We start from the raw sequence: 45602 nt of genomic DNA, 5'->3' as shown, positions 1-45602 counted from the left end.
TTTACTGGCTTTGTTTTGTTTTTGTGTTGCTGCTGTATCGCAGCGACTTGTATATAATATCACCTCTCTTTTATTATGTCAACACCTTTTTCTCATTTTTTCTGCAATTTTTTTACTATATATTATATTTCACTTTATTTAAGTCACATTTATTTCTTTGTTATGTCAGTTTCCATACAATAAATAAAGTCCTTAGGTTAATCCAATTATTTAACCCAAGGACTTATTATTATTTCTACACATCCATTAGCTATTTATAGACTAGATACTAGGTATTATTTCTACATATCCACTAGCTATTTATAGACTAGATACTAGGTGTATTTATAAATCAAATAATGATAACTGATTGCTTGTTGCCATTCCCTCTAGTAAACCTAAGTCGGTTAATTTATCTATTACTGTCTGACCTATCTTAGCTCTTGTTCTTAAATCATCCTTTGATAAGAATTTTCCGTATCTAGCCGCAATCTCTATGGATTCACCTGCAGATTCACCTATTTTTGATACTACCTTAAAGGATGGCATTATTTTTCCATCAATTATCTGAAAAGACCTTGCCTTAGCTTTATATATATCTATTGGCATAAATTCGAAACCTCTAGCATACATTTCTTGCACTATTCTCATGTCATGTAATTCATCATCCTCAACATTAGAAATTGTGCCTTCTGCCTTTTTTTGTTTATAGTCATTTATGTAATATTCTAGTCTATCACGTCCCATTGCCATTTTTTCATAATCAAAAGCCTTAGCTCTTATTGAAAAATAGGCTGTATAAAACTCTAATGGGAAAAATACTTTACAATAAGCTACTCGCCAAGCCATCATTACATATGCTGCAGCATGAGCTTTAGGGAACATATATTGAATTTTTTCACATGACCAAATATACCAATCTGGTACGCCATGATCTAATAATAATTGTTTCCATTCTTCCCATTTTGCTTCTTTACCCTTGGCTACCTTACCCTTTCTTACTGCTTCCATTATCTTAAAAGCTGTTTCAGATTCTATTCCCATCTGAATTAGATAAGTCATAATATCATCTCTTGTACAAATAGCTGTACCGATAGTGGCTTTCCCCTCTTTTAATAAAACCTGAGCATTTCCAAGCCATACATCTGTACCATGTGATAAACCTGCTATTCTTACTAAATCAGAAAATTTAGTAGGCTGTGTATCTATAAGCATCTGCATAGCAAAATCTGTACCAAATTCTGGTATTCCAAGTGCTCCTAGTTTACATCCGCCTATATCTTCTGGTTTTATTTTTAGTGCGCTTGTATCTTTAAACAATGACATTACTTCTTTAGAATCTAGCGGTATTGTTAATGGATCCATTCCTGTTAAATCCTGTAACATACGTATCATTGTAGGATCTAGATGTCCTAATATATCAAGTTTTAACAAGTTATGATCAATACTGTGGTAATCAAAGTGTGTTGTAATAATATTACTTGTCATATCATTAGCTGGATGCTGTACTGGTGTAAATGAATGGATTTCATCTCCAAGAGGAAGTACTACAATTCCACCAGGGTGCTGTCCTGTTGTTCTTTTTACATCTATACATCCATTAGCTATTCTTTCAATTTCGCATCTTCTTTTTACTATTGGTGTTTCACCTTTTTGTGCTCTTTTTTCGTTTTTTTCTTCAAAATACTTTAATACATATCCGTAAGCTGTCTTATCAGCTACTGTACCTACTGTTCCAGCCTTAAATGTCTGTCCCTTTCCAAAAATAACCTCAGTGAAGGCATGGGCCTTTGACTGATACTCATTAGAGAAATTAAGATCGATATCCGGCTCTTTATTTCCCTTAAATCCAAGGAAAGTTTCAAATGGTATATCAAAGCCTAATTTATCCAATTTATGACCACATTTAGGACATAACTTATCTGGCATATCACATCCTGCGCCACCTGCAAAAGCTTTAACTTCCTCTGAATCAAAATCTACATAATAGCATTCTGGGCACAAATAATGTGGACTTAATGGATTTACTTCAGTAATACCAGCCATTGTGGCAGCAAAAGATGATCCTACAGATCCTCTTGAACCTACCAAATATCCATCATCATTAGATTTCCATACTAACTTCTGAGCAATTATATACATAACAGAATATCCATTAGAAATAATAGAATTTAATTCTCGCTCTAATCTTTCTGAAACTATTTCTGGAAGATTTGGGCCATATAATTCATGTGCTCTGTCATAACATATTTTTCTTAGCATTTCATCTGAATTTTCAATTACCGGTGGTCTCTTATCTGGTCTAACTGGCGAAATCACTTCACACATATCTGCAATTTTATTAGTATTTGTAACAACAACTTCAAAGGCCTTCTCTTCGCCTAAATAATCAAATTCATGCAACATCTCTTCTGTTGTATGTAAATATAGTGGTGCCTGATTATCTGCATCATCAAAGCCCTTTCCTGCCATAAGAATTCGTCTATAAACCTCATCTTCTGGATTTAAAAAGTGCACATCACAGGTTGCAAGTACGGGTTTTCCAAATTTATCGCCAAGTTCTACTATTTTTCGATTTAAATCTCTTAAATCTTCCTCATCCTTTACGTAATAGTCTTCTTTTTCTATCATAAAGGCATTATTTCCAATTGGCTGAATCTCAAGATAGTCATAAAAACTTACTATTCTTGCTATTTCTTCATCTGATCTACCATTTACTAAAGCTCTAAATAATTCCCCTGCTTCACAAGCTGATCCTATAATTAAGCCTTCCCTATACTTATTTACTAAACTTTTTGGCATCTTAGGAAATCTACTAAAATATTGCAAATGGGATGCTGATATAAGTCTATATAAATTTATTCTTCCCATTTCGTTAGAAGCTAGTATTATACAGTGATATTGATGTAATTTTCTTATTATATCATCTGTCATTTTAGCTTTTTCATTTAAATCCTTTAGAGTAAAAATATCTCTTTCCTCAAGCATTTTTATAAATTTCACAAAAATATCTGCTGTTGCCTTGGCATCATCAACCGCTCTATGGTGGCTATCTAATATTACGCCTAAATGCTTAGTTAATGTATCTAACTTATAATTGTGAAGATTTGGCATTAAAAATTGTGCTAATGGCACTGTATCTATTATTGTAAAATCTAGCTCTATTCCTAAAAGCGCTGCTTTTCTTGAAATAAAACTTGTATCAAACATAGCATTATGTGCCACTACACAAGAATCCTTACAAAAGTCTATAAATTGAGGTAGGGCTTCTTCTATTAATGGCGCATTCATAACCATTTGATCACTAATATGAGTTAAATTCTCTATTCTAAATGGTATTGGTATTTGCGGATTTACAAAAGTTGAAAATTTATCAACTATCTCACCATTGCACACCTTTACTGCACCAATTTCTATAATCTTATCTTCAATAGCTGAAAAACCAGTAGTTTCAATATCAAAAACCACATAGCTGTCTTTTAAAGACTGATTTTTAGCATTTGTTACAACCTTTACTGTATCATCAACTAAATAAGCCTCAACACCATAAATTACCTTAAAGTCAAAGTCCTCGCCCTTCTTTTTGGCTGCTCCTTCTAAGCTTTCAATTGTATGATTAGCATCTGGAAAGGCCTGAGCTACGCCATGATCTGTAATAGCTATGGCTCTGTGGCCCCATTTATAAGCCTGTTTAATAATGTCTCCAACATAGGAAACGCCATCCATGTCACTCATCTTTGTATGGCAATGTAATTCCACTCTTTTATGTAGAGCATTATCCTGTCTTACAACTCTTGTATCGTTAGCTCTTCTAATTCCACTTACATTAGAAATTGTTATTTCACCATCATATTTATCTAACTGAGCTATACCTTTTATTTTTATAAAGCTCTTTGGCTTTACTATATCTAATATTTCTTCTAAATACTCATTTTTAGTAAACATCTTAACTATGATTGAATCCGTAAAATCAGTAACTGCGTAGCTTACAATAGTTCTTTCATTTCGAATTTCCTTTGTCTCTACACTTCTAACCATTCCTGAAATTACACATTCACCTATAGCTGAATCAATTGTTTGTATAGATATTGGCTCTTCAAAAAAGTCTCTACCCCATAAAACATCATCATTTGGCTTACGTTTTGCATAATTAAGAGTATTTCTACTTCCGCCTCTTTCCCTTGCATTCATTTTTTCAAGGTAGGCTTTTTGTTTTGCTTCCTTTTCTTCTTTTATCTTGCGCTGTGCCTTAACTTCTTCATCTACTTCCTTAATGTTATTTTGGATTTCTTCAACTCTTCGTCTTACTTTATATGCCTTCTCCTCTTCAAATGAAGACTTTGATTCCACATATTCGTATTCCACATCAATTTCAAATCCAAATCGATTAAGAAAAATCTGTTTAAAATAAGATACTAGATCTTCTCCATGTGCTCTTGCAAGGAAGCTATCTTCTATATATAGCTTTAAGCAATCCCTCGATAAAAATTCCCATGTGGAATTTTTAAGAATGTTAAATTCAAGTGTCCAATATTTTTCAAGCTCAAAAAGTATACTTGGATAATACATATCCATAATATTTACTGGATTATATTGGCTTGACAATTTGTATCTTTCAATTACCCTAACATTCATATTCTGGATTCTAAAAATCTGTCTTTTTAAAGCATCTTCCACCTTATAAATAATCTCTTTATCTATAATTCTAGTGGATTTAATATAGATTCTTGCTAAAGAGTTTGTTGATGTTTTAGTAACCTTTATAATCTCAACATCTTCAAAATATGTTCTTAAATTGTCAGGTAATTTCAAAGTCATAAAAACATCAAAAAACTTATACATCTTAATTCTCCCAATTATCTAATTCTTCCTTTAAGCAGTTAAATAACTGATCTTCAGGAACTTTTTTTACAATTTCTCCGTGTTTAATTAATACGCCAACGCCTTTACCGCCAGCAATTCCCAAATCTGCTTCCTTAGCTTCTCCAGGACCATTTACAACACATCCCATTACAGCTAATTTTAAATCTAGGTCATAATCCTTTACTAAATCCTCAACCTTTGTTGCAAGGCCAATTAAATCTATCTGTGTTCTGCCACATGTAGGACATGAAACAACTTCTATTCCACCTTTTCTAAGGCCTAATGTTCTTAAAATTTGCTTTGCTGTTAATACTTCCTTTACAGGATTATCTGTTAATGAAACTCTTATTGTATCACCAATTCCCTGATTAAGAATAAGACCTAAACCAATTGATGACTTTATTGTTCCAGAAAAGGCTGTACCTGCTTCTGTAATACCTACATGTAATGGATATTTACACTGCTTAGATATTAATTCATGAGTCTTAACGCTCATTAAAACATCCGAAGACTTAATACTTACTACTAAATTATCATAGCCTAAATCTTCAATTATCTTTACCTTATCAAGTGCTGACTCAACAATACCCTCAGCTGTAACACCATTATATTTTTCTATAAATTGCTTTTCTAGGGAGCCTGAATTTACACCAACTCTAATTGGAATATTTCTTTCCTTACAAGCATCTACAACTGCTTTAATTCTATCTGTAGAGCCTATATTTCCAGGATTAATTCTAATTTTGTCTGCTCCATTTTCAATTGCCTCAATAGCTAATCTATAATCAAAATGAATATCAGCTACTAATGGAATATTAATTTGCTTTTTTATTTCTTTAAAGGCTAGAGCAGCTTCATGTGTTGGAACTGTACATCTTATAATGTCACATCCCGCTTTTTCAAGTTCCTTTATCTGTGCTACTGTTGCAGCCACATCCTCTGTATGTGTATTAGTCATTGACTGGATTAAAATCTTATTACCTCCACCAATAACCTTATTACCAATTCTTATTTCCTTAGTTTCGTCTCTATACATAACTTTCTCCAATCTACTAGAATAGTGAATAAATATCATGGAATAATACATAAGCCATTAAAGCCACAAGGAAGACAACTCCAATAATTGTTACAACCCCTGTATATTTCTTATCTATTGGCTTACCTCTAACGGCTTCAATTAATAAAAGAATTAATTTACCACCATCAAGTCCAGGAATAGGAAGTAAATTCATAACTCCTAGGTTTGCAGAAATAAGGCCACATAAATTTACTAGATTTAAAAATACATAAAAAGCTCCATCTGCTTTGCTTTCCTCAACAATTTCACTCATTGCGCTTACTGTTCCTACAGGTCCTGATAAATTATTTACTGATAATTTTCCAGTAAAAAGCATACCTAAACTATCAAGAACTGTTCCAATATCATATCCCACTTCCATAAAGGAATACTTAATTGAAGCTAATGGGCTTACCTTTACTCTTTGACCATATACACTTATTCCTGTTGTATAACCCTTACTTGTAACTAAATTTGGTGTGGCAGTTAATGTAATTTCTTTGCCATCTCTAATAACTACAAAAGTCATTTCCTGACCTTGTGATGCCGTTATTAAATCAGTGATTTCCGTATTAGATGTAACATTTTTATCATTTACTTTTTCAATTACATCCCCTTTTAAAAAACCTGCAGCACTTGCAGCAGAATCCTTAGATACATCATTAACGCCACAATTTTGTGTAATTACAATACCTAGGACATATTTACTATTTTCAACATATTCTGGATTAATTGTTGTCTTATATTCTTTGCCATCTCTTTTATAAGTAAGTACATAGCTTTTATCCCCATGATAACTTTCAAAAAAGCTATATTCCCTAGCAAAATGAATATTTTTATTATCAATCTTAACTATTTTGTCTCCAGCAACTAAACCTGCAGCACTTGCAACAGAATTATCTGCTACATTATCAATTACTGCAGGATCAAAGCCTATATTACCAATTATTATTACTGCACATACAAAGGCAAGGAAGAAATTAAAAACAGGACCTGCAAGAGTGATAGCTATTCTTGCCCAAACCTGCTTGTTATCATAAGATCTTGATTCATCATATTTTTTAGTAAATTCTGCCTTAAGTGCTTCCTTTTTATCTTCATAATCATCATCATCACTGTCAGCATCAATTGAATCAGAAACAAGCATATCAACATATTCATCTCCAAGCATCATGCAGTAACCGCCAAAAAGAAGGAGACTAAAACTATATTTAGTCTCACCAATATTAAAAGATAAAATCTTAGGACCCATACCAACAGCAAATTCAAGTACATGTACTCCATTTGCCTTAGCTATAATAAAATGGCCAAATTCATGAATAATAATAATTAAGCTTAATACTAAAATTGCCAAAATGACATTTAAAATCATAAAATCCTCCCTAAGTTTCTATCCCTTTTTATTTGAAATTTTCTTCTAAAAGCTTATATACTTCCTGCTCTGTATTTAAGATTTCTTCTACACTTGGATTGTCTATAAATTTCACATTATCCATTGCAAATCTTATCATATCATATATTGTTAAATATTTAATCTTTCTATCTAAAAATTTAGCAACCGCATATTCATTAGCAGCATTAAGTGCTGTAGGTATATTACCGCCCTTACTTGCAGCTTCATATGCCATCTTCAAACCTACAAATGTATCCATGTCAGGTTTTTCAAATGTTATTTCTCTTAACTTATAAAAATCAAGAGCTTCTCCATTTAATGGTCTTCTATCTGGATAAAATAAGGCATACTGAATTGGGAGACGCATATCTGGTGTTCCAAGCTGTGCCATTACTCCTCCATCTACAAATTCTACCATTGAATGAATAACGCTTTGTGGCTGAACAACAACTTGTACGTCACTAGCATCAACCCCAAATAACCACTTTGCTTCTATAACTTCAAGGCCTTTATTAACCATTGTTGAAGAATCTATAGTTATTTTACGTCCCATAGACCAATTAGGATGTTTTAGAGCATCTTCAAGCTGTACGTTTTCTAGAAATTCTCTTGTTTTTCCTCTAAATGGTCCGCCACTAGCTGTAAGTAAAATCTTTCTTACTTGTTTTTTATTTTCTCCGTTTAATGACTGGAAAATAGCAGAATGTTCGCTATCTACAGGTAATATTGATACATTGTTTTCCTTAGCTAATTTCATAATTATATGACCTGCACATACTAAAGTTTCTTTATTAGCTAGAGCTATATCTTTGCCTGCCTTAATGGCGTTAATAGTTGGTAAAATTCCCATCATACCAACAACTGCTGTTAAGACTATATCTGCACTTTTTATTGTGGCTACTTCAATAAGTCCATCCATACCAGTTACAATTTTCACATCATAACCCTTAATTAATGCCTCTAATTCTGGCACTAAATCTTTATTGCCAACGCAAACAATTTCAGGATTAAATTCCTTAATCTGTTCTGCTAACATTTCTATTCTTGTTCCACATGCCAATGCAACAACATTAAGATCATCCTTATATCTTCTACAAACATCAAGTGTTTGTGTTCCTATGGAACCTGTTGATCCCAAAATTGATACATTTTTCATAAAATTGCCTCCAAATTATAAAACATTAAGTATTAAATAAACGATCCAGTAAACAACTGGTGCTGTAAAAATTACACTATCAAATCTATCTAAAATTCCGCCATGACCTGGTATTAAATTACCGTAATCCTTTACATCATAATTTCTCTTAATTGCTGAAGCTGCTAAATCTCCAATTATAGAGATAAAAGCTCCAACAAAAGAAGCACCTGCAAATGTAGCTATTGTTAATACAGAAGGGCTTGATGTAAATCTAGAAATAATTAGACCATAAATAGCTCCTAAAATTGCTGCTCCTAAAACTCCGCCAATAGCACCTTCAACTGACTTTTTAGGAGAAAGAATTGGAGCCATCTTATGCTTTCCTAAGAATACTCCTGTAAAGTAAGCAAAAGTATCATTGCCCCAAGAAGCCACAAATATTAACCATACTAAATAAATTCCATCATGCATAGATCTTACAAGATAAATATAAGAGATCATAATTGCAACATAAACAAAAGCAAAAAATGTCCACATAACATCTTCTGCCTTATATTTAGGGAATTTAAATACATAAAAACTCATCATAACAAGAAATGCTAAAATCAGGGTAATCATATTGTATTTAGTCGAATCAAGTAATAATGATAAATAATAGACAATGGCGAATATATAACTTATATTTGCCATTCCTGTCTTTTCTAAATTCTTTACTCTATTTAATTCAAACATACCAATAATAGAGATTCCTAGGCAAGCTGCAAATAAAAGCCATCCTCCAAAACCTGCAGTTAACGCAAGTATAATAACAAGAAAAATACCACTAATAATTCTAGTTTTCACAACTAGTCCTCCTTAACACCGCCAAATCGTCTTTCGCGTTTATTATATTTATAAATTGCTTTTAAAAGTTCTTCTCTGTTAAAGTCTGGCCAATAAACATCTGTAAAATAGAATTCTGTATAAGCCAACTGCCATGGCAAATAATTAGATAATCTCTGCTCTCCTGATGTTCTAATAAGTAAATCAGGATCTGGCATATAATTAGTATCTAAATTAGCAGAAATCATATCTTCTGTAATATCTTCAGGCTTTAAATTACCCCTTGCAACTTCACATGAAAGCTTTCTTACAGCTCTTGTAATTTCATCTCTGCCTCCATAATTAATTGCAATTGTAAATGTAAGTCCTGTATTATTCTTTGTCTCTTCTTCTAGATTATTAATAGCATCAATAATATCATCTGAAAGTTCATCTTTTCTACCAATAACCCTACATCTTACATTGTTCTTCATAGATTTCTTAACACAATCCTTTAGATATGTTCTTAAAATACCCATTAAAGTCTTAACTTCATCGTCTGATCTTTTCCAGTTTTCAGTTGAAAAAGCATAAACAGTAAAATATTTAACTCCTATATCATCAACTTCATAAAGCATCTTCTCTACAACTTTACTGCCCTGCATATGTCCATAAGTTCTTGGCATATGCTTTTTCTTAGCCCAACGACCATTGCCATCTAAAATAACAGCAACATGCTCAGGGATTTTTAAATCTAATTTTTCATTGTAATTATCCATTTAATCTTCTCCGAATCTAAATTGTAATCAATCATGGTTATTATAACACAAAAGACCCCACTAGGCACTAAAAGTACGCCAAGTGGGGCTTTATAAATCTCAAATTTTTATAAAATTAAACTGTGAGAATTTCCTTAGACTTATCTTCAATAGCCTTATCAATCTGAGCTACATATTTATCTGTAAGCTTCTGGATATCATCTTCAAGATTCTTAGCTTCATCATCTGAAATTTCTCCAGCCTTATTCTGCTTCTTTACATCGTCATTAGCATCTCTTCTGATGTTACGAATAGCAACCTTAGCATTGTCACCCTTCTTCTTAACATCCTTAGCTAATTCCTTACGTCTTTCTTCTGTTAATTCTGGGAATACTAATCTAATAACCTTACCATCATTATTAGGTGTAATGCCAATATCAGAAATAAGAATAGCCTTCTCAATATCCTTGATTAAGCTAGCTTCCCATGGCTGAATCTGAATAATTCTAGCTTCTGGAACTGAAATATTAGCAACTGACTGTAATGATGAAGGTGTACCATAATAGTCAACCTTAATCTTATCTAAAATGTGTGGATTAGCTCTACCAGCTCTGATGCTTGAATATTCTTCATATAAAGCATCAATTGATTTTTTCATCTTATCTTCAAACTCTTTAATATTGCTCATTGTTATCACCTTTCTTAATATATTATTCTGCTGTAACAATAGTTCCGTTGAACTTACCTGTTAATGCATTTACAATGCTTCCTTCCTCTTCAAGACCAAAAATCATAAGAGGGACCTTATTCTCCATACACATAACTGAAGCTGTTAGGTCAATAACACCAAGCTTCTTCTCTACAACTTCTTCAATTGAAATTGTGTCATATTTCTTAGCATTTGGATTAATCTTAGGATCGCTATCATAAACGCCATCAATAGCCTTTGCAAGTAAGATTGCATCAGCATCAAGTTCAATAGCTCTAAGTGCTATACCAGTATCTGTTGAGAAAAATGGATGTCCTGTACCACCTGCAAAGAAAACAACCATTCCCTTACTAAAATATTTATTAGCTCTATCCTTAGAGAAGAGCTTAGTCATACTACCACATTCAAAAGGAGTAAGAATATTAGTGCTAAGACCAGTTGATCTAAAAATCTCTGAAACATAAATACAATTCATAATTGTAGCTAACATACCAATCTGATCAGCCTTTGGTCTGTCGATGTTATTATTAGAACGTCCTCTCCAATAATTACCACCGCCAATAACAATGCCTACATCTATTCCTTTATCGATAACCTGCTTTACCTGATTTGCAATATTCTCAATAAGTGCATCGTTATAACCGCCTTCCTTAGCAGCCAATGCTTCACCACTAAGTTTAAGTATTACTCTCTTAATATCCTTCACAATAAGCCTCCATTAATTGCTTTTTATCCAAAAATTGCGTTAGTATCAATATCAGAATAGCACTGTGAACATCTACCATCAATAGTTGCACCATTGTTAATCTGAACTGATTTAGATTTAATATCTCCAACAATAATAGCTGTTGAATCAACAATAACAGGACCCTGAATATCAATATCACCCTTAACAGCACCTGCAATAACAGCAGATGTAGCAACAATGTTACCAACAATAACAGTACCCTGTCCAATCTTTACTGAACCCTTTGCATTAATATCACCATTAATCTTGGCGCTATTAGCAAAAATCTCATTAGCAGTAGAATTACCAGTAAGAACGCCACTTACTGTTAATTTACCCCTACAAGCCACATTACCTGTAACTGAACCAAAAATATCAATTGAACCAATTGATTCTAAATCACCTGAAACCTTTAATCCAGCTGTAATAACAGCTGTTTCATCTGCGATTTCTTCACCATCATCTACTGATGGAGTCTCCTTTTTAGGTGTTTCCTTGACTTCGTCAATAATTTCTTCTTCTAAAGATTCTTCAAGCTGACTATTTACCTTATCAGTAATTGTATCCTCAGCTTCCTTCTTTAAATCCTCTGCCATCTTAGCTAACTCAGGATCATCCAATGTATTTACCATCTCTTCTACTTCCTCATTATCTCTCTCGTAATTCTCATCAGTCAAACCATTTAGATCCTCTGATATATCATCTTTGAAATCCTTAAAAAAACCCATTGATACATTTCCTCCCCACTTCTCAAGGCTTTTAAATTTAGCAAATTGTCTATATCAGTCCTATAAACAATTTTAAGTTAGTATAGCATAAAAGCGCCAGCCATACAAGTGACTGACGCCAGTATTTGCTTACTTTCCTTAATAAAATTACATTTATTAAATGTAAAATTATGCTAACTGAGCTGCAACTTCTGCTGCGAAGTCTTCCTGCTTCTTCTCGATACCTTCACCTGTTTCGAAACGAACAAAGCTCTTGATAGCGATCTTAGCATTATTAGCCTTAGCTACTTCTGCTACGTACTGACCTACAGACTGCTTTCCGTCTTCAGCCTTAACGTAAACCTGATCTACTAAGCAGATTTCCTTAAGTTCCTTGTTAATTCTACCCTTAACCATACCTTCGATAATCTTATCGTTAGCATCTGGCTTCTCATTCTTAGCTGCTGCTGTAATGATTTCTGTTTCCTTAGCAAGGTATTCCTGATCTACTTCATCTCTATTTGTGTAAAGTGGCTTAAGAGCTGCTGCCTGCATAGCTACGTTTCTTGCCATTTCTTTGATTTCATCATTAACAACGTCTGTTTCAACGTTAACTAATACACCAATCTTACCGCCCATATGGATGTAATCAGCTACGAAACCGTTTGTAGCTTCAACCTGAGCAAATCTTCTAATCTTAAGATTTTCACCGATAATAGCGATCTTGCTTGCAAGTTCTTCTTCTACAGTCTTAGAAGGATCCTTAGCACACTTTTCAGCTAAAAATGCATCGATATCTGTAGCTGTTGTTGTAAGAGCCTGAGCTGCAACTTCTGCTACATAAGCCTGGAAATCAGCGTTCTTAGCTACGAAGTCTGTTTCTGAGTTAACTTCAACGATAGCTGCCTTGTTACCTTCGATAACAGTCTTTACAATACCTTCTGCTGCAATTCTACCAGCCTTCTTAGCTGCCTTAGCAAGACCGTTCTCTCTTAACCATTCTACAGCCTTATCCATATCACCATCTGTATTAGAAAGTGCCTTCTTGCAATCCATCATGCCGGCACCTGTTGATTCTCTTAATTCCTTAACCATTGCTGCTGTTACTGCTGCCATGTTTAAACCTCCATAATATTAATTTAGTAGTAAATATTGTGTCTACCCAAGATAGATAGACACAATATCTTATATTGGCTATGCCAATAAATTATTCAGCATCTGCTACTTCTTCTGTTTCTTCTACATAAGAATCAGCTTCTGCACCCTGGTTAGCTTCGATTACAGCATCTGCCATCTTAGCTACGATTAACTTAACTGCTCTAATAGCATCATCGTTACCAGGAATTACATAATCTAATTCATCTGGATCACAGTTTGTATCAGCAATACCGATTAACTTAATTCCTAAAGCCTGTGCTTCCTGAACACAAATTCTTTCCTTCTTAGGATCTACGATAAAGATAGCGTCAGGAATCTTTGTCATTTCCTTGATACCACCAAGGTTCTTTGTAAGCTTTTCAAGTTCTTTCTTTAACTTGATAACTTCTTTCTTAGGAAGTACATCAAATGTACCATCTTCCTGCATTGTTTCGATTTCCTTAAGCTTAGCAATTCTTGACTGAATTGTCTTGAAGTTAGTTAACATACCACCTAACCATCTTTCGTTAACGTAGTACATACCACATCTTTCAGCTTCTGTTGCAATTGCATCCTGAGCCTGCTTCTTAGTACCAACGAAAAGAACTGTACCACCTTCAGCTACGATATCAGAAATAGCCTTGTAAGCTTCGTCAACCTTACCTACTGACTTCTGTAAATCGATAATGTGGATACCATTTCTTTCTGTGAAGATGTACTCTGCCATCTTAGGGTTCCATCTTCTTGTCTGGTGACCAAAATGTACACCAGCTTCAAGTAACTGCTTCATTGAAATAACGCTCATTGTTATACCTCCATTGGTTAAATAATCTTCTATAGGCTTCCGCTCTAAACTCACCCTTAGGCACCAAATTTAGAATCCACCTACATGTTTAGTCTCAAACCATATCAGTATATCAGTAAATTAAAAACAATGCAAGCCCAATATATGGACTTGCATCAATTTTTAGTTATGTGTAATTGTTTTTGCTATATTAGCATAAGAGTCGCCTCTCTTTAATGTATAAGTACCTATTCTTATTTGTGTATCATAGCCACTATCATACATATACTTTCCAAAATCACTAGCATCTGTAATAACTCCTGCTTCCTGTAATTTATTAAAAACACCAGATGCAGATGTACCCATAGGAATTTCAACAGTTACTTCTCCTGTAGCTGCCTGTGTTTCTTGTGTAGCAGCTTCTGTTATAACTTCCTTTGTTGTAGCTTCTGTTACAGTTTCATCTTTAATTTCTTCACTAGCAATTTTTGTTTCTTCTACACTTTCTGATTCCTTTACATCTTCCTTTTTAGAATCTATAGAAATCTTTGTACCATCTTCTTGTGTTATTGTATATGAAATATAAGCTGATGTAGCATTTTCTGTAGTGCTAGGCTTTGCAGTAATTGCATTAGCCACAGATAATACGCTTGCACTTACAATTATTCCTGCACCAAAACCACCTAAATACTCTTTAAATTTCATTTTTCTACCTCCTATTTAGTTTCCTTATAAAGATCTACTACTAACTTAACTTCACCAATTCCTAAATTTAAGTATTTAGCAATATCTTTATTAGTAAAACCTAAAGAGGCGAGCTTTAAAATTCTATCATTATTTGATTCTAAGCCGCTTAGTTCAACTGAATTAATATTCTTTTTAAGTGATTCAACCTTAGACGAATCCTTTTTAGTTGATGTCTTTCTAGATGTGCTTTTTTTCTTAGTTGTATCTGTGCTCTTTCTAGACTTTGACACCTTCTTAACTTCAGCAACTTCAGCAACTTCAGCAACTTCATCAGCTGCAACTTCTTCCTTAACTTCTTCCTTTATTTCTTTAGCTTCTGGCTTTATAACTTCTTCAAATTCAAAACCTGCTAAATCGTCTTCCTTATTAGCAATTTTTTCAAGATCATTTTTTACTTCGCTAAATACATTAGCATCTTCAAATTTAATTACATCTTTATTGCTATTTTCTTCTGATAATTGGATATTTTCCTTTTCTGCTGCAAAATCAACAACCTTAAATACTTCCTTATCAACTTCTGAGGCCATCTTCTTTCTTTCTAATTCCTCAGCCTGAGTCTTTCTCATGTTTAGTGTCTTCTCTTTACTAGAATCACTAATCTTTACTAATTCCACAAGTCTTTCTTTTGCTAAATCCTTAGTCTTACTTGATTCAGTAGAAGGAATTTCTTCATCCTCTTCCTTATCTGTGGCTGTTACTTCAGCATGAATCTTTTCAACTTGTCTCTTAGCTATATTTACATCTTTTACTGTAGACTTTATTTCCTTTGCCTTCTCATTTAACATATCATAAAGAAAAACTGTTTCATTATGATTTCTGTTAATTTCTCCCAAGACATTTTCTGCATATTCGTTCATCTCTAAAATTTTAGTATTAGAGATTCTATCAAGTGTTGCCTCTGTTTTTTCTCCTAGATTATCAAGTTCATTATCGATTAAGTCATTTATTTGCTTCTTAATTCTATCCTGCTGTTCCTTTGTTAATTCTGCGGATACATTCTCACTTGATTCCTTTGTTTTGTCGAAATTAAATACAATACTTAATATAACGCATATAATTCCAATAATTATTAATGTTACACTAACGGCTGTCATATTGCCCTCCCATTTGTTTAGTTTAAATTTTAATGTCAAAATCTGTGCTGCCTTGTCCTTTAATGAATACTCTACCATCAGACTTAATCTTTGCCATATCTTTTACGTATTCCTTATCATATTCATTATTACTTTTATCCTTCGCATCAAAGCTGCCACTATTAAATTCAGTGTTGTCCTTATTGGTAACTGTCTCTGACTTAGTTTCAGCATTATGCTTTATAGTTGTCTGAATTGTAGATTGATTAGCAATTGGCTTATTGTTCTCTAGTGCTTGTTCACTTGATACTATATTTTGCTGTTGAATCATTCCAAATTCTATAGGTTTAATTACCATAACAACCTCCAAAAATAGCACACTGTTAAAATATACTATAATTTCTTAAAACAAACAATAGCCCCTGAAGATTTTAAACCTCCAAGAGCTTATTATTTGGTAACTATATTATACAACATTTTTCCTAAATGTAACAATACTATATCATTACTATTAATATCCCTGTAATTTAACATCTGCCCCATCCCTTATAAAGGAGCAGTAGTCATATTTTTTCTTTACAAACATAGATACATCACCAAACATTAATTTCACCCCAGGGTATACTGCATCTGATACACGAACAACTGCATTTTTTTCTTCTCCCATGGCTTCTTTAATTTCCTCGTATTCTTTTTTTAACTTTGTAATTTCTTGCTCAATCATAATTACATTTCGCATGGTTGTTGTCATCATCTCTTGTTTAGCCGGTGTTAAATAGCCTTCAGCCTGTTGCTTTTTTCTTAATGTATCAAGTAGCTGATTTAGCTTGATTTTATTATTTCCTTGTTCAGCAAGACTCTTTTTTAACTCTTCATTTCGTCTTTTCATTACTGGGTCTACACCAACACTTACACTTGTATTAGTTCCCATTGTATTGCCTATTGTCTTAGCCTCAATAAGTAGAGTTGCTTTAACCTCTCCGCCAATAATTAATCCATTTTTTCCATTAGCTGTAATGCTTCCCTTAGCCACAACCTTACTGTGTAGTATGGAATCTGCTTCAATATTGCCTCCAGCATAAACACTTTCACAAGACTCTAAAAATTTAGCCACTATGTTATTTTTTGCTTTGATTACAGCCTTTGTCTTACCTTGCACGCCTCTATTTAGTGTAACTGTACCCCCAGAGATTACGCTTGCTCCCTCTACAAGGCCGCTAACACTTATATCTCCACTTGCCTTTACACTATATCCTGATTGAACATTTCCCTTTATAAATATGCTGCCATCATAGTCTATATCACCTGTTGATGGACCAATATCTACTAATTCCAGTACATCTGATACAAAAATCTTATCTCCCTCTAAAAGCACATGGCCATTTACCCCTGAAATCAATTCTAATCCATCCTCTGATGGCTTTAAATTTCGTCCATATCTAAAAACCACATGTTTAACAGGTCTTGGGTTTACTTTTCTATTAAAAACGTCAACCCCTTCTTTTCCCCTATCTTCAGGATGTAATACTGCAACACATTCCCCAAGCTTTACATGATTCATATTCTCTAGTGAGTGAAAATCAACAGTTCCATCCTCATTTATCTTAGGTCTTGGTTTTAGATCTGTATTAAATTTATATTCAATAAAACCATCAGTTCCCTGAATGGGAGGAATTCCCTTAGCTACAATATATACTTTTCCGTATTCTTTTTCTTTAATAAATTTATTGATTTCTTCATTATCAATTCCTGATTTTACACCCTTATACTCAATATCTTTTCTTATTTCCTCTAAACTTAAAAAAGATGCGCCTACAAAGGGCGGATAAAATATAGCTTCAACACTCATCCCATCTGGATTTATATAATAGTCTCCAAATTCACTAAAGGGATTAACAGCTTCATCGCTTACTTTAACACATACCTTTGTAGAAGCACCTGTCTTAATTGCCTCATCTAGTTTTACCACATCAGCATTAATCTTCTTTTTATCAATGTAGAAAAATACATCTTCCATTTTGGCCGGATTTTTTCCATCCATTGGAGGATAAACATTAAAATAAAGCCCATCTTGCTTTACTTCAAATTGAAAATAACCAGCCTTACATTCATTTATCATAGTATTCTCCCTTTACATTGAAAAAACATAATCTCCAAGCATTGCTTTCATCTTATTTAATGCCTTTGTGTGTAACTGTGATACTCTAGATTCTGACACCTCTAGGGTTAAACTTATTTCCTTTAGTGTCATTTCCTCGTAATAATAAAGCGTAACAACTAATCGCTCTTTTTCTGTTAAACTTTCTATTGCCTTAGCCATTAACTGCTTTAATTCTTCCTTTTCATAGGCATCTTCTGGCTGTTCAAAATGAGAATTTCCGATACTATCCATCTTCACTTCGCTACCAGCTTCTGTATATTCATCTAAGGAAATTAGATTTGTTGCCTTTGTTTGTCCTTGCCAATCAAGCAATTCTTCCGGGGTAATTCCAAGTTCTTCTGCTATTTCTTCATCTGTTGCAATATGTCCTTTCTCAGCCTCAACTTTAGCCATGGCTGCATCAATCTTTTTTTGCTTTTGACGCAAAGATCTAGGAATCCAATCCATCTTTCTAATTTGATCTAGGATTGCACCCCTAATTCTTAAACTAGCATAAGTTTCAAATTTAACATTTTTGCCATAATCAAACTTATCAATAGCATCAATAAGTCCAAAAATACCATAGCCTACTAAGTCATCGTACTCCACATTATAACCTAGGTACATATTCATTCTACCAGCCACAAGTTTAACCAATTGTGAGTATTCAATTATTAATTGATCACGTATTTCCCCTGACCTATTAGCTACATAACTTTGCCAAAGCTTATTTCTGCCTGCCTCATCCATGGTTTAATTATCCCCCGTTTTAAAGTTTATTTCTAATTACTTAGAAATCATTTATGTCAAAATCTTTGCCCTCGACCCCTTCAATATCATCAATATTTTCTAAATCAATATCAGGAGTTTCCTCTTTGATACTATCTTCATCATTATTTTCTGCTTCTTTTTGCTCTAGCTTGTCTGCTGCCTTATTTAATGCATAAACCATTATCCAACTTAAGCAAAAAAACAAAACCATTACCAATAATAAAATCCATACAAATGGTTTTAAACTATACTCATTTAAAATAAGCAATACGCTTGTAATAAATCCTGCAAGTAAAGTAATAATTGCAGGAAGAACACGATATCTACTCATATAGCACCTCAAATCTTACTATATGTTTCTTCTGATTAAATAATCTTTTCTGGTTTACCAACTGCTTTTATCTTATACTTACCCGTTTCCGAATAAAATTCCACAGTTCTACCAAAATTAAGACCGGTATCCTCTGCTATAATTCTAATTTGCATTTCTGATAGCTTCATCTTTACTGCCATAACATTTCTTTCCCCAACCTTTAGGGTATCATTATGGCTTTTTGATGCAAACATTTGCGCTCCACCCGCTATTTTAGCAACCATTCTTGTTTTATTGGCGCCTAATTTTTCCATTTGACTAATTAGCTCAATTAAACCTGAATCCGCGTATTTTGCCACATTTGTTACATTTTTAAATTGAGTACTATCAGGTAGCATACAATGTAGAAGTCCACTCACCTTACTTACTGGATCATACAAAGCCACGCCTACACAAGACCCTAATCCTAGGGTAGTAAGCACTCCTGGGGTCTTACATACTTTTAAGTCGCCCATTCCGACTTTTATCATTCCACTAATATTCATAGTTAATCCTTAATCATCGTAATAATAAAAATCCAAATGTCCACCATAAACCTTTGTTATTTACTCAGATAGTAGTGAACATTTGGATATAAACATCACATACCAAGAGCTGCTAAAATCTTTTCATATGATTCCAATTCTGGAATCAACATAAAATATCCAGTTACAAATTCTGATTCTCCGAATTGAGACTGAATTAATAAAAGCTTGTCTCCATATTTACCAAATTCTGAAGCAGGTACTGACATTAAAGCACCTATCATATCTACCGTCATTGATGGAACTGTTGCATAAACATTAAGATTAGTTAGCGTACCTAGTGCTGTTAAATATGAACCAGATACAATATTTCCAATTTCGCTTATAGCTGACATTTCCATCTCTGTAAAATCAGTGCTATTATTATCCACTGAATCTTCCTGCATCATAAGCTTATTAACTAAATGATGTGCTGATTTTGTATCAAACAAAAACATCATCATACCCGTAATTTCGCCTTCCATTCCAAGTAATATACCCACAACTATTTGGTCTTCTGACCCGATTAATTGAGAGATATCTTTAAATGGTAACAAAGCAACTTTAGGAACTGACATATCCATTTTCATTTGCAGCATTTTAGCTAGGGCAGTTGTTGCATTTCCTGCACCAATATTACCTATTTCCTTAAGCAAGTCAAATTGCATATCACTTAGTTCTTCTAAATTAATCTTGGACATGACACCACCATTCTAGCTATTTATCACTAGCCTCTACAATTAATCCCACAATATCAAGAAGGGAAATTAATTCGCCATTACTCTTACCAATACTTTCAATATAGTTAGCTGCTGCATCTGAATTATTTGCCTTATTTACCTTTTCAATACTGTCATTATCAAGTGTAACTACTTCCTTAACCTGATCAACAATTACACCAATTGTTGCACCATCTACCTTAACGATAATAAATCTTGTCTTATCAGTAAATTCATCAGGTTCAAGTCCTAGTTTAATTCTTACACTCATTACAGGAATAATCTCACCACGTAGATTTATTACACCCTTGTAATAAGTCTGAGTTTTTGGAACTCTTGTAATTGGCTCGCTTCGTACAATATTATCAATATAATTAATATTAATACCGTACTGTTCACTACCTATTTTTACTACAATGTACTGCACAGATGTTGAATTATCCATGCTCTTATCTTCAATAGCATTAACATTATCCACAGCCGTTACCCCCTATACTAATGTATTAGCATCAATAATTAATGCTACAGAACCATCACCAAGAATAGTTGCACCACTAATCATCTTATTAATACTTATATATTTACCAAGTGACTTAATAACTATTTCCATCTGTCCAATAAGGCTATCAACTACAAGACCTGCAAGTTTATCGCCCTTACGTACAATTACAACCACAATTGTATCTGACTCTTCTGGTTCTCCTGGAACATCAAGAATTTCTCTTAGTCTTATCAAAGGAATAACTGATCCTCTTAAATGAATTACTTCCTTAGCATGTACATATTTAATTTCGCTAATTGCAATGTCCTCAATTGTCTCAATAGAACCAAGGGAAATTGCATATTTTTCATCACCAAGCTTAACCATTAATGCCTGAATAATAGCAAGAGTAAGTGGAAGTCTAATACTAAATGTTGAACCCTGTCCAAATACTGACTTAACTTCAACATCACCACCAAGAGCTTCAATCTTTGACTTAACTACATCAAGACCAACACCTCTACCTGAAACATCTGTAATCTTTTCTGCTGTTGAGAAAGATGGTCTAAATAGTAAGTCTATAGCCTCTTTTTCAGTCATTGAATCAGCCTGTTCCTGAGTAATAGCGCCTTTTTCTACAGCCTTTGCCTTAACTCTTTCAGTATCAACACCATTACCATCATCCTTAACTTCAATAACTACGTTATTACCTTCCTGGAAGGCGTTAAGTTCAATTGTACCAGCTTCAGGCTTACCTCTTTCAATACGGACCTCAGTAGGTTCAAGACCGTGATCGGCAGAGTTTCTAATCATATGCATGATTGGATCACCAATTTCATCAATTACAGTTCTATCAAGTTCTGTATCCTCACCAGTGATATATAATTCCATCTTCTTATCAAGCTTCTTTGATAAGTCTCTTACCATTCGAGGGAATTTTGAAATAACTGATTCAATAGGCATCATTCGAACCTTCATAACTGATTCATGAAGATTTGTTGTTACTCTTTCAAGATATTCAATTTGTTCTGTAAAGTTAGCTGACTTAATTCCACCATTCTCTCCATCATTACTTGCAGAAACCAAACCATTTTTTGCAATAATAAGTTCGGATACAAGATTCATAAGTACATCTAACTTTTCAATATCTACTCTTACAGTATGGCTGACAGGTTTTGCTGCTGGTTTTGCAGCTTCCTTACCTGCTGGTTTTGCAGCAGGTTTAGCAGGTTTTGTTTCTTGCTTAGCAGGCTTTGTCTCCTGTTTAACCTCTTCTTTTTCTGCTTCTTCGCCAATCTTTTCTGTAACTTGTTTACTTTCTGCATCCTTAATTTCAGATACACTCTTAATAATATTTATAATTGTATCAAGTGGTTCTTCTGTTGTAATAAGGATTCTAAAGTCAAAATCAAATCTCTCATCCTCAATATCCTGAGTTGTTGGATCTGACTTAATAACCTCACAATGACCTTCTAGATTCTTAAATACAAGGAAGGCTCTTGCTGCTTTAAGCACGCATGATTCCTCAACAGAAACCTTGATATTATATACTGATATATTCTTTTCAATTGCTTCATTAACTGCAGCTTTTTCAAAATCAGCTAATGTTAAACCTTCAAGGGCATCTCCTGCTGCTGCCTTGCCTGCTTCTTCCTTTGGTGCCTCTTCTTTCGCAGCTTCTTCCTTTGCTGCCTCTTCCTTTGGTGTGTCCTTTTTATCTTTCTTATCCCCACCAACACCAGCAATGAAAGCATTTAAGGCTTTAATTATGTCTTCATTATCATCTGTACCTTCATCTTGGTTTGCCTGAATGTTAGAAACATAGGTTTCTAGCGCATCCATACACTGAAACAATACATCACACATTTCTGAAGTAACATTAATATTTCCGTTTCTTACCTCAGAAAAAACATTTTCCATATCATGAGTAAGATTTTGCATTCTCTTATAACCCATGGTACCAGCCATACCCTTTAAAGAATGGGCAGCACGGAAAATCTCATTAATAGTATCCTGATTGTCTGGTTCTTTTTCGAGTACCATTACACCATCTGAAATAGATTGTAAATGTTCATTCGATTCATCAATAAATATCTCTAAATACTGGCTTACATCCATTTTAAGATACCCCCACGTTCTTAGTTATTGCTTCAGCCACCTTACCAAGAGGTACGACCTCATTAACAAGACCGGTTAAAGCTAGCGCTTTAGGCATTCCATATACTACACAGGTTTGTTCATCTTGTGCTATTACATGTATATTTTTCTTACTTGCTGCTAGTCCCTTAATTCCGTTAGTTCCATCAGCTCCCATTCCTGTAAGTACAACGCAAGTTATTTCATCAAAGCTGGTATTTTGTAACGAATCATACATTACATTTGCACATGGTCTAAGGCCATCAATTGCAGGTGCATCATTAAGTCTAATCACATAATTTGCTCCTTCTTTCATGACCTTTATATGTCTTCCCCCTGGTGCTATATAGACATGACCTTTATTTATAATGTCACCATCAGCCGCTTCCTTTACGCTTATTTCGCTCATTTCATCAAGACGCTGAGCTAGTGAAGCTGTAAAACCTGCCGGCATGTGTTGTACCAATACAATTCCTGCATCTAAATTTTTTGGAAGCATTGGTATAACAGATTGTAATGATTTTGGTCCACCTGTAGAACATGCAAGCGCAACTAACTTTTGCTTACCCTTTTTTACACCACTATACTGTGATGCACTTACCTTACTAACTGTTGTTTGACTTGAACTAGATCTTAATGGTCTGTTAGTGGTTGATGCTAGCCCACTAGTTGAACTTTTGTTAGCTATTGTTTTACTGCTTAAACCTGTAGTTTTTAAAGTATTGGTATTCCTTAAAGGTGAACTAGATGCTTTTGCAACTCTTTCTCTTGATTCCCTTGTATTAGTTGCAACATCAAGCATCTCATGAATTCTTTTCTTAAATTGTTCGCTTTTGGTCTCAAGATAGTTCTCTGGCTTAGTTACAAAATCAAATGCTCCATATTCTAAGGCTTGTATAGTTTCTCTTGCACCTTCTTTGGCCACGGTGCTAACTACAATAACCGTTTGACTTATGTTATTTTGCTGTAATTTTTTTAAAAGCTCTAATCCATTCATCTTTGGCATATTAATATCTAGAATAACTGCACTATACATATTTGGATTAGACACGATCTTGTCGAAGCCTTCTAAGCCATCTCTTGCCACAGCCGCCACTTCGTACTCATTACCTTCGTTTATTATATCAGATATAACTCTTCTCATGAGTGCAGAATCATCAATAATCAAAATTTTTTTAGCCATGGTTAACCCCTTTCCATTTTACGAAGTCGCCTCTGCTGTTCAAAAATATATTTTACTATGTCTGCTCTATCATTTTCGGCAATTCGTTTGAATTCTATTCTAGTATCGTAAATATCACTTATATTAGGACTTTCGCTAGACATAACCACTTTTCCTGCTAGCCTAAATCTCTTTATTTTTCCTAAAACCTTTAGCTCAAACTCTAGTGAAACAAATTCTGTTATATTTAATTGTCTTGGAGTAAACACTCTTACTCCTCCGCCACTTATATCTACTATTATAGCCTTAAGGAATGTCTCTTGCAAGTTATTAGGTAATTTAGATTCCTTAAGAAAAAACTTAGTTTCTTCATCTGTTAGGGATATTAATCGCACCTCTATTGTGCATTCAAGCCTGTAAAATTCACGTCTTTGAAATTTAATCAAATCTGATTGTAATTTAAAATTAACTGTATAGATATTTCCTTCTTTACTTCTAGAAACTGCAATAACATCAGCTTTATAGATTCCTTGTGATGTATAAAAATATGCAACATAATCACTTTCAACTTCTAATGGTACAATTCTACCCTCAAAAATTGGCATTGCACAAACTAATTCATCAGACCTTATGTCAAGCACTTGACTAATATAAGACTTATTCGTTGTTAATTCCCCAGTAAAACGATCAAAAGGTCTTGCTATCTCCATTTTGGTTCCAATGGCAATTCTGCTTAACATATAATCACCCCCCAGTTTTAAAATGAAAAATCATTTTTAAAGCATCTTAGCGAAAACATTTTTTAAATATCCTCTTATTCCTCTCTTGTAAACCGCTACATCAGTTCCTGCATCTAGTAATCTATTTGAAATATTCTCAAAAGCCTTAGTTGCTGGTGAATTAGGATAATTAATTGATACTGGACTTTGTTTCATAACTGCCTTTGTAACATTACTATCCTGTGGTATTATTCCTAAATATTCAATATCAATATCAAGGAATTTAGATACCACTAAATTAAGTTTTTCATGTAGCATCTCACCTTCTTTTTCTGATTCTACTTTATTGGCTATCATCTTAATTTTGCAATCCTTAGGTCTAAATTGAGAATGCATACTAAGACTTTTAAGAAGTGCATAAGAATCAGTTATTGAGGTTGGTTCAGGAGTAGTAACCACAATTGTTTCTGGACTTGCAACCAAAAATTCCATAACAGAATCTGCTATTCCTGCACCTGTATCAATAATTATAATATCGCACATAGACTCCAAATCAGACATTTTATTAACTAGTCTTTTTATTTGTTCTCTATCAAGATTTACTAATTTTGCTATTCCAGAACCACCAGATATAAAACCTATATCTAGCGGTCCTTTAGTAATAATATCTTTTATATCTTTACCCTTATACATTATATCGCTAAGATTATATCTAGGTATTACCCCAAACATAACCTCAATATTTGCAAGACCAAAATCTGCATCAAGAATAATGACTTTCTTCCCCATCTTAACAAACTGTATTGCCAAATTAATTGATACATTACTTTTACCAACTCCACCTTTGCCGCTAGTAACCGCAATTACCCTTGCATTAGAAACCATATTCGCATTTTGAAATTTTATTATATTGCGTAGTGTCTGTGCCTGATCCATTATTGGTTACCTCCCAACAACTGCTTAGCAATAAATTGCTCGTTAACAACTTCAATATCATTTGGAACATTTTGTCCCGATGTTGTATATGAAAGAGGGGCATTTGTAAGCATTTTTATATTGATGATATTACCTAGAGAACAAGTCTCATCAAGCTTTGTAAAAATTATTCCCCAATCTTTAATACACTTATACTTATTAGTTATATTAACTAGGTCCTTATACTTAGTAGTTACACTTAAAGTCAGGTATATTTCTAAGTCATATACATCCTTAAATTGATTAGTAGCGCTAAGTAATTCCATTAATTCTTCCATTTGCTCTTCTGATTTATGAGAGCGTCCCGCTGTATCTACTAAAATTAAATCGTAAGATTTAAAGCTTTCTAGACTTTCACTTAATTCATCCGCTCCATAAACAACATCCACAGGGCAATCAATAATAGATGCATATGTATTAAGTTGTTCAACTGCCGCTATTCTATAAGTATCACTTGTAATAAAGGCTACCTTTGCATATTTTTCCAATTTAAATTTAGATGCGATTTTTGCGATGGTTGTAGTCTTACCAACACCAGTAGGCCCTATAAAAAATACAAGCTTAGGCTTATTCTTTATTTCAATTGTTCTTGGCTTACCAAGCTTAAGAATAATTTTTTGATAAATAGCTGATAAGATATCATCAATATTAGATTCTTTTCTTAAGGAATGTCTTATTTCTTCAATAATCTCATCAATATATATTTTATCAACTTCATTGTCCTCTAGCTTTTTATATATAAGCTTTAAAAACTTATCATTTGCGCTTGTTTCAACATGGTTTTCTTCCTTAGTACTATTTTTAATTTCATTCTTATTCTCTTTTGTTGTTTTAGTTTTACTTTCTACTTCTTCCTTACTATAGATTTTTCCGTTATCTATAAATAAGTCTTCACTGTTTAAATCATAAGAAGGGCTTTTCCTTGGCTTAGGTCTATCAGTCCTGCTTTTATTTGTTGTGCCCTCAAGCATTATTCTTTGAAGGGCATCTAGTCTTTCCTCAATTTTTTTAGGATCGTTTAAATCTATTTCTTCATCAGCTCTTAAATCAATATTAGAGCTTCCACTTGTTTTCTCGTCTTTTTCTTGATTATTACTTATTTCAATCCCTTCTTTATCCTCTAAAATTTCATCCTTTAATTCTGGCTTATTTTTATTAACATTCTTTATAAATTCCTTCTCCTCTAAGGCAGCAGTTATTTCTATAGAGTCCTTTTTAAAAATTCTAAATACTCCTCTTTGTCTTAAGGTCTTAACATTTAAAATAACTGCATTTGTGCCTAATTCATCCTTTGCTTTTAAAATTGCCTCATTTTCTGTTGGCGCCTGAAATTTCTTAACTATCATTTACGCTGTCACCATCCCCACTGATTGTAGTTCTACATTGGATTCCACCTCATTATATGAAATCACAATAATGTCCTTATAATAATCAACTGCAAGCTTTTTAAAATATAATCTTACAATTGGTGAAGTGATAACTATTGGATTTTTTCCCATATCCTCTAATTTCTTTAACTCACTTCCTGTAGAGTCCATAATTTTCTTAGTTCTTTCCGGATCAAGAGAAAGGTATGAACCCTGCTCGGTATTCTTAACAGAACTCATAATTTCCTGTTCAATACTAGGATCTAGAGTTATAACAGATGTGGTCTCATTGTTAGAAAAATACTTTCCTGAAATTGCCCTCTTTAAGCTTTGTCTAACATATTCTGTTAATATATCTGTATCCCTTGTTACGGCAGCATGGTCTGCTAAGGTTTCAAAAATAGTTACTAAATCTCTAATAGAGATACCTTCAGCTAATAGATTTTGTAACACCTTTTGAATTTCGCCAATACCAAGTAACTTTGGCACTAATTCATCAATTAATGCCTGATTATTGTCTTTAATATTATTAATAAGATTTTGTACATCCTGTCTTGTAAGAAGCTCATCAATATGCTGTCTAATTATTTCTGTTAGATGTGTAGCAATAATTGATGGTGGATCTACAACTGTGTATCCTAGAGATTCAGCCCTTTCCCTCTGTCCTTCTGTAATCCAAATTGCAGGAAGGTGGAAAGAAGGCTCAAATGTAGGAATACCTGTAATTTCTTCTTCTACATAACCTGGATTCATAGCCATATAGTGGTCAAATAGGATTTCACCATCTGAGACCTGAATACCCTTGATTTTTATAATATATTGATTAGGATTTAACTGAATATTATCCCTTAATCTAATAATTGGCACCACAGCACCAAGTTCAAGAGCAATCTGTCGCCTAATCATTACAACTCTATCAAGTAAATCTCCTCCTTGATTTACATCAGCTAAAGGAATAATTCCATAGCCAAATTCTAGTTCAATAGGATCTACATTTAATAGATTAACAACATTTTCTGGTTTCCTTATTTCTTGGGCTTGTTCATCTTCCCTGCTTATTTCATCCTCAATTTGCTCTTCCCCAGCCTTTGTCTTTAACTTTCTGCCAATAATAATTGTTGCAATACCAAGAGCAATATAAATAATATCAGGCAAAGGAGTAAATATACCAAGTACAATCATAGCTGCACCAACCATGATTAAAACCCTGTCAATTGAGAATAATTGTCCAACAATTTCATCTCCAAGTTCTCCATCTGAACTAGCCTTTGTAACCAAAATACCAGTTGCAAGAGATATTAAAAGAGATGGAATCTGGGAACTAAGACCATCACCAATTGTTAAGATTGTATATTTAGACATAGCCTCATTTACAGTTAAACCACCATAAAGCATGCCCATTGCAATACCACCAACAAGGTTAATACCAGTAATAATAAGGCCTGCGGTTGCATCACCCTTTACATACTTAGTAGCACCATCCATAGAACCAAAGAAGGCATTTTCAAGTTGTAATTTCTTACGTCTTTCTGCAGCTTCCTTGTCTGTAATAGCACCTGTGTTTAAGTCTGAATCAATTGCCATTTGCTTACCAGCCATAGCATCAAGTGTAAATCTTGCTGTTACTTCAGCAACTCTTTCAGAACCCTTATTAATAATAATAAACTGAATGATAATAATAATTATAAAAATAATTATACCAATGATTAAATTACCGCCACCTACGAATTCACCAAAAGTAGATACTACCTTACCTGCATCACCATTTTTTAGAATAAGTTTAGTTGAAGAAACATTTAAGCCAATTCTAAAAATTGTTGTAAAAAGCAAAATTGTAGGAAATGATGCCATATCAAGTACTTCTTTAGCAAAAAGCGAATTAAAAAGTACAATCAAGGCTATGGCTAAATTAAAAGCCAGTAAAACATCTAGTAACCATGAAGGAATGGATATAATAAAGAATAAAACAGCTGATAAAAGATAGATACCTATAAAAAGGTCTGTCTTTTTTAGACTTATCTTCATATTTCTCCCCCTCTCATGAATAAAATAGATCAAAGGTATAATTTATTGATTAAATCTTATTCACTCAATTTAATTATACCATAGCACTAGTTAAGTTTCTATTCTTTGTTCGCATAACTGCAGCTAGTATTTCTGCCACAGCCACATATAATTCTGGTGGAATTTCTTCCCCTAACTCAATATTGTGATAAATAATTCTTGCAAGAGGCTTATTTTCCACAATTTCAATGCCATATTCCCTAGCCTTATCCTTAATCTGAAAAGCCAGATAATCCGCACCCTTAGCTATAACAATTGGGGCTTTTCCTGACTGAGGATCATATTTAAGGGCTACTGCAAAGTGAGTTGGGTTTGTAATAACAACATCTGCTTCTGGAAGCTGCTGCATCATACGACGTCTAGAGATTTCATTCATTCTACGTCTAATCATACCCTTAACCTGTGGATCACCTTCAGAATTCTTAAATTCATCCTTAACCTCTTGTTTGGTCATCATATTATCATTTTTAAATTTATGCCTTTGATATAAAAGGTCCACAAAACCAATAATTAGAAAAACCGCGCTAACCTTTATGCCTAAATCAATAATAATTTTTCCTGTTCGCTCAATTGCTGCATATAAAGATATATCATAAAAAGTAAAAAGCACATTTACCTGACTTTTAACTGTGTTATATACAACAGCTGCAAGAATTCCCATCATGGCAACAGATTTAATTAGCTCAAATAATTGCCTAAAGGAAAAAATTCTTTTAAAGCCGTTTAAAGGGTTAATTTTACTAAATTTTGGCATTAGAGGTTTTGAACTAACCATCCAGCTTTGTTGTAACATATTACCAAGAATTGAAATGATTACCCCAACTAAAAGAATAGGTATTAAAAGTAATATGCAAAGTTTAATACCTGATCCTAGGATATCTGTTGCAACTCCAGGGCTAACTCCGCTTTTACTAGTATTTACTATAGTTTCAAAGCTGTTATAGAACCTGTTAAAGCACTCTACAAAATCATTGCCAAGATTAGCAATATAAATCTTTAATAAGATAAAAATAGACATTAGGGAAATAGCCGTAATTATTTCCTTACTTTTTGCTACCTGGCCTTCTTTTCTTACATCCTTTAATTTCTTAGCTGTAGCAGGTTCGGTTTTTTCTCCACCAGGACCATCTTTAGCAAAGAACTGTAGATTATATGAAATTAATAATTTTTTCTCTACCACCATAATCTAGTCCCATCCCTTCTAATACATGGATTTTACTAGTTGCGCCAAGACATATTTAATTTCATCTTGTATAAATTTAGCAATATCTGGCAACATAAAAATCGTAACCAAAATTACAAAAATGCCTACAAAAATTTTTAACTGCATACCAACAACAAACATATTCATCTGAGGTGAAACCTTAGCTAGAATAGCAAGTACGCAATTAAGTAGTAAAGTTGCTGCAAAGACAGGAAGTGCAATTCTAAAACCAATAATAAAATAATCAGACATAAAATCTAAAACAATATCATAGATTTTAGGGCTAAATTTAGGACTTCCTAGTGGAATTACCTTAAAAGTTTCCACAATAGCAGAAATTAAATATCTATGAAGTCCTGATATTACAAGAATTAGCATTACAAGATAATAGTAAAAATTACCCATAATACCTGTCTGCATTCTTGTGGTTGGATCATATAATTGAGCCATTGATAAGCCTATATCCATATCAATTATCTTACCTGCAAATTGAATTATTTGTACGCTAAAAAAACATAGCGCCCCAAGAATTAAGCCTATTAAAACCTCATTTAAAACAAGAGCTGAATACTGAAATATCGAGCTAGTCTCAATACTAAAATCAGGATTACAGCTATATACAATCATTGCAATAAAAAAAGCAAATCCAACCTTAGTATATCTAGGTATTCCTGTTGTATTAAAAAAAGGCGCAACATAAATAAATGATGCGAGCCTTATAAGAATCAATATAAAAATTAAGAATTGTTCAATTACAACCGAATAATGTATCATACTAAACCCCTAGACTCAAACTATAATGTTTACCTAATGTAAGTCGCAAAATTGCCCCACAAAGTATTCATAAATTCGGTAATTGTTGTAAGAATCCAATTGCCTAAAATCATCATAGCAAGGAAAATTGCTAATAATTTTGGCACAAAGGTAAGAGTTTGTTCCTGAATAGATGTTAAAGTCTGGAACAAACTAATCAAAAGACCCACTATCATAGATACTAATAATAGTGGCACAGAAGTTTTGACAATAACCCATATTGTCTGCCTAGCAACTGTAATAACGTCTCCTACTTGCATCTTTAATAAATCCCCCAACAAATCCCAAATCTAATGTCAAAACCCTGTCGGAGCTTGTACTCCGACTGAGTTAAAACGTCTTTAATAAATTTCCAATAATCAAATTCCATCCATCAGCCATTACAAAGAGTAAAATCTTAAATGGCGCACTTATTGTAGTTGGCGGTAACATCATCATACCCATTGACATAAGGGTTGATGAAACAACCATATCAATAACAATAAATGGTAAATAAATTAAAAATCCTATAATAAATGCAATTCTAAGTTCACTAATAATAAACGCTGGAATTAATACTCTCATTTCAATATCATCTTCTGATTCAACAGAACCCTCTTCATATCCAGCTGCATAAAAAAACGTATCTAGATCTTTAGTTGATACTTGTTTAAGCATAAACCTTTTAAGTGGCTTTTGCCCTATATCAAGTGCTTCCTCAATAGAAATTTCATTATTTGATAAAGGTTTAATGGCACTTGTATAAATCTCATTAAATGTCGGTTGCATAATAAAGAAGGTTAAAAATAAGGACAAACCAACAATAACTTGATTTGGAGGAACTGTTTGTGTTCCAATGGCTGCTCTTGTAAAGTGAAGTACTATTACAATACGCGTAAAAGAGGTAAGCATTATTAATATTGATGGTGCAAGTGAAATCACCGTTAATACTAAAAGCATTTGTAAAACACTTGCCAAATCCCCTCCATCGCCTGCAGAAACATTAATATCTATTAAATTCTTAGCAGCCGTTTCATCTTCAGCTAATACCTTCATACATGTTAGCATCATAGATAGAAAAAACGCGCCAAGTACAAGTGATATTTTACAAATTGTTTTTTTATGCCTCTTTATCCATCGCAACATAAATCATCTCCGCCCCATCAAGCTTCTGGCTTGTCCTTCTTAAACTTATCTATTATAACCTTAAAGCTCTCGGCGTTAGCATTTTTGTTATGCGAATCTGTTTTTAATTGTAAGTCCCCCTCACAAAGCTCACATAAATAGCTTATGCTGTCTTTGCAAACAGCTATTGCAAAAACCTTCTTTCCGATTTTTACAATTTGAATGTACTTAGTATTAGATATTCTAAGTGTTTCCAGAATCTGTATGTTACTACGCCCTAGCTTCTCTTTCTGAAAATTCCCAACAAATCTCGTTGAAAAATAAGTTATGGTTATGACTATAATAAATATAACTAGTAATGTTAGTAGCTGGGCAAAGGCCTCTAATCTACTATTTAAAATCACGCAATAATTTGTCATTTATCCTACAACTTTCTGCACTGCTTCAATAACTCTATCTGCCTGGAAAGGCTTAACAATAAAGTCCTTAGCGCCTGATTGAATTGACTCAATAACCATAGCCTGCTGACCCATAGCAGAACACATAATAACAGATGCATTAGGATCTGACGCCTTGATTTTCTTTAATGCTTCAATTCCGTCCATTTCTGGCATAGTAATATCCATGAGAACAAGGTCTGGTTTTAATTCTGCATATTTTTCTACAGCCTTAGCTCCATTCTCAGCTTCACCAGCGATGTTATAGCCATTCTTTGTTAGAATATCTTTAATCATCATTCTCATAAATGCCGCGTCATCACAAATCAAAATATTCTTTGCCATATAATATCTCCTATCTGAAATTAATTTTTCACAAAATCATTTAACTGTATTATACATCATTTATCAGAAATTTACTATCTCTTTTTACAAAAAAGTTATTATTTAACAATTTCTGTAATTCTGACACCGAAGCTTTCTTCAATTACTACTACTTCACCCTTGGCAACATACTTTCCGTTAACAAGTATATCTACAGGTTCACCGGCGATTTTATTAAGCTCAATAATTGTACCTGGTGCAAAATCTAGAATATCTTTAATTGATTTTGATGTTCTACCAAGTTCTACTGAAACCTCAAGAGGAACATCCATAATAAGTCCAATATTTTCCTGTCCTGTAAGCTGACTTAAATCCTGTGAGAATGGTTGGAATGAAGCTGCTGCCACATTAACATCTCCAGAAGGATATCCATACATTGGCATACCTTGCATTGGCATACCCTGCATTGGCATTCCCTGCATTGGCATTCCCTGCATCGGCATTCCTTGCATTGGCATTCCCTGCATCGGCATTCCCTGCATTCCCATTGCCATTCCTGCTTGATTGTCTGCCTGTGGCGGCGGTGTTTGTGCTGCCTGAGGCTGTGAGGCAGGTTCTGGTGCTGGTGGAGGTGGAGGTGGTGCCTCCTCTTCCTTTGGCATAAACATTTCAAGTAATTCCTCAGCAAATTCCTTAGGATATAACTGCATAATCTCACTATCAATCAATTCCCCAATTTGCATTTTAAATGCCACAAGCACAAAAGGTTTAGATAAAAATTGTGGTAAATTTTCATCCACATCATTGTAGGTTTCTACAAGATTTGATACAGGTGGACTAATATCAATTTTTCTATCAAACATAGAAGAAAGGGATGTTGCAGCTGATCCCATCATCTGATTCATAGCTTCACCAATAGCACTTAAATGAAGTTCTGATAATGGTTCTTCATCATTGGCAACTCCAGCTCCACCCATCATTAAATCTGTAATAATCTTAACATCGTTTTCCTTTAAAACTAATACGTTGTTACCATCAAGTCCTTCTTTATAGGAAATTTGCATCATTACACAAGGTCTATCATATTTGTGGGCTAAATCATCCCATGTACATACATCAACCTTTGGTGTAGTAATGTTTACAGTCTGATTAAGTAATGAACTAAGTGTTGTTGCAGCTGTACCCATGCTGATATTTGAAATTTCACCAACAGCATCTTTTTCAGAATCTGTAAGACTAAAACTATCTTCACCAGATAATTCCTGAGCCGCTGTTTCAGATGGTTCTTCTACTTCCCCTGGCTCATCTAGACCTGTGCCCATGCCGCTAAGTAAAGCATTAATTTCATCCTGCGATAGCATTCCGTCCATACGCCTAACCTTCCTCCTCTCTATAAACTTCTGTAACCCTCACTGCATATTTATCTTCAAAATAGCCTGGTAATGCCTTGAATTTCTTTATATTGCCTACATATACATCAAGTTCTTGGTCAACTTTTTTATTAAGCCTAATAATATCCCCATATTGAAGAGTTACAAAGTCAGCCACACTGATTTTAGATTTTCCAAGCACTGCCTTTATTGGTATTTCAGATCTTCTAATCATGCCCTCAATCTCTTTTTCAAAGGTTTCGCCACCTTTTTCTTGCATATTAGCAAACCAGTACTTTGTATTTAATTTATCCATAACTGGTTCTAGGGTGGTATATGGAAGACACACATTCATAAGGCCTTCCACTTCTCCAATTTTTAAATTCATAGTAACAATGGCTATAGTCTCTGTTGGAGAAATAATCTGGGCAAACTGTGAATTCGTCTCAATTCTTTCTAATCGTGGTTGAACCTTTACCACATTTTCCCAAGGTTCTTCCATTAAATTAACACAAATTGAAAGAATTCTATCAATAATAGTTAACTCAATTTCTGAAAATTCTCTCTCCTTTTCTAGTGCATTTCCCTGGCCGCCAAGTAATCTATCTACTATTGCAAAGCCTAAATTTGATGCCATTTCCATAATTACAGAGCCATTAAGGGGATTCATTCCCACAACTCCAAGTAATACAGGATTAGATAGGGCATTTGAAAATTCAGAGTAAATTACAACTTCTGAGTTAACCACATCAACCGTTACTGATTTACGTAGATAAGCTGGTAAATTCGTTGCAAGTAAACGGCCAAAGTTTTCAAAAATAATTTCTAGCGTTCGTAAATGTTCTTTGGCAAACTTAGATGGTCTAGCAAAATCATAATTTTTAATTTGCTTCTCATCCGAGTTTTTCATCTCATCTACATCAAGCTCACCACTACTTAAAGCCTTAAGCAAATTATCAATCTCATTTTGCGATAGAACTTCACTCATCTACTCCCTCACCTCTCTTTAAATCTCATCCTTCATATATGTCTACTGAACAGTTACAGTTGTTAGTACTGAATAAATACAATTTGTCCGGAATCTTTCCTGTAACTGTGCTAAACAATCCTTCTCAAAATCTGCTTTATTATTAGCAATTGTCTGATATGTATACTTTGTTGTAGCTATATTTGATATATCACTTACAATTAAGGCCATTGATGTCTTAATTGTTTCTATCTTCTCGTTATAATCCTTATGGGATTTATTAATACCTACTGTCACTGAAAGAACTGCATAGTGAGTTGATTGTCCAACGTATGTAACTGTAATTGTTGTTTCTTCGCCGTTTGTAACACTTAAATATTCAATATTAGTCAAATCAGATGTGTCAGAACTGGCGCTAGTGTCCTTTGTTCCACCAGCCACATCCAAATCTATTATTTCAGCAATATGAGTAATTAAGCTATTAGTTTTAGTATTAGTCTGAACAAGTGTAAATGTTAAAAATGCCGTTAAAACCAAATTAATAAGGCACAATGCTAAAATAATTACATTTAACATACTTTTCTTCACTAAAAGCACCTCTCTTTTCTATGAGTTAATATTGTTATATATCTTTATTTCTACTCTTCTATTAAGTGCCCTTCCATCTGCTGTTTCATTAGTTGCTATTGGCACATTCTCTCCTCTACCAGTACTAGTCATTGTACTTTCACTAAAATGATATTCATCTACAAAATAGCTATACACACTATATGCTCTATACAATGACAATTTCATATTATCTTCAATTAGAGCTGAATGCATTGGGACATTATCTGTATGACCCTCAATTGATATAATATTGCCATCATATTCCTTAATTGCAGTAGCAACTGCTTTAAGTAAGTTTTTTGAATCTTCTTTTAATTCATAACTACCTGAGTCAAAAAGCGTACCACCACTTAAATTAAGAACAACATATTTACTTGTAGCAGTTATTTCAACCTGATTTGCTACACCTTGCTGTGCTAATTTTTCCATAATTTCATCAGACATTTCCTCTGATTGTCTTTGACCTTCTTCTTGTACCTCTTCATATGCAGACTTTACTTCCTGATCCATTTCCCCCTCTGAATCAAGACCCATACTGTTATAGTAAGTGCTAAGTTCATTTAACTGGCTTGCTCCACTATTAACAAGTACGCCTTCTTTAGATAGGGCAGAACCACCAGAAGGTAAAATACTAAAGGAAGCTGCAAGACTTGCTGCAACCTCTTCAAACTTTGCTGCATCAGTGCTTGACATAGAGAAAAGTAAAACGAAGAAGCAAAGCAACAAATTCATCAGATCAGAGAATGTCGCCATCCAAGCAGGAGATCCAGCTGGAGCCTCATCTTCTTGCTTTTTCGCCATTTTTAAGCACCTCCTTCAGTCTGAATTGCCTCTCTAGCCTTTGGAGCTAGGAATGACTTAAGTTTTTCTTCAATAACTCTTGGGTTTTCACCAGCTTGAATTGAAAGTAAGCCTTCAATTACAATTTCTTTTAACTGAAACTCAATAGCTGCTCTTTGCTTTAACTTATTAGAAATTGGTGTACAAATCCAGTTAGCAAGAAGCGAACCATAAAGTGTAGTAAGAAGGGCAACGGCCATATTAGGACCGATAGTTGATGCATCAGACAAGTTTTTTAACATGTTAACAAGACCTACAAGGGTACCAATCATACCCCAAGCAGGACCTAGGGCTGCCCAAGCATCAAAAAAGCCCGCTTTGTTTTTATGTCGTGATTCCATATTCATAAGTTCTGTTTCAAGAATTCCTCTTACAAGTTCAGGTTCCGTACCATCAACTATAAGTAAAATTCCCTTCTGCATAAAGAGATCCTCTAAACTTCTTGCAATCTCTTCAAGTGCAAGCAAACCTTCCTTACGAGCAACATTAGATAACTCAATTATCTTAGTTATGGTTGCTGCATGATCAAGTTTAGGATCCTTCATAGCAACGCCAATACCTGCGAAACCTCCTGTGAAGTCACTCATTGTATAACTGGCCATAAGAGAAGTTAAGGAACCAAAAATTGTAATAATAAGGGATGGTATATCAATAAAGTTTCCTAATGCGGCCACACCACCGGAAGAAACAATACCGAATAATACCATGACCAAACCAAGAACTATACCACCAAGTGTAGCTATATCCATTTAAAGACCCACCCTTCTTTAAAAGTTTAGTGATTACTGTTATTAACATTTATAACCGCGCTAAATATCTTATTTTTATAGTCATAGACTAAATCTAGTACCTCATCTAGTGTTTCCTTTACAAGATATTTATGTCCATTAGTTAGTGTAATAACCGTGTCTGGAGTCTCTTCAATAGATTCGATTAGCTCTGCGTTTAAAATAAATTTTTTATCGTTAAATCTAGTTACATTAATCATTCTTTCCTCCAAGACTCTTTTGTATTCTATTTGGATTCTAGTACTATTAATTTGTTAGTCACGAAATACTTCTAGTATCATTAAAACACTTTTAGCTAAATTTTGCAATGTATCAATGTATTTATTTTTTCACTGTTTTTCTATATTTTATCATATTTCTTATAAAATGAAATATATTTTACACATATTTTTTCTATTATTTTATATTTTCAATACTTTTACTCTATAATTCTAGTACTCTAGTACTAGTGATTTTGTTTCTTTTTAAAAAAAATGGAGGCAATAAATGCCTCCATTTAGTTTCTTTACTTATTATCTCTTTAAGTTAATTAATTCCTCAAGTAATGTATCTGAAACAGTGATAATTCTTGAATTTGCCTGAAAACCACGCTGTGTTGTAATCATTGATGTAAACTCGCCTGATAAATCTACATTAGACATTTCAAGAACGCCTGATGTAATTTTACCATCACCTGTTGTAACTTCCTGTCCAATACCATCAAAAAGTCCAGAGTTAAGTGTTGCTGACCATAGGTTTTCGCCTGCTTTTTCAAGACCTTCTGGATTGGCAAAGGATGCTACTGCAATCTGACCTATTGTTACTGTATCACCATTACTATAACTTGCAACAATACATCCACTTGCATCTATACCTACTGAAGTCATAGTACCTGTTGCCTTACCTGCTCCAGCCTTATTTCCTTCGTCATTTACAATACCCATTGAAGACTTAATAGATGTCTTATCAGAATACATTGTTAATCCTGTAGCATCAAGTTTAATTTCACTTGTATTTTCTGCACCTACAGTGTCAAGATTAACTTCTGTCTGACCTGAACCATTATTATTAAGAGTAATTGTAATATCGCTGTTAGTATCTAGTGCTGCACCTGTAATAGCGTTAAAGCTAATACTTCCATTTACATCAAATGAAAGATTTGAAACTGAGCCATTTTGTGAGATAGATACTGGATTAATATTATATGTCTTTACTGTATCAGAACCTGTATCTTGATAATCAAGAGTAACAGTTGCCTGATAAGAATTACCTATACTATCATAAAAATTCATTGTTGTTGTAATTGAATCTGTTGATGATGCATTAACATTTCCTGAAAGTGTAAGAGCTGTTGTTCTTGCTGGTGCTGTATATGTAAATTTAGAGCTTGTTACGTATAATTTTGAAACAAGATCTTTTACTACATTTCCATCAGCATCTGTTTGCCAACCCATTACATTAGCACCATCAGATGTAACTAAGGCACCTTCTTCATCGACCTTAAAATTACCAGCTCTTGTAAAGTATGTAGTACCTGCACTACTTACAATAAAGAAGGAACTTCCTGAAATCTGTAAATCATAAGGATTATCAGTACGTTCTGAAGCACCTTCTGTTGAAACTGCAGTTGCAATACTTCCTACAGAAGAACCAAGACCAACCTGTTTAGGGTTAGTACCACCTTTATTTTCACTAGGACCAGATGCGGTCTGAGTAGTTTGATAAAAAACTTCTGAGAAAGTCATTGATTGTGACTTATATGCCACAGTATTAACATTGGCAATATTATTACCAATAACATCCATTCTTGTCTGATGTGACTTTAAACCTGACACAGCAGAAAATAATGATCTCATCATAGTATTTGTTCCTCCTAATTATAGTTACAAAATGATGACACCATATTAATAGACTGTTGTTTTTATATCCTATCTGGCATTCAAGGATATTAACCTCCTAAATAGGTCCGGCTAAATTACAACCGCTCCATCAATATTAGTATATACATTTTCATCACTATTTTTACTATCCATTGCCGTTACGATTAGCTTATTAGTTGTATTGACTATAAAAGCATAGTCATCAACTAACACAAGGGATTCTTTAATGCCTTTATCCTTTGCCTTAATGGTTCCCTGTTCTAGTCTTTTTAGTTGTTCATCGCTTAAAACAATATTTCTTTCTTCAAGTCTTTGATTTGCGTGTTTTGAAAATCTTACTTGGCCAATATTACTTTCTAAAATAACGGAATCAATGGATGCCTTTTTATTTAGTATTTCACTAAATTTTGGTCCCGTATAATCCTTATTGCTTGTATTTACCTTGTCCTTATTAATGACTAGGTTGGCATAAGCATCTATGGAGGCAATATTTCCATTTATTAATTTATTCATATCGGTCACCTCAATTTATCTTAATTGTTACACTTATAATATCGGTAAACTTAAGGATAAATTTACTTATTTTGACCATTCTTTAAAATATTCATCCTGCATTACAGTATCTAAATCTCTGATATCATAAAGCTTACCTTCAATACCAAGATAAACATCATCTTTTATTTCCTCCCAATAATCAACCTTTCCGCCAATAAAGCCATCCTTATTTTGCGATGTCTTCATAATCACATACTTGCCAACAAGATCTGATGCGGTTTGTTTTACTTGATTTTTATTCATATCTGTTGTTGCCTCTACTTGTGTAAAGGTAGCAAGCTGTGCCATATATTTAGAGTTATCTGTTGGTTCTAGTGGGTCCTGGTTTTGCATTTCTGCAACCATTAATGCTAAAAAACCTTCTACATCAATTGTAGTCTTATTTTTACTAGCACCATTAGAACTAACCTGTGAACTCATTGTCTGTGAAGTTTGTGTTACGCTACCATCGTCTCTAACATAAGACCATGCGCCTACTTCTGCTGCCATAGTGTTCCTCCTTTTCTTACTAAGCCATATAAGAAACAGACGAATTTCCATTCTCAATTAAATCAATAGCTCTTAACTCATCCATATTTAAATCGTCTAAATCAAGGTCATTTAAGCTATCAAGATCTAGATTAAGTCGCTTATTTTTGTTTTTGTTATCCTGATTGTCCTTATTATTATTTCCTGCATTTAAGTTGTTTTCAAAGCCATGACTTTGAATTGTAACCTCTACAGCCTCGATTTTTATGCCTTGATTATTAAAGTTTTCCTTTAAGGCAATCATTTGATTTTCAAGAGCCTTTTTAACAGCCTCTGTTTGAGCGGTTAAATGAGCTGTTATAATTCCTTCTTTTTGTGTAACTGTAATATGGACGCTACCAAGGTTTTCAGGATTTAGCATAACTTCAATTTCCTTTAGTCCCTCAGTATTAATAACCTTGATTTGATCCACAACTTGTCTTACAATATCAATCTGATTTACCTTAGGATCAAAACTTTCTTCAATAGCTGTTTCAAAATTCTTAGCTATATCGTTAACAACTAGATTCTCGGGATGCACTAGCTTTTCTTGTTTACTACCTGCCTTTTCATCCTGTAATAACGGTTTATCGCTACTATCTTCCTTTGTATTAGCTGTATCATTTTCTTTTTTTGAGACAACTATTTTTGATGCAATAACATCTTTTAAGCTAGGCTCTTCATCTTCCTTTTTTACATCATCTAAGTTTGTTTTTGGAACTTCTACTAATACTTTCTCCACATTTTTTTCTACTGATATGTCTTTTTTGTCCACATTAATTTTTATATCTTCCTTTAAGAAAATGTCTTTAAAATCCACTTTTGTATTAGAGATATTTTCCTTAAATTCTTCAGGACTAATATTTAGTGTATCTGCTATTTCACCTATAGCTTCTTTAACAGTTTCATTAACATCAGCTAAAGCATCTGTAAAACTTCCATCAACAATTAATGCAACTTCACCTTGTCCATTTAATTCAACCATTAATTCTGTAATATTATCTAGATTAAATAAATCTAATACATTCATATTAAGAAGTGCCATGGTTTCAATTACTTCATCTTCACTAAGATCTAGCTTTTTAGCAATTTCACTTATTATTTCCTTGCCCTTTTCATTAACAATATCTTTACTAACTTCTTTAATTTCTGTGTCATTTTCTTTTATGTTAGTTACTTCTTCTCTAGTCTTATTATCACTAACATTACCCCTGCTATCATCCCTAGCTATTTTGCCTTGCTCATCTAATTTCTTTAGATTATTGTTATCGCTTATCTTATTAGAATCAGGTGAAGTATACTTTGTAGCTTCAGGCTTATTGTTCTTAACTGATGAATTAAAAATCTGCCCAAATGAAAGACTTACGTCATCACTTTTTTTGCTTGAAAAATCTGGCGCTTTTATAAAGCTATTAACCGCTAAATTAGATTTAGCTATTACCACTTGTGCTACCTCCTTTCTTTTTTATTAGATGTGCTACATAGTCTACGTATTTTATATCGGAATTAATTTATATAAGATTAGTACAAGTTTTCTAATTAAGGCAGTCGGAGCTTGTACCCCGACTGAGTTAAAAAAAGCAAGATTTCTATATTACCATTTTTATCTGATAATATAAAAATCTTGCATGTTATCTTTTTAATTTTAAGGATACATTATCTTAGTTAATTTAGCAGCAAAAACAGTATCCATAGCCTCCATTATAGCAGCTCTTTGAGTTGTATCTAGATTAAGTAAAATATCTGCCACAAGATTAGTATCTCCTGTCATCTCTTCCATAATCTTAGCTGCATTACTAGCCTCCATATTTCCAAATGTACTTGCCCATTCCTTAACTGCTGCAGAATAAGCCAAATCCTTAACTACTCTTTCATAAATCTTAGCTGCATTATCTGCATCAATTGATTCATACCAGGTCTTATAGTTTTCTATATCCGGTGCATTATCTGTATAAACAACTTCCGTATCAAACTTATCCTTTAATTCCTGATAATACTTTGCATTATCTTCAAAAACCTTTAATCTTGCAAGCTCTGCCTCAAGTTCCGTTATTTTTTCAGAAGATCCATTATTCTTTAAATCATCTAATTCACTTTCTAGTTCATTAATTCTATCAAGAGCTTCCGCTAAAGTTTTATAACTTGTTCCTGTTTCGTTAACAACCTCATCATCCGTTGCCTTTGGTAAAATCATATTTACTCCCGGTACGTTTTTTAAATACGGACGAAGCATACTTCCTACTCCACCCACATTCATTTTTATAAGCAGTGCAAAAATTGCAAGCCAAATAGCAATAACAATTAAAGCCACTAAAAGCCCCACAAGTTTTGAAACAATGCCCCCTTCTTTTTCCTCATCTGGATTTTGTAAATCCTCAATCTCATCTTTTGACTTCTTCTTAGCCATACAGATTTCCCCCTCTAGAAAAAAAGTCCATTACAATTTATTAATTATTTAACACATTTAATTACTACGATTATTGTAATTAAAACTTACAACTTCGTCAATCTCTTTCATTTCCTGTGCACTAATTTCTAACTTAAATTCCTCAAAGGCCTTTTCCTTTAATATTTCCTGTATTTTTCTTTCTTTAACAGCATCTGCAAGTCTTTGTTGCGCTAGCTCTAAATTTTTTTTTGCAACTTCAACTTGAACTATTTGGGCCTTTATTTGTTCCCTTGATATTTTTATACTTTCCCCTAATCTTCTTAGTAAATTAACATCAATCTTATTACTAGTTGCTTCCTTTAATTCCTGTTCGTAAAAATTTAGCCTAGTTTTAAGTTCCTTTAGCTTATTTTCTTCAGCTGTGAGCTTTCCTTGGGCTAAGGAAAATTCCTGTTTTCTAGTATTTTCAATTTGTTCCTTAACCTTTAGGACATTTTCCATCTTATATACAAACTTTGCCATTAGTTTATTACCCCTTTACTTTTTAGTTCTGACATTATTTAGGTCTAATGCCACTTAAATTAAGGGTTCCATTTTCAAAATCTTCATAATCATCAAAAATTTCATTAAGCATTTCTAATTCTTCCTCAAAGCTAAATTTTTCATCTGTATCCTGGCATAAAAACTTATTTACTTTATTAATCTTATATACTGCATAATCAATATTTTTATTAGTACCACTTCTATAAGCACCAATATTGATTAAATCTTCAGCCTCATTATAAGTTGCAAGTACTGTTTTTAGACGACCTGCCATTTTTTTATGCTCCTTTGATACAATTTGACCCATACATCTTGAAATACTTTGTAAAATATCAATGGCAGGATAATGATTTTGATGACCTAATTTCCTTGATAACATAATATGACCATCTAGAATAGAACGAGCAGTATCTGTGATTGGTTCATTAAAATCATCGCCATCAACTAATACTGTATAAAGTCCTGTAATTGAGCCTTTATCAGCCATTCCTGCCCTTTCAAGTAATTTGGGCATTTCAGAATAAACTGATGGTGGATATCCTCTTGTAACAGGTGGTTCACCGCTTGCAAGACCTATTTCTCTTTGAGCCATAGAAAAACGTGTTAAAGAATCCATCATAAGAAGCACATCTCTTCCCTGATCTCTAAAATACTCTGCAATGGCTGTTGCTGTCTTAGCTGCTTTATTTCTAATAAGGGCTGGTTTATCAGAAGTTGCTATAACAAGTACACTTCTTTTCATACCCTCAGGTCCTAAATCTCTTTCAATAAATTCCCTAACTTCCCTGCCTCGCTCTCCAATTAGGGCAATAACATTTATATCAGCTTTGGTATTTCTTGCAAACATTCCAAGAAGTGTGGATTTTCCCACACCTGAACCTGCAAAAATTCCAATTCTTTGACCCTTGCCAACAGTAAGTAAGCCATCTACAGCCTTAACCCCTAGAGGTAAAACTTCACTTATTATTTCCCTATCCATAGGATCAGGAGGTGTAGCCTCAACAGAATACTCTTTAGCAAATTCAAAACTAGCACCATCTGTTGGATTTCCAAGACCATCAAGGGTATGGCCAAGGATTTCATCCCCTACCTTAACACCTAATGGCTGTTCTGTATTTTCCACAACAGAGCCAGGTCCTATTCCATCAACCACATCAAAGGGCATAAGAAGTACCCTAGAATCTCTAAAGCCTACCACTTCTGCATATAAAACCATAGACTTATCTGCTGAATAAATCTTACAAAGGTCATTAAGCTTAGCATCTGGCCCTACTGATTCAATTGTAAGTCCTACTATTTTCGTAACTTTCCCAAGTTTATCATAAAATGATTTTTCTGTTAAAGCATAATACTTACTTCTATCAACTAGTGCCATAATTATCCCCTTTAAATACAGCTTAGTAATTTCAAATCTTTAATAAGATTATCCAACTCAATATCAAGACCACAGTTAAATACCCCTGTATCTGTCTCAATAATACACTCATTACGATTCATAGTTGGATCCTCTAATATATCAATGTTTACTTCCTTAGACATAGCCACATAAAGCTTTCCCTGATTGTTTATAAGAAACTTATAATCATCAGGTGAAACCTTAATTATAAAATTATGGCTACTATCTGCATTTCTCATAACCCCGTTTATTAAATGCATAATAATATCATGATTATCCTCTGCAACTGTTAGGGTTACTTTTTTAAAAACATCTGTTAATATCTCAACTAATTCAGGTTCTATAGTTGCCTTTTTTTCTTCATATTCCGCCTCAAGACTAGATAGTTTTTGTTCATATTCATTTTCTAAATTTGCCTTTAAATTCTCTATCTCTTCATTGGCACTATTTAGTCCTTCATTATATCCAGCATTTCTTGCGTCCTGTCTTATTTCTTCAATTTGAGCATTAGCATTACTTATTATTTCATTAGCCTCATTATTAGCTTCTTCAATTATTAAACTTGCTCTTTGGTTGGCCTCTTCAATTATCTGCTCCATTTTTTGATTTGCAAG

General features: G+C 33.6%; 46 protein-coding genes (1 of these 46 cut by a window edge). All 46 read right to left on the bottom strand.

The features are described from left to right. Window positions 1-324 precede the first annotated feature (324 nt). The gene (locus tag T537_RS0106150) at window positions 325-4821 is read right to left on the bottom strand and encodes a PolC-type DNA polymerase III (RefSeq protein ID WP_031556716.1); all 4497 of its coding nucleotides are present in this window, start codon (window positions 4819-4821) and stop codon (window positions 325-327) included. A 1-nt stretch (window position 4822) separates the two neighbouring features. Beyond that, window positions 4823-5917 (bottom strand): flavodoxin-dependent (E)-4-hydroxy-3-methylbut-2-enyl-diphosphate synthase, encoded by a 1095-nt coding sequence (gene ispG, locus T537_RS0106145; protein WP_278244466.1) that lies wholly within the window; start codon window positions 5915-5917, stop codon window positions 4823-4825. Further along, a complete protein-coding gene (rseP, locus tag T537_RS0106140; RefSeq protein WP_027437891.1) occupies window positions 5895-7271 on the bottom strand; it encodes an RIP metalloprotease RseP in 1377 nt (458 codons plus the stop codon). Before rseP ends, ispG begins: the two co-directional genes overlap by 23 nt. Window positions 7272-7299: 28 nt before the next feature. After that, window positions 7300-8448 (bottom strand): 1-deoxy-D-xylulose-5-phosphate reductoisomerase, encoded by a 1149-nt coding sequence (locus T537_RS0106135; RefSeq protein ID WP_027437890.1) that lies wholly within the window; start codon window positions 8446-8448, stop codon window positions 7300-7302. Window positions 8449-8463: 15 nt separating this feature from the next. Continuing rightward, window positions 8464-9273, bottom strand: coding sequence for a phosphatidate cytidylyltransferase (locus T537_RS0106130; protein WP_027437889.1), 810 nt, complete (start codon window positions 9271-9273; stop codon window positions 8464-8466). Between the two features lie 2 nt (window positions 9274-9275). Next, entirely contained in the window at window positions 9276-10010 is a 735-nt protein-coding gene (locus T537_RS0106125) for an undecaprenyl pyrophosphate synthase (protein WP_031556715.1), read from the bottom strand. Window positions 10011-10125: 115 nt separating this feature from the next. Next, window positions 10126-10677 carry a ribosome recycling factor gene (gene frr / locus T537_RS0106120; RefSeq protein ID WP_027437887.1) on the bottom strand — a complete coding sequence of 184 codons (552 nt, stop codon included), beginning with the start codon at window positions 10675-10677 and terminating at the stop codon, window positions 10126-10128. A gap of 22 nt (window positions 10678-10699) precedes the next feature. Further along, on the bottom strand, window positions 10700-11395 hold the full coding sequence (pyrH, locus tag T537_RS0106115) for a UMP kinase (RefSeq protein ID WP_027437886.1): 696 nt from the start codon (window positions 11393-11395) through the stop codon (window positions 10700-10702). A gap of 32 nt (window positions 11396-11427) precedes the next feature. Continuing rightward, on the bottom strand, window positions 11428-12153 hold the full coding sequence (locus tag T537_RS0106110) for a polymer-forming cytoskeletal protein (protein ID WP_027437885.1): 726 nt from the start codon (window positions 12151-12153) through the stop codon (window positions 11428-11430). A 168-nt stretch (window positions 12154-12321) separates the two neighbouring features. Beyond that, entirely contained in the window at window positions 12322-13248 is a 927-nt protein-coding gene (tsf, locus tag T537_RS0106105) for a translation elongation factor Ts (protein WP_027437884.1), read from the bottom strand. 91 nt (window positions 13249-13339) lie between these two features. Continuing rightward, the gene (rpsB, locus tag T537_RS0106100) at window positions 13340-14074 is read right to left on the bottom strand and encodes a 30S ribosomal protein S2 (RefSeq protein WP_027437883.1); all 735 of its coding nucleotides are present in this window, start codon (window positions 14072-14074) and stop codon (window positions 13340-13342) included. A gap of 162 nt (window positions 14075-14236) precedes the next feature. Continuing rightward, the gene (locus tag T537_RS0106095) at window positions 14237-14758 is read right to left on the bottom strand and encodes an MltG/YceG/YrrL family protein (RefSeq protein ID WP_027437882.1); all 522 of its coding nucleotides are present in this window, start codon (window positions 14756-14758) and stop codon (window positions 14237-14239) included. 11 nt (window positions 14759-14769) lie between these two features. After that, window positions 14770-15894, bottom strand: a complete 1125-nt coding sequence (locus T537_RS0106090) for a DUF6115 domain-containing protein (RefSeq protein WP_031556714.1) — start codon at window positions 15892-15894, stop codon at window positions 14770-14772. A gap of 22 nt (window positions 15895-15916) precedes the next feature. Then, window positions 15917-16231 (bottom strand): hypothetical protein, encoded by a 315-nt coding sequence (locus T537_RS0106085; RefSeq protein ID WP_027437880.1) that lies wholly within the window; start codon window positions 16229-16231, stop codon window positions 15917-15919. 153 nt (window positions 16232-16384) lie between these two features. Beyond that, window positions 16385-17992 (bottom strand): flagellar assembly protein A, encoded by a 1608-nt coding sequence (locus tag T537_RS0106080; RefSeq protein ID WP_027437879.1) that lies wholly within the window; start codon window positions 17990-17992, stop codon window positions 16385-16387. Window positions 17993-18004: 12 nt separating this feature from the next. Further along, the gene (locus T537_RS0106075) at window positions 18005-18763 is read right to left on the bottom strand and encodes a FliA/WhiG family RNA polymerase sigma factor (protein ID WP_031556713.1); all 759 of its coding nucleotides are present in this window, start codon (window positions 18761-18763) and stop codon (window positions 18005-18007) included. A 40-nt stretch (window positions 18764-18803) separates the two neighbouring features. Next, complete coding sequence (locus T537_RS0106070; protein WP_027437877.1) at window positions 18804-19115, bottom strand: hypothetical protein; 312 nt, start codon at window positions 19113-19115, stop codon at window positions 18804-18806. A 35-nt stretch (window positions 19116-19150) separates the two neighbouring features. Continuing rightward, complete coding sequence (locus T537_RS0106065; protein ID WP_027437876.1) at window positions 19151-19636, bottom strand: chemotaxis protein CheD; 486 nt, start codon at window positions 19634-19636, stop codon at window positions 19151-19153. Window positions 19637-19737: 101 nt separating this feature from the next. After that, window positions 19738-20361 (bottom strand): chemotaxis protein CheC, encoded by a 624-nt coding sequence (locus T537_RS0106060; RefSeq protein WP_027437875.1) that lies wholly within the window; start codon window positions 20359-20361, stop codon window positions 19738-19740. A 16-nt stretch (window positions 20362-20377) separates the two neighbouring features. Next, complete coding sequence (locus tag T537_RS0106055) at window positions 20378-20824, bottom strand: chemotaxis protein CheW (protein ID WP_027437874.1); 447 nt, start codon at window positions 20822-20824, stop codon at window positions 20378-20380. Between the two features lie 45 nt (window positions 20825-20869). Further along, the gene (locus T537_RS0106050; protein ID WP_027437873.1) at window positions 20870-22978 is read right to left on the bottom strand and encodes a chemotaxis protein CheA; all 2109 of its coding nucleotides are present in this window, start codon (window positions 22976-22978) and stop codon (window positions 20870-20872) included. 1 nt (window position 22979) lies between these two features. Beyond that, window positions 22980-24179 (bottom strand): protein-glutamate methylesterase/protein-glutamine glutaminase, encoded by a 1200-nt coding sequence (locus tag T537_RS0106045; RefSeq protein ID WP_027437872.1) that lies wholly within the window; start codon window positions 24177-24179, stop codon window positions 22980-22982. Window positions 24180-24181: 2 nt separating this feature from the next. Further along, entirely contained in the window at window positions 24182-24898 is a 717-nt protein-coding gene (locus tag T537_RS12395; protein ID WP_027437871.1) for a flagellar brake protein, read from the bottom strand. Between the two features lie 36 nt (window positions 24899-24934). Further along, window positions 24935-25813, bottom strand: coding sequence for a MinD/ParA family protein (locus T537_RS0106035; RefSeq protein WP_031556710.1), 879 nt, complete (start codon window positions 25811-25813; stop codon window positions 24935-24937). Continuing rightward, on the bottom strand, window positions 25813-27198 hold the full coding sequence (flhF, locus tag T537_RS0106030; protein WP_031556709.1) for a flagellar biosynthesis GTPase FlhF: 1386 nt from the start codon (window positions 27196-27198) through the stop codon (window positions 25813-25815). The genes T537_RS0106035 and flhF overlap by 1 nt, the downstream gene beginning before the upstream one ends. Continuing rightward, the gene (gene flhA, locus T537_RS0106025) at window positions 27199-29244 is read right to left on the bottom strand and encodes a flagellar biosynthesis protein FlhA (RefSeq protein WP_031556708.1); all 2046 of its coding nucleotides are present in this window, start codon (window positions 29242-29244) and stop codon (window positions 27199-27201) included. It abuts the gene before it with no gap. A 73-nt stretch (window positions 29245-29317) separates the two neighbouring features. Beyond that, window positions 29318-30466: a flagellar biosynthesis protein FlhB gene (gene flhB / locus T537_RS0106020; protein ID WP_027437867.1), complete on the bottom strand. Its 1149-nt coding sequence runs from the start codon at window positions 30464-30466 to the stop codon at window positions 29318-29320. An 18-nt stretch (window positions 30467-30484) separates the two neighbouring features. Next, a complete protein-coding gene (fliR, locus tag T537_RS0106015; protein ID WP_027437866.1) occupies window positions 30485-31261 on the bottom strand; it encodes a flagellar biosynthetic protein FliR in 777 nt (258 codons plus the stop codon). A gap of 29 nt (window positions 31262-31290) precedes the next feature. Next, the gene (gene fliQ, locus T537_RS0106010; protein WP_027437865.1) at window positions 31291-31560 is read right to left on the bottom strand and encodes a flagellar biosynthesis protein FliQ; all 270 of its coding nucleotides are present in this window, start codon (window positions 31558-31560) and stop codon (window positions 31291-31293) included. A 70-nt stretch (window positions 31561-31630) separates the two neighbouring features. Next, the gene (gene fliP / locus T537_RS0106005) at window positions 31631-32335 is read right to left on the bottom strand and encodes a flagellar type III secretion system pore protein FliP (RefSeq protein WP_330372593.1); all 705 of its coding nucleotides are present in this window, start codon (window positions 32333-32335) and stop codon (window positions 31631-31633) included. Window positions 32336-32442: 107 nt separating this feature from the next. Then, entirely contained in the window at window positions 32443-32823 is a 381-nt protein-coding gene (locus T537_RS0106000; RefSeq protein ID WP_051637176.1) for a flagellar biosynthetic protein FliO, read from the bottom strand. Next, window positions 32824-33186, bottom strand: coding sequence for a response regulator (locus T537_RS0105995; protein ID WP_027431346.1), 363 nt, complete (start codon window positions 33184-33186; stop codon window positions 32824-32826). 98 nt (window positions 33187-33284) lie between these two features. Further along, entirely contained in the window at window positions 33285-34535 is a 1251-nt protein-coding gene (fliY, locus tag T537_RS0105990; protein WP_027437862.1) for a flagellar motor switch phosphatase FliY, read from the bottom strand. Window positions 34536-34539: 4 nt separating this feature from the next. Further along, window positions 34540-35523, bottom strand: a complete 984-nt coding sequence (gene fliM / locus T537_RS0105985; protein ID WP_027437861.1) for a flagellar motor switch protein FliM — start codon at window positions 35521-35523, stop codon at window positions 34540-34542. Window positions 35524-35565: 42 nt separating this feature from the next. Then, on the bottom strand, window positions 35566-36090 hold the full coding sequence (locus T537_RS0105980; protein WP_027437860.1) for a hypothetical protein: 525 nt from the start codon (window positions 36088-36090) through the stop codon (window positions 35566-35568). A gap of 18 nt (window positions 36091-36108) precedes the next feature. Then, window positions 36109-36912, bottom strand: coding sequence for an OmpA/MotB family protein (locus T537_RS0105975; protein ID WP_027437859.1), 804 nt, complete (start codon window positions 36910-36912; stop codon window positions 36109-36111). A gap of 2 nt (window positions 36913-36914) precedes the next feature. Continuing rightward, entirely contained in the window at window positions 36915-37700 is a 786-nt protein-coding gene (locus T537_RS0105970; protein ID WP_027437858.1) for a motility protein A, read from the bottom strand. Window positions 37701-37726: 26 nt separating this feature from the next. Beyond that, window positions 37727-37939 carry a flagellar FlbD family protein gene (locus T537_RS0105965; RefSeq protein WP_027437857.1) on the bottom strand — a complete coding sequence of 71 codons (213 nt, stop codon included), beginning with the start codon at window positions 37937-37939 and terminating at the stop codon, window positions 37727-37729. A gap of 312 nt (window positions 37940-38251) precedes the next feature. After that, window positions 38252-39577, bottom strand: coding sequence for a flagellar hook protein FlgE (locus tag T537_RS0105960; RefSeq protein WP_027437856.1), 1326 nt, complete (start codon window positions 39575-39577; stop codon window positions 38252-38254). 111 nt (window positions 39578-39688) lie between these two features. After that, complete coding sequence (locus tag T537_RS0105955) at window positions 39689-40111, bottom strand: TIGR02530 family flagellar biosynthesis protein (protein WP_027437855.1); 423 nt, start codon at window positions 40109-40111, stop codon at window positions 39689-39691. A gap of 66 nt (window positions 40112-40177) precedes the next feature. Continuing rightward, entirely contained in the window at window positions 40178-40642 is a 465-nt protein-coding gene (locus T537_RS12390) for a flagellar hook capping FlgD N-terminal domain-containing protein (protein ID WP_051554952.1), read from the bottom strand. 19 nt (window positions 40643-40661) lie between these two features. Next, window positions 40662-42104, bottom strand: a complete 1443-nt coding sequence (locus tag T537_RS0105945; RefSeq protein ID WP_031556704.1) for a flagellar hook-length control protein FliK — start codon at window positions 42102-42104, stop codon at window positions 40662-40664. 201 nt (window positions 42105-42305) lie between these two features. Beyond that, the gene (locus T537_RS0105940) at window positions 42306-43067 is read right to left on the bottom strand and encodes a MotE family protein (protein ID WP_031556703.1); all 762 of its coding nucleotides are present in this window, start codon (window positions 43065-43067) and stop codon (window positions 42306-42308) included. A gap of 57 nt (window positions 43068-43124) precedes the next feature. Then, window positions 43125-43571: a flagellar export protein FliJ gene (gene fliJ / locus T537_RS0105935; protein ID WP_031556702.1), complete on the bottom strand. Its 447-nt coding sequence runs from the start codon at window positions 43569-43571 to the stop codon at window positions 43125-43127. Between the two features lie 34 nt (window positions 43572-43605). Then, window positions 43606-44967, bottom strand: a complete 1362-nt coding sequence (gene fliI, locus T537_RS0105930) for a flagellar protein export ATPase FliI (protein ID WP_034210345.1) — start codon at window positions 44965-44967, stop codon at window positions 43606-43608. A gap of 11 nt (window positions 44968-44978) precedes the next feature. Beyond that, window positions 44979-45602: the 3' portion of a FliH/SctL family protein gene (locus tag T537_RS0105925; RefSeq protein ID WP_031556700.1), read on the bottom strand. The gene runs 453 nt beyond the window's last position; only the last 624 of its 1077 coding nucleotides appear in the window; its start codon lies off the right edge, out of view; its stop codon occupies window positions 44979-44981.

It is taken from the genome of Lachnospira multipara LB2003 (assembly GCF_000702205.1).
GTDB classification, from domain to species: domain Bacteria; phylum Bacillota; class Clostridia; order Lachnospirales; family Lachnospiraceae; genus Lachnospira; species Lachnospira multipara_A.
This window is presented reverse-complemented; position numbering and strand designations above follow the sequence as displayed.

What these genes read in the sequence shown, in the direction of transcription:
- T537_RS0106150 (WP_031556716.1), bottom strand. Translation starts at nt 4,821, where the DNA reads ATGTATAAGTTTTTTGATGTTTTTATGACTTTGAAATTACCTGACAAT.
- ispG (WP_278244466.1), bottom strand. Translation starts at nt 5,917, where the DNA reads ATGATATTTATTCACTATTCTAGTAGATTGGAGAAAGTTATGTATAGA.
- rseP (WP_027437891.1), bottom strand. Translation starts at nt 7,271, where the DNA reads ATGATTTTAAATGTCATTTTGGCAATTTTAGTATTAAGCTTAATTATT.
- T537_RS0106135 (WP_027437890.1), bottom strand. Translation starts at nt 8,448, where the DNA reads ATGAAAAATGTATCAATTTTGGGATCAACAGGTTCCATAGGAACACAA.
- T537_RS0106125 (WP_031556715.1), bottom strand. Translation starts at nt 10,010, where the DNA reads ATGGATAATTACAATGAAAAATTAGATTTAAAAATCCCTGAGCATGTT.
- frr (WP_027437887.1), bottom strand. Translation starts at nt 10,677, where the DNA reads ATGAGCAATATTAAAGAGTTTGAAGATAAGATGAAAAAATCAATTGAT.
- T537_RS0106110 (WP_027437885.1), bottom strand. Translation starts at nt 12,153, where the DNA reads ATGGGTTTTTTTAAGGATTTCAAAGATGATATATCAGAGGATCTAAAT.
- tsf (WP_027437884.1), bottom strand. Translation starts at nt 13,248, where the DNA reads ATGGCAGCAGTAACAGCAGCAATGGTTAAGGAATTAAGAGAATCAACA.
- rpsB (WP_027437883.1), bottom strand. Translation starts at nt 14,074, where the DNA reads ATGAGCGTTATTTCAATGAAGCAGTTACTTGAAGCTGGTGTACATTTT.
- T537_RS0106095 (WP_027437882.1), bottom strand. Translation starts at nt 14,758, where the DNA reads ATGAAATTTAAAGAGTATTTAGGTGGTTTTGGTGCAGGAATAATTGTA.
- T537_RS0106090 (WP_031556714.1), bottom strand. Translation starts at nt 15,894, where the DNA reads ATGACAGCCGTTAGTGTAACATTAATAATTATTGGAATTATATGCGTT.
- T537_RS0106085 (WP_027437880.1), bottom strand. Translation starts at nt 16,231, where the DNA reads ATGGTAATTAAACCTATAGAATTTGGAATGATTCAACAGCAAAATATA.
- T537_RS0106080 (WP_027437879.1), bottom strand. Translation starts at nt 17,992, where the DNA reads ATGATAAATGAATGTAAGGCTGGTTATTTTCAATTTGAAGTAAAGCAA.
- T537_RS0106075 (WP_031556713.1), bottom strand. Translation starts at nt 18,763, where the DNA reads ATGGATGAGGCAGGCAGAAATAAGCTTTGGCAAAGTTATGTAGCTAAT.
- T537_RS0106070 (WP_027437877.1), bottom strand. Translation starts at nt 19,115, where the DNA reads ATGAGTAGATATCGTGTTCTTCCTGCAATTATTACTTTACTTGCAGGA.
- T537_RS0106060 (WP_027437875.1), bottom strand. Translation starts at nt 20,361, where the DNA reads ATGTCCAAGATTAATTTAGAAGAACTAAGTGATATGCAATTTGACTTG.
- T537_RS0106055 (WP_027437874.1), bottom strand. Translation starts at nt 20,824, where the DNA reads ATGGATAATTCAACATCTGTGCAGTACATTGTAGTAAAAATAGGTAGT.
- T537_RS0106050 (WP_027437873.1), bottom strand. Translation starts at nt 22,978, where the DNA reads ATGGATGTAAGCCAGTATTTAGAGATATTTATTGATGAATCGAATGAA.
- T537_RS0106045 (WP_027437872.1), bottom strand. Translation starts at nt 24,179, where the DNA reads ATGGCTAAAAAAATTTTGATTATTGATGATTCTGCACTCATGAGAAGA.
- T537_RS12395 (WP_027437871.1), bottom strand. Translation starts at nt 24,898, where the DNA reads ATGTTAAGCAGAATTGCCATTGGAACCAAAATGGAGATAGCAAGACCT.
- T537_RS0106035 (WP_031556710.1), bottom strand. Translation starts at nt 25,813, where the DNA reads ATGGATCAGGCACAGACACTACGCAATATAATAAAATTTCAAAATGCG.
- flhF (WP_031556709.1), bottom strand. Translation starts at nt 27,198, where the DNA reads ATGATAGTTAAGAAATTTCAGGCGCCAACAGAAAATGAGGCAATTTTA.
- flhA (WP_031556708.1), bottom strand. Translation starts at nt 29,244, where the DNA reads ATGAAGATAAGTCTAAAAAAGACAGACCTTTTTATAGGTATCTATCTT.
- flhB (WP_027437867.1), bottom strand. Translation starts at nt 30,466, where the DNA reads ATGGTGGTAGAGAAAAAATTATTAATTTCATATAATCTACAGTTCTTT.
- fliR (WP_027437866.1), bottom strand. Translation starts at nt 31,261, where the DNA reads ATGATACATTATTCGGTTGTAATTGAACAATTCTTAATTTTTATATTG.
- fliQ (WP_027437865.1), bottom strand. Translation starts at nt 31,560, where the DNA reads ATGCAAGTAGGAGACGTTATTACAGTTGCTAGGCAGACAATATGGGTT.
- fliP (WP_330372593.1), bottom strand. Translation starts at nt 32,335, where the DNA reads ATGAAGGTATTAGCTGAAGATGAAACGGCTGCTAAGAATTTAATAGAT.
- T537_RS0106000 (WP_051637176.1), bottom strand. Translation starts at nt 32,823, where the DNA reads ATGACAAATTATTGCGTGATTTTAAATAGTAGATTAGAGGCCTTTGCC.
- T537_RS0105995 (WP_027431346.1), bottom strand. Translation starts at nt 33,186, where the DNA reads ATGGCAAAGAATATTTTGATTTGTGATGACGCGGCATTTATGAGAATG.
- fliY (WP_027437862.1), bottom strand. Translation starts at nt 34,535, where the DNA reads ATGGACGGAATGCTATCGCAGGATGAAATTAATGCTTTACTTAGCGGC.
- fliM (WP_027437861.1), bottom strand. Translation starts at nt 35,523, where the DNA reads ATGAGTGAAGTTCTATCGCAAAATGAGATTGATAATTTGCTTAAGGCT.
- T537_RS0105975 (WP_027437859.1), bottom strand. Translation starts at nt 36,912, where the DNA reads ATGGCGAAAAAGCAAGAAGATGAGGCTCCAGCTGGATCTCCTGCTTGG.
- T537_RS0105970 (WP_027437858.1), bottom strand. Translation starts at nt 37,700, where the DNA reads ATGGATATAGCTACACTTGGTGGTATAGTTCTTGGTTTGGTCATGGTA.
- T537_RS0105965 (WP_027437857.1), bottom strand. Translation starts at nt 37,939, where the DNA reads ATGATTAATGTAACTAGATTTAACGATAAAAAATTTATTTTAAACGCA.
- T537_RS0105960 (WP_027437856.1), bottom strand. Translation starts at nt 39,577, where the DNA reads ATGATGAGATCATTATTTTCTGCTGTGTCAGGTTTAAAGTCACATCAG.
- T537_RS0105955 (WP_027437855.1), bottom strand. Translation starts at nt 40,111, where the DNA reads ATGAATAAATTAATAAATGGAAATATTGCCTCCATAGATGCTTATGCC.
- T537_RS12390 (WP_051554952.1), bottom strand. Translation starts at nt 40,642, where the DNA reads ATGGCAGCAGAAGTAGGCGCATGGTCTTATGTTAGAGACGATGGTAGC.
- T537_RS0105940 (WP_031556703.1), bottom strand. Translation starts at nt 43,067, where the DNA reads ATGGCTAAGAAGAAGTCAAAAGATGAGATTGAGGATTTACAAAATCCA.
- fliJ (WP_031556702.1), bottom strand. Translation starts at nt 43,571, where the DNA reads ATGGCAAAGTTTGTATATAAGATGGAAAATGTCCTAAAGGTTAAGGAA.
- fliI (WP_034210345.1), bottom strand. Translation starts at nt 44,967, where the DNA reads ATGGCACTAGTTGATAGAAGTAAGTATTATGCTTTAACAGAAAAATCA.